The sequence below is a fragment of the Nonomuraea basaltis genome, assembly GCF_005893125.1.
Classification (GTDB): Bacteria; Actinomycetota; Actinomycetes; order Streptosporangiales; family Streptosporangiaceae; genus Nonomuraea; species Nonomuraea basaltis.
Genome location: NZ_VCJS01000094.1, coordinates 1 through 47,700, shown reverse-complemented (window position 1 = coordinate 47,700; position 47,700 = coordinate 1). Strand labels below are relative to the sequence as shown.

General features: G+C 70.6%; 49 protein-coding genes and 1 pseudogene. 18 read left to right on the top strand and 32 right to left on the bottom strand.

The window, feature by feature from the left end; all coding sequences use genetic code 11:
* On the top strand, window positions 1-382 hold a 382-nt coding region (locus EJK15_RS35830), incomplete at its 5' end, for an STAS domain-containing protein (protein WP_138714912.1).
* An 83-nt stretch (window positions 383-465) separates the two neighbouring features.
* On the opposite strand, the gene EJK15_RS35825 is transcribed toward EJK15_RS35830, so the two are convergent.
* Together EJK15_RS35825 and EJK15_RS35820 are read right to left on the bottom strand one after the other, a co-directional pair.
* Window positions 466-2,118: an FAD-binding dehydrogenase gene (locus EJK15_RS35825; RefSeq protein WP_138714911.1), complete on the bottom strand. Its 1,653-nt coding sequence runs from the start codon at window positions 2,116-2,118 to the stop codon at window positions 466-468.
* A 201-nt stretch (window positions 2,119-2,319) separates the two neighbouring features.
* Window positions 2,320-3,090, bottom strand: coding sequence for a SigB/SigF/SigG family RNA polymerase sigma factor (locus EJK15_RS35820; RefSeq protein WP_138714910.1), 771 nt, complete (start codon window positions 3,088-3,090; stop codon window positions 2,320-2,322).
* Window positions 3,091-3,528: 438 nt separating this feature from the next.
* On the opposite strand from EJK15_RS35820, the gene EJK15_RS35815 reads away from it, so the two are divergent.
* Window positions 3,529-4,650 carry a uroporphyrinogen decarboxylase/cobalamine-independent methonine synthase family protein gene (locus tag EJK15_RS35815; RefSeq protein WP_138714909.1) on the top strand — a complete coding sequence of 374 codons (1,122 nt, stop codon included), beginning with the start codon at window positions 3,529-3,531 and terminating at the stop codon, window positions 4,648-4,650.
* A gap of 95 nt (window positions 4,651-4,745) precedes the next feature.
* On the opposite strand, the gene EJK15_RS35810 is transcribed toward EJK15_RS35815, so the two are convergent.
* Window positions 4,746-5,096: a helix-turn-helix transcriptional regulator gene (locus tag EJK15_RS35810; RefSeq protein WP_138714908.1), complete on the bottom strand. Its 351-nt coding sequence runs from the start codon at window positions 5,094-5,096 to the stop codon at window positions 4,746-4,748.
* Between the two features lie 257 nt (window positions 5,097-5,353).
* Here EJK15_RS35810 and EJK15_RS35805 point away from each other — a divergent pair, with 257 nt between their 5' ends.
* Window positions 5,354-5,638, top strand: a complete 285-nt coding sequence (locus EJK15_RS35805) for a hypothetical protein (protein ID WP_138714907.1) — start codon at window positions 5,354-5,356, stop codon at window positions 5,636-5,638.
* 70 nt (window positions 5,639-5,708) lie between these two features.
* Here the strand turns inward: EJK15_RS35805 and EJK15_RS35800 are convergent, their stop codons facing one another.
* On the bottom strand, window positions 5,709-6,566 hold the full coding sequence (locus tag EJK15_RS35800; protein WP_206061297.1) for an NAD(P)H-binding protein: 858 nt from the start codon (window positions 6,564-6,566) through the stop codon (window positions 5,709-5,711).
* Window positions 6,567-6,878: 312 nt separating this feature from the next.
* On the opposite strand from EJK15_RS35800, the gene EJK15_RS35795 reads away from it, so the two are divergent.
* Window positions 6,879-7,721 carry an alpha/beta hydrolase family protein gene (locus tag EJK15_RS35795; RefSeq protein WP_138714905.1) on the top strand — a complete coding sequence of 281 codons (843 nt, stop codon included), beginning with the start codon at window positions 6,879-6,881 and terminating at the stop codon, window positions 7,719-7,721.
* A gap of 16 nt (window positions 7,722-7,737) precedes the next feature.
* Here EJK15_RS35795 and EJK15_RS35790 read toward each other — a convergent pair whose 3' ends face one another.
* Window positions 7,738-9,069 carry an MFS transporter gene (locus EJK15_RS35790; RefSeq protein ID WP_138714904.1) on the bottom strand — a complete coding sequence of 444 codons (1,332 nt, stop codon included), beginning with the start codon at window positions 9,067-9,069 and terminating at the stop codon, window positions 7,738-7,740.
* Between the two features lie 193 nt (window positions 9,070-9,262).
* On the opposite strand from EJK15_RS35790, the gene EJK15_RS35785 reads away from it, so the two are divergent.
* The 6 genes from EJK15_RS35785 to EJK15_RS35760 all read left to right on the top strand — a co-directional run bounded on the left by EJK15_RS35785 (window position 9,263) and on the right by EJK15_RS35760 (window position 14,744).
* Window positions 9,263-9,856, top strand: coding sequence for a copper chaperone PCu(A)C (locus tag EJK15_RS35785; RefSeq protein WP_138714903.1), 594 nt, complete (start codon window positions 9,263-9,265; stop codon window positions 9,854-9,856).
* 134 nt (window positions 9,857-9,990) lie between these two features.
* Window positions 9,991-11,073 (top strand): NAD(P)H-dependent amine dehydrogenase family protein, encoded by a 1,083-nt coding sequence (locus tag EJK15_RS35780; protein WP_138714902.1) that lies wholly within the window; start codon window positions 9,991-9,993, stop codon window positions 11,071-11,073.
* Window positions 11,070-11,573 (top strand): carboxymuconolactone decarboxylase family protein, encoded by a 504-nt coding sequence (locus EJK15_RS35775; RefSeq protein ID WP_138714901.1) that lies wholly within the window; start codon window positions 11,070-11,072, stop codon window positions 11,571-11,573. Before EJK15_RS35780 ends, EJK15_RS35775 begins: the two co-directional genes overlap by 4 nt.
* Window positions 11,574-11,589: 16 nt before the next feature.
* On the top strand, window positions 11,590-13,191 hold the full coding sequence (locus EJK15_RS35770) for a GMC oxidoreductase (RefSeq protein ID WP_171074714.1): 1,602 nt from the start codon (window positions 11,590-11,592) through the stop codon (window positions 13,189-13,191).
* A 70-nt stretch (window positions 13,192-13,261) separates the two neighbouring features.
* Complete coding sequence (locus EJK15_RS35765) at window positions 13,262-13,720, top strand: hypothetical protein (RefSeq protein WP_138714900.1); 459 nt, start codon at window positions 13,262-13,264, stop codon at window positions 13,718-13,720.
* A gap of 220 nt (window positions 13,721-13,940) precedes the next feature.
* Window positions 13,941-14,744, top strand: coding sequence for an IclR family transcriptional regulator domain-containing protein (locus tag EJK15_RS35760; protein ID WP_138714899.1), 804 nt, complete (start codon window positions 13,941-13,943; stop codon window positions 14,742-14,744).
* A 43-nt stretch (window positions 14,745-14,787) separates the two neighbouring features.
* On the opposite strand, the gene EJK15_RS35755 is transcribed toward EJK15_RS35760, so the two are convergent.
* From EJK15_RS35755 to EJK15_RS35735, 5 genes are read right to left on the bottom strand one after another with little or no spacing between them, the layout of a single operon-like run.
* Window positions 14,788-15,753: a quinone oxidoreductase family protein gene (locus EJK15_RS35755; protein WP_138714898.1), complete on the bottom strand. Its 966-nt coding sequence runs from the start codon at window positions 15,751-15,753 to the stop codon at window positions 14,788-14,790.
* Window positions 15,753-16,115 carry a hypothetical protein gene (locus tag EJK15_RS35750; protein ID WP_138714897.1) on the bottom strand — a complete coding sequence of 121 codons (363 nt, stop codon included), beginning with the start codon at window positions 16,113-16,115 and terminating at the stop codon, window positions 15,753-15,755. The genes EJK15_RS35755 and EJK15_RS35750 overlap by 1 nt, the downstream gene beginning before the upstream one ends.
* A complete protein-coding gene (locus EJK15_RS35745) occupies window positions 16,112-16,978 on the bottom strand; it encodes a DODA-type extradiol aromatic ring-opening family dioxygenase (RefSeq protein ID WP_138714896.1) in 867 nt (288 codons plus the stop codon). Before EJK15_RS35745 ends, EJK15_RS35750 begins: the two co-directional genes overlap by 4 nt.
* A 32-nt stretch (window positions 16,979-17,010) precedes the next feature.
* Window positions 17,011-17,883: a citryl-CoA lyase gene (locus EJK15_RS35740; RefSeq protein WP_240777429.1), complete on the bottom strand. Its 873-nt coding sequence runs from the start codon at window positions 17,881-17,883 to the stop codon at window positions 17,011-17,013.
* A complete protein-coding gene (locus EJK15_RS35735; protein WP_240777428.1) occupies window positions 17,880-19,154 on the bottom strand; it encodes a CaiB/BaiF CoA transferase family protein in 1,275 nt (424 codons plus the stop codon). Before EJK15_RS35735 ends, EJK15_RS35740 begins: the two co-directional genes overlap by 4 nt.
* A 202-nt stretch (window positions 19,155-19,356) precedes the next feature.
* Between EJK15_RS35735 and EJK15_RS35730 the strand changes: the two genes are divergently transcribed.
* The gene (locus EJK15_RS35730; protein ID WP_138714895.1) at window positions 19,357-20,802 is read left to right on the top strand and encodes an amidohydrolase family protein; all 1,446 of its coding nucleotides are present in this window, start codon (window positions 19,357-19,359) and stop codon (window positions 20,800-20,802) included.
* 72 nt (window positions 20,803-20,874) lie between these two features.
* On the opposite strand, the gene EJK15_RS35725 is transcribed toward EJK15_RS35730, so the two are convergent.
* Entirely contained in the window at window positions 20,875-21,822 is a 948-nt protein-coding gene (locus EJK15_RS35725) for a ThuA domain-containing protein (RefSeq protein ID WP_138714894.1), read from the bottom strand.
* Window positions 21,823-21,913: 91 nt separating this feature from the next.
* A complete protein-coding gene (locus tag EJK15_RS35720) occupies window positions 21,914-22,564 on the bottom strand; it encodes a TetR/AcrR family transcriptional regulator (RefSeq protein WP_138714893.1) in 651 nt (216 codons plus the stop codon).
* Window positions 22,565-22,598: 34 nt separating this feature from the next.
* Here EJK15_RS35720 and EJK15_RS35715 point away from each other — a divergent pair, with 34 nt between their 5' ends.
* Complete coding sequence (locus tag EJK15_RS35715) at window positions 22,599-23,954, top strand: hypothetical protein (protein WP_206061296.1); 1,356 nt, start codon at window positions 22,599-22,601, stop codon at window positions 23,952-23,954.
* Here EJK15_RS35715 and EJK15_RS35710 read toward each other — a convergent pair.
* From EJK15_RS35710 to EJK15_RS75040, 4 genes are all read right to left on the bottom strand, one after another.
* On the bottom strand, window positions 23,935-25,119 hold the full coding sequence (locus tag EJK15_RS35710; RefSeq protein ID WP_138714892.1) for a glycoside hydrolase family protein: 1,185 nt from the start codon (window positions 25,117-25,119) through the stop codon (window positions 23,935-23,937). The two genes, EJK15_RS35715 and EJK15_RS35710, sit on opposite strands and share 20 nt — an antisense overlap.
* Window positions 25,120-25,416: 297 nt before the next feature.
* On the bottom strand, window positions 25,417-26,400 hold the full coding sequence (locus tag EJK15_RS35705; RefSeq protein ID WP_240777431.1) for an endonuclease/exonuclease/phosphatase family protein: 984 nt from the start codon (window positions 26,398-26,400) through the stop codon (window positions 25,417-25,419).
* Window positions 26,401-26,456: 56 nt separating this feature from the next.
* Window positions 26,457-29,069, bottom strand: coding sequence for a glycoside hydrolase family 78 protein (locus EJK15_RS35700; RefSeq protein WP_206061295.1), 2,613 nt, complete (start codon window positions 29,067-29,069; stop codon window positions 26,457-26,459).
* 13 nt (window positions 29,070-29,082) lie between these two features.
* Window positions 29,083-29,238: a hypothetical protein gene (locus tag EJK15_RS75040; protein WP_240777432.1), complete on the bottom strand. Its 156-nt coding sequence runs from the start codon at window positions 29,236-29,238 to the stop codon at window positions 29,083-29,085.
* Between EJK15_RS75040 and EJK15_RS75035 the strand changes: the two are divergent.
* Window positions 29,210-29,275, top strand: a pseudogene (locus EJK15_RS75035) (hypothetical protein); the annotation flags it as partial. The gene EJK15_RS75040 and the pseudogene EJK15_RS75035 overlap by 29 nt on opposite strands.
* Before the next feature lie 117 nt (window positions 29,276-29,392).
* Here EJK15_RS75035 and EJK15_RS35690 read toward each other — a convergent pair.
* The 6 genes from EJK15_RS35690 to EJK15_RS35670 all read right to left on the bottom strand — a co-directional run bounded on the left by EJK15_RS35690 (window position 29,393) and on the right by EJK15_RS35670 (window position 33,657).
* The gene (locus EJK15_RS35690; RefSeq protein WP_138714889.1) at window positions 29,393-30,613 is read right to left on the bottom strand and encodes an RNA-guided endonuclease InsQ/TnpB family protein; all 1,221 of its coding nucleotides are present in this window, start codon (window positions 30,611-30,613) and stop codon (window positions 29,393-29,395) included.
* Complete coding sequence (gene tnpA / locus EJK15_RS35685; protein ID WP_420847119.1) at window positions 30,606-31,037, bottom strand: IS200/IS605 family transposase; 432 nt, start codon at window positions 31,035-31,037, stop codon at window positions 30,606-30,608. The genes EJK15_RS35690 and tnpA overlap by 8 nt, the downstream gene beginning before the upstream one ends.
* Before the next feature lie 281 nt (window positions 31,038-31,318).
* Window positions 31,319-31,669 carry a hypothetical protein gene (locus tag EJK15_RS35680; RefSeq protein WP_171074713.1) on the bottom strand — a complete coding sequence of 117 codons (351 nt, stop codon included), beginning with the start codon at window positions 31,667-31,669 and terminating at the stop codon, window positions 31,319-31,321.
* A 358-nt stretch (window positions 31,670-32,027) separates the two neighbouring features.
* Window positions 32,028-32,198 (bottom strand): hypothetical protein, encoded by a 171-nt coding sequence (locus tag EJK15_RS73130; protein WP_206061298.1) that lies wholly within the window; start codon window positions 32,196-32,198, stop codon window positions 32,028-32,030.
* On the bottom strand, window positions 32,161-32,241 hold the full coding sequence (locus EJK15_RS75030) for a maleylpyruvate isomerase N-terminal domain-containing protein (RefSeq protein WP_240777430.1): 81 nt from the start codon (window positions 32,239-32,241) through the stop codon (window positions 32,161-32,163). Before EJK15_RS75030 ends, EJK15_RS73130 begins: the two co-directional genes overlap by 38 nt.
* A gap of 108 nt (window positions 32,242-32,349) precedes the next feature.
* Complete coding sequence (locus EJK15_RS35670; RefSeq protein WP_240777427.1) at window positions 32,350-33,657, bottom strand: M14 family zinc carboxypeptidase; 1,308 nt, start codon at window positions 33,655-33,657, stop codon at window positions 32,350-32,352.
* A gap of 50 nt (window positions 33,658-33,707) precedes the next feature.
* On the opposite strand from EJK15_RS35670, the gene EJK15_RS35665 reads away from it, so the two are divergent.
* Complete coding sequence (locus tag EJK15_RS35665; protein ID WP_171074712.1) at window positions 33,708-34,316, top strand: TetR/AcrR family transcriptional regulator; 609 nt, start codon at window positions 33,708-33,710, stop codon at window positions 34,314-34,316.
* A 51-nt stretch (window positions 34,317-34,367) separates the two neighbouring features.
* Here the strand turns inward: EJK15_RS35665 and EJK15_RS35660 are convergent, their stop codons facing one another.
* Entirely contained in the window at window positions 34,368-35,027 is a 660-nt protein-coding gene (locus EJK15_RS35660; RefSeq protein ID WP_206061293.1) for a rhomboid family intramembrane serine protease, read from the bottom strand.
* Window positions 35,028-35,258: 231 nt separating this feature from the next.
* Window positions 35,259-35,660 carry a winged helix-turn-helix transcriptional regulator gene (locus tag EJK15_RS35655; RefSeq protein WP_138714885.1) on the bottom strand — a complete coding sequence of 134 codons (402 nt, stop codon included), beginning with the start codon at window positions 35,658-35,660 and terminating at the stop codon, window positions 35,259-35,261.
* Window positions 35,661-35,727: 67 nt separating this feature from the next.
* On the opposite strand from EJK15_RS35655, the gene EJK15_RS35650 reads away from it, so the two are divergent.
* Together EJK15_RS35650 and EJK15_RS35645 are read left to right on the top strand one after the other, a co-directional pair.
* Window positions 35,728-36,222: a luciferase domain-containing protein gene (locus EJK15_RS35650; RefSeq protein WP_138714884.1), complete on the top strand. Its 495-nt coding sequence runs from the start codon at window positions 35,728-35,730 to the stop codon at window positions 36,220-36,222.
* A 6-nt stretch (window positions 36,223-36,228) separates the two neighbouring features.
* Window positions 36,229-37,155 carry an NADP-dependent oxidoreductase gene (locus tag EJK15_RS35645; protein ID WP_138714883.1) on the top strand — a complete coding sequence of 309 codons (927 nt, stop codon included), beginning with the start codon at window positions 36,229-36,231 and terminating at the stop codon, window positions 37,153-37,155.
* Between the two features lie 139 nt (window positions 37,156-37,294).
* On the opposite strand, the gene ppdK is transcribed toward EJK15_RS35645, so the two are convergent.
* Window positions 37,295-39,931 (bottom strand): pyruvate, phosphate dikinase, encoded by a 2,637-nt coding sequence (gene ppdK / locus EJK15_RS35640; RefSeq protein ID WP_138714882.1) that lies wholly within the window; start codon window positions 39,929-39,931, stop codon window positions 37,295-37,297.
* A gap of 237 nt (window positions 39,932-40,168) precedes the next feature.
* Here ppdK and EJK15_RS35635 point away from each other — a divergent pair, with 237 nt between their 5' ends.
* On the top strand, window positions 40,169-41,593 hold the full coding sequence (locus EJK15_RS35635) for a cytochrome b (RefSeq protein ID WP_138714881.1): 1,425 nt from the start codon (window positions 40,169-40,171) through the stop codon (window positions 41,591-41,593).
* Here EJK15_RS35635 and EJK15_RS35630 read toward each other — a convergent pair.
* The 7 genes from EJK15_RS35630 to EJK15_RS71105 all read right to left on the bottom strand — a co-directional run bounded on the left by EJK15_RS35630 (window position 41,585) and on the right by EJK15_RS71105 (window position 47,383).
* The gene (locus EJK15_RS35630; RefSeq protein WP_138714880.1) at window positions 41,585-42,754 is read right to left on the bottom strand and encodes a sensor histidine kinase; all 1,170 of its coding nucleotides are present in this window, start codon (window positions 42,752-42,754) and stop codon (window positions 41,585-41,587) included. The two genes, EJK15_RS35635 and EJK15_RS35630, sit on opposite strands and share 9 nt — an antisense overlap.
* On the bottom strand, window positions 42,751-43,416 hold the full coding sequence (locus EJK15_RS35625) for a response regulator transcription factor (RefSeq protein WP_171074711.1): 666 nt from the start codon (window positions 43,414-43,416) through the stop codon (window positions 42,751-42,753). Before EJK15_RS35625 ends, EJK15_RS35630 begins: the two co-directional genes overlap by 4 nt.
* A 9-nt stretch (window positions 43,417-43,425) precedes the next feature.
* Window positions 43,426-44,277 carry a S1C family serine protease gene (locus tag EJK15_RS35620; RefSeq protein ID WP_206061292.1) on the bottom strand — a complete coding sequence of 284 codons (852 nt, stop codon included), beginning with the start codon at window positions 44,275-44,277 and terminating at the stop codon, window positions 43,426-43,428.
* On the bottom strand, window positions 44,274-45,215 hold the full coding sequence (locus EJK15_RS35615) for a VWA domain-containing protein (RefSeq protein ID WP_138714878.1): 942 nt from the start codon (window positions 45,213-45,215) through the stop codon (window positions 44,274-44,276). The genes EJK15_RS35620 and EJK15_RS35615 overlap by 4 nt, the downstream gene beginning before the upstream one ends.
* Window positions 45,212-46,171, bottom strand: coding sequence for a DUF58 domain-containing protein (locus EJK15_RS35610; RefSeq protein ID WP_138714877.1), 960 nt, complete (start codon window positions 46,169-46,171; stop codon window positions 45,212-45,214). The genes EJK15_RS35615 and EJK15_RS35610 overlap by 4 nt, the downstream gene beginning before the upstream one ends.
* Window positions 46,168-47,169, bottom strand: a complete 1,002-nt coding sequence (locus tag EJK15_RS35605) for an AAA family ATPase (protein WP_138714876.1) — start codon at window positions 47,167-47,169, stop codon at window positions 46,168-46,170. The genes EJK15_RS35610 and EJK15_RS35605 overlap by 4 nt, the downstream gene beginning before the upstream one ends.
* Before the next feature lie 67 nt (window positions 47,170-47,236).
* Window positions 47,237-47,383 carry a hypothetical protein gene (locus EJK15_RS71105; protein ID WP_171074710.1) on the bottom strand — a complete coding sequence of 49 codons (147 nt, stop codon included), beginning with the start codon at window positions 47,381-47,383 and terminating at the stop codon, window positions 47,237-47,239.
* Window positions 47,384-47,508: 125 nt separating this feature from the next.
* On the opposite strand from EJK15_RS71105, the gene EJK15_RS35600 reads away from it, so the two are divergent.
* Window positions 47,509-47,700 (top strand): hypothetical protein (locus tag EJK15_RS35600; RefSeq protein ID WP_240777426.1); only part of this gene is annotated, 192 nt, incomplete at its 3' end.

Below are 47,700 nucleotides of genomic sequence, written 5' to 3'. Positions count from 1 at the left end.
GCCCCACCCGTCGAGGGCCTCATCGGCGGCGCTGACGTTCACTCACCAGCATCTTCCCGGCATGAGCGTGATCGCGATCGGCGGTGACGTCGACCGCACCAGCAGTGCGCGGCTGGCCGCCTACCTCGACCAGGTCCGCCGGCCGGGCGACCACGTGGTCCTGGACCTGTCCGAGCTGTCGTTCCTGGACAGCTCGGGCCTGCACGTGGTGCTGGCCTGCGCCCGCCGGTGCGCCGCCGAGGACGCCGGCGTGCACCTGGCAGCCGCGCACGGCGCGCCCGCCCGCCTCTTCCAGATCACCGGCGTGGACGCGCATCTGCCCGTCCACGGCACGGTCGAGGACGCCATCACCGCCGTCCTGACCGGCCGCCGTACCAGCTAGATCTCCGAGGTACGGGGGTTGCCGAAAGCGGGTGACGTTGTTGAACAGTGTCGGTCCGCGGGCGCGGAGGTAACGATGGCCGGTCAGCCGGCGGCTGCGCGGCCGGCCTGACGACCGGAGAACAGGCACCCCCCGAGGAAGGTGCCCTCCAGTGCGTTGTGGCCGTGGACCCCGCCGCCGCCGAACCCGGCCACCTCCCCCGCCGCGAACAGCCCCTCGACGGGCCGCCCGTCCAGGCCCAGAGCGCGCGAGTCCAGGTCGGTCTGGATGCCGCCGAGCGTCTTGCGGGTCAGGACGTGCAGCATGACCCCGATCAGGGGGCCGGCGGCCGGGTCGAGGATCCGGTGCGGCACGGCGACGCGGGCCAGCCGGTCGCCGACGTACCGGCGGGCGTTGCGGATGCCCTGGATCTGCGCGTCCTTGCTGTAGGGGTTGGCCAGCTGCAGGTCGCGCGCCTCGATCTGGCGGCGTACGAGGGCGGGGTCGAGCAGCGGCTCCTTGGTGAGCCGGTTCATCCCGGCCACCAGCTCCTCTAGCGTGTCGGCCACGACGAAGTCCGCGCCGTGCCGCTTGAAGGCCTCCACCGGGGCCGGGGCGCCCTTGCTGAGCAGCCGCTCCCGGAGGAAGCCCCGGCGGTCCCCGGCGGTGATGTCGGGGTTCTGCTCCGAGCCCGACAGCGCGAACTCCTTCTCGATGATCTTCTGGGTGAGCACGAACCACGAGTGGTCGTAACCGGTGCCCCGCAGGTGCCGCAGCGTGCTCATCGTGTCGTAGCCGGGCAGGCAGGGGTCGGGCAGCCGCCGTCCCAGCGCGTCGAACCACAGGGAGGAAGGGCCGGGCAGGATCCGGATGCCGTGTCCCGGCCAGATCGGGTCCCAGTTGCGGACGCCTTCGGTGTAGTGCCACATTCGGTCGCGGTTGACCAGCCGTGCCCCGGCCTGGGCGCTGATCTCCAGCATCCGGCCGTCGACGTGGGCGGGCACGCCGGTGAGCATGCTCTCGGGCGCGGCACCCAGTTGCTCCGGCCAATAGCGGCGCACCAGGTCGTGGTCACCGCCGATGCCGCCGCTCGTGACGATCACCGCCGGGGCGGTGAGCTCGAACTCGCCGATCTTGTCGCGGTTGGACGGGACTCCGCGTGGCGAGCCGTCCTCGGCCAGCAGCGTGCCGCGTACTCCCTGGACGGCGCCGCCTGCCACGATGAGCTCGTCGACCTGGTGGCGGTGGTGGAAGGCGACCTGCCCGCCGGCGGCGGCCTGCCGGACGCCGCGGACGAACGGCTCCAGCACGCCGGGGCCCGTGCCCCAGGCGATGTGGAAGCGCGGCACGGAGTTCCCGTGCCCGTCCGCGCGCAGGCCACCGCGCTCGGCCCAGCCGACGGTGGGCAGCAGCTTGACGCCGAGGCGGCCGAGCCAGGCGCGCTTCTCCCCCGCCGCGAACTCCACGTAGGCCCGCGCCCAGCGCACCGCCCAGGAGTCCTCGTCCTCGACGCGGTCGAACGCGGCGCTGCCCTGCCAGTCGTTCCAGGCCAGCTCGAAGGAGTCCCGTACGCGCAGCCGCCGCTGCTCCGGGGAGTTCACCAGGAACAGGCCGCCGAAGGACCAGAACGCCTGGCCGCCGAGATTGGCCGCGCTCTCCTGGTCGACCAGGGCGACCTTCTTCCCCTTGGCGACGAGCTCGCAGGTCGCCACGAGCCCGGCCAGGCCGGCCCCGACGACGATGACATCAGCGTTCATGCAGCGGTGATCCCGTCCCTGGTAGTCACGTTGGACACGCGGAGCCTAGATTCGGACGGTATGTCCGGTCAACGGCGGGACCAATGTCGCCCACGGTCGCCGGCTCGCCGAGCCGCCCGCGGTGAGCCCGGCCGCGGCGGCCCGCCGATGGCCGTCCCCGGATCCGCGCGCCGCGTCCAGGCCACGGGCCGGGCGCGCGGATCAATCCTGCAGGGCCGTGCGCAGCTTGGCGAGCACGGCCCGAAGGATGCGGGAGACGTGCATCTGCGAGATGCCGAACTCGGCGGCGATCTCGGACTGGGTCATGTTGCCGTAGAAGCGCATGAGCAGGATGTTCCGCTCCCTGTCGGGCAGCGCGTCGATGAGCGGCTTGATCGTGTGCTTGCCCAGCATGTTGTCCAGCGCGTCATCCTGCGCGGGCAGGAAGTCCCCCAGGTCGGCCGCGTCCTCCTCGCCGCCGATCGGAGCGTCCAGCGACAGGGTGTTGTACGCTGCGGACGCGTCGAGCGCGAGCAGCACGTCCTCCTCCGAGATGCCGATCTTGACGGCCAGTTCCGCCACGGTCGGCGAGTGGCCGAGCGTCTGCGTGAGCTCGGCGGTCACCTTGTTGAGCTCCAGCCGCCGCTCCTGGTACACGCGCGGGACCCTGATGGCCCACGTACGGTCGCGGAAGTGGCGCTTCACCTCGCCGACCATCGTGATCATGGCGTAGCCGCGGAACTCGTGCCCAAGCGCCGGGTCGAAGCCGTTGATGGCCTTCATCAAGCCGACGTACGCGGCCTGGCGCAGGTCCTCCGCGGGCTCGCCACGGTGGTAGTAGCGGCGCGTCACGTCGTTCACCAGGCCGGCGTACATGTCCACCAGGCGCTCACGGATCCGCACCTGGTGCCGCTCCGAGGTCCCCTGCCGGTTCATCTCGGCAAGGAGCTGCTCGGCCGTCATATCTTCGAGTGCGATCTCCAGGACTGCCATCTGATACTCCGGGAGTAAGTCTCAGGCGCCCCCGCGCATGGGAAAAGCCCAGGCAGAGGCACGCCACGTTGTCGTGAGTCGAAGCCCTCTGCTGGACTTCCGGATCAGTGATTCCCCATTGATCCTGATTTATCACCATATTAGATCACGAAACGGTCACTGCGCACCCCTTGGCGCTGCTCAGGGCCCCTGACCTGCGAGCCGCCGGATGACGTAGCGCTTGAACTCCGGCCCGTGCCGGGTGAACGGCGCGGCGAACCGGCCGGACTCGTGCCTGCGTCTCGCCGCCGGCCCGCAGGGCGTTTCGGTTCCATCGATTCGCGACGGCGCAGGGGTGGACGACCCCCGCCGGTCGGCGGAGAGTGGCGGGTGGACTCTCACCTCACGGCCGGCGCGGGCCCCACCTATCCCCCGCGCCCCTGACACCGAGGAGGAAGTATGCCCGCGAACCACCACGCCGAGCACGTCGGGAGCCTGCTGCGGCCGCCCGAGCTGCTGCGGGCCCGGGAAGCGCGCGAACGGGGCGAGCTGGGCGGCGAGGAGCTGGCGAAGCTGGAGGACGACGCGGCGCTGGCCGCGATCGAGCTCCAGCGTGAGGCCGGCATCGAGATCTTCACCGACGGCGAGGTGCGGCGGGCCACCTGGATGGCCGGGCTGCTGGAGTCGCTCGGCGGAGTGGTGCCCGCGGAGGCGCCCAGCTCCGCGTGGTTCAGGGACGACGGTACGATGCCGCCGCCCGAGGAGACCGCGTTCCAGATGGTGGCCGCCAACGCCAAGCTCACCCAGAAGGCGCACCTCACGGCCGTCGAGGCGGACTTCATGGCCCGGCACGCGCCCGGCCAGTTCAAGATCACGATGATGAGCGCCTCGATGGGCACCCTCCTGTGGCGGCCGGACCTCAGCCAGGCCGTCTATCCCACGCCCGGCGACATGATGCGCGACCTCGTCGCCCTGCGGATCAAGGAGATCGAGGGCCTGCTGCAGCGCGGGGTGACCTGGATCCAGCTGGACTCGCTGAGCTACAACTTCGTGATCGACCCGGACTTCCGCGCCCGCATGTTCGGCCCGGACGCGCCCAGCCCTGAGGTCCTCCTCGACGCGACGGTCTCGATGGACACCGAGCAGGTGCGCGCGGCCAAGGCCGCGATTCCCGACGTCACGGTCGGCATGCACATCTGCCGGGGCAACAACCGCAGCGCGTGGATGTCCAAGGGCGGCTACGAGCCCGTCGCCGAGCGGCTGTTCGGCGGGGTTCCGGTGGACCGGTTCCTGCTCGAGTACGACACCGAGCGGGCCGGCGGGTTCGAGCCGCTGCGGTTCGTCCCGCAGGGCACGACCGTCGTGCTGGGGCTGGTCTCCTCCAAGGTGCCGCGGCTGGAGTCGCAGGACGACCTGCGCCGCCGGATCGACGAGGCCGCCAAGTACGTGCCGCTCGAGAACCTCGCGATCAGCCCGCAGTGCGGCTTCGCGTCCACGGCCAGGGGCAACCTGCTCACGGTGGACGAGGAGCGGCGCAAGCTGGAGCTCGTCGTGGACACCGCCCAGAAGGTCTGGGGCTGACCACGGAACATCGAGGTGACCCGGCCCCGCGTGACCGGGTCACCTCGTACGAACGGCACGGCCGCGGCGTCCCGCCCGCCGAGCGGGTAGGCCCCTCAGCGGGAACTCGGCTGATGGGGAGGATCGACGTGATGTTCCCGGGCGAGGTCGTGCTGCGTGAACATGTCGATCAGGAGGCGGACGGGCAGGTTGGCCTCGGTCGGGTAGCGGAAGCTCTGGTCCAGGTTGAGGCTGTAGCGGTTGCGCCGCCCCACCCGCTCACGCGCCAGATAGCCGGCCTCGTGCAGGTCGGACACGATGCCCTGCACCGCCCGTTCGGTGATGCCGATAATGGCGGCCATGTCGCGCAGCCGCACCTCTGGATCGCGGGCGATCTCCAGCAGGACCCGGGCATGGTGGGTGAGAAAGGTCCACGAGGAGGAAGAACGGTCGTGGTAACTACTCACCAAATCTCACGCTCCTGGCCTCGGGCAGGGCCCCAGCCCTGCCATCGAGACATGAGGCTCTTACCCGAAAATCCTATAGCGAAGTGTTTTTCTGGTATCTGCCTTGCATATTAGTGTGCCCTTCGCCCAGAGCCTCAGATAGGGGGCCGTGCGGTTGTTTCGGTGCCGAAAGCCGGGTATGACCTTGTTCCGGAACCGGGCGAACGTCGCCATGGGTGACATCGGACCAGATCGTGAAGGGCCGAAAGGAGATCCACATGGAACAGCCGGGTATCGAAGGCCGGCAGGCCGGCGCGGACACCGGGCACGTCTCCTGCACCCCGACTCCAGCCGCTCAGCTCTTCGAGATCGCCGTGCTGGACTCCGCCTCCACCGATGAGCACGGGCGCGGGCACTGGCACACGATCGGCTGGGGGGTCGACCGGGCGCAGGCCGACAGCATCGCCGAGGCGTTCGTCACCCGGCCGATGTGCCCGTACGACGCCGCCCAGATCCGGCACAACGGCCTCCTGGTGGGCGAGCACCGCCGCCCGTCCGATTAGTCGAACGAGGGCAGTCGCAGGAGCCGCAGCAGGCGGCGCATCGGACATGGTGGTGGCTCCTGGTACGTCGTCAGCGCCGGAAGGCCGCGGCATGATCGGCCGCCCACTCGGCGAACGTGCGCGCCGGACGGCCCAGGACCTTCTCCACGTCTCCGGTCACGGGATGCTGCTGCTGGCCGGCGTATCGGGTGTACCTGTCCATGAGGGCCCGGACAAACGGCTCGGGCAGCCCGTTGCCGGCCAGGTGCCTGGCGATCGCCTCCGGCGGCACCTCCTCGAAGCGCAGCGGCCTGCCGATGGCCGCGCCGATGACGGCCACCATCTCCTCGTGCGACAGCGACCCCGGGCCGGTGAGCTCCAGCCGCCGGCCGGCCACCTCGCCGGTGAGCAGCGCCCTGGCCGCGACCTCCGCGAGGTCCCGCTCGTCGATCGGCGACTCCTGGAACGCCGCGTACACGTACCGGACGACGTCGCCCGCGCGGATCTGGCCGCCCCACGCCTGCAGGGCGTTGGAGGCGAAGGCGCTCGCCCGCAGGCTGGTCCAGTCCAGGCCGCTGGCGACGGCGGCCTCCTCGGCCTCCTTGTTGCGGTCGCCGCGCAAGCGGGAGGGCTGCAGGTCGAGCGGGTCGTCGATGTTCATCGCCGACAGGGCGACCACCCGCCGGGCGCCCCGCTCGGCGGCGAGGGCGAGCAGCCGGTCCGCGGCCGTGCCGATGGTCCGCGCGTGCAGGAAGACCGCCTCGACGCCGCCGAGGTGCGGCGCGACCGTGTGCGGCCGGGACGGATCGCCCTCGACGACCTCGACCCCGGCCGGCAGGCCGCCCTGCTCCGGGGTACGGGTGACGGCGCGGACCCGGGCGCCCGCGCCGACGAGCCGCTCGACGACGAGACGCCCGACGGCGCCGGTCGCTCCGGTTACCAGAATCATCACTTCTCACCCTTTTCGAACGGGTAGCCGGGCAGCGCGTCGAAGCGCTCTTCCTGGGTCCGGAGCACGCGCGCGTGCTGTGGTGTGCTGACGGTCACGATCTCTCTCGCTCTCTAGGAGACTTCCGCCTCTGAGAGGAGTCGCGGCGACCGGAGTGTGACAATCGCGCCGGAAATGTGAGCCGGGCCTCAGTCCGAGGCGATCACGCCCGCAGGAGCGTGCCGGCGCGCGCGGGATCGACATGGTACCGATCGGTTCGTATTTGCTGCTACGCTCTGCCGAACCGATCAGTTCGATCTCTCGGGAGCACCCATGGCGGACCCGCTCATCACCGATCCCATCGACACGACCGGGCCGCGTGCCGCCACGGTGCCGCTGACCTTCGCCGGCGCGGGCGCGAAGCTGCTGGGTGTCCTGCATGTCCCCGCAGGCCCCGGGCCGCACCCGGTGGTGATCCTCCTGCACGGTTTCCCGGGCAACGAGCGTAATTTCGACCTGGCGCACGCGGCGCGCCGGGCAGGGTACGCGACGCTGGTGTTCCACTACCGCGGCTCGTGGGGCATGGGCGGATCGTGGTCGTGGACGCACGTCCTGGAGGACTCCGCCGCGGCCGTGGCGGCCATGCGTGACCCCGGGACCGTCGCCGCCCACCGGCTGGCCCCGGACCGGCTGGCGGTCATCGGGCACAGCCTCGGCGGGTTCGCCGCCCTGATGACCGCGGCGGCCGATCCGGCCGTCGTGGCCGCCGGTTCCGTGGCCGGCTTCGACTTCGGCGCCGTCGCCGCCCTCTGCCGCGCCGACCCTGCCCTGGGCGCCTCGTACGTCGAGGCGTGGCGGGACGAGCTGCTCCCCCTGACGGGAACCAGCGCCGAGGCGCTGTTCGCCGAGATGGAGAAGGCGGGCGCCGCCTGGAGCCTGGCGGGGCAGGCCGCCCGCCTGGCCGGCCGTCCGGTGCTGCTGATCGGCACCGGCCGGGACCCTGTCACGCCCGCCCCGCTGCATCATCGGCCGCTGGTCGAGGCGTACGAGGCGCAACCCGGCCTGCGGCTCGAACATCACCTCTTCGACACCGACCACGCACTGGCCGATCACCGGGTGGCGCTCGCCCGGACGGTGATCGGCTTTCTCGACCGGCACCTGCACGCCACCTCGTGACGCTTGCGTGGCCGGCTCAGCCGGACGTGGGCTGCGGCTCGTCGTACTCGACCGCGTAGTCGTGCTGCGAGCGGTCCTTCAGCGCGAACGCCGCCGCGACGCTGATCAGCGAGCAGATCGCCATGTAGATCGCGATGGCGAACGAGCTCTGGTAGGTCGCGTACAGCCAGACGGCGATCAGGGGCGCGGGGCCGCCCGCGGTCAGCGAGGCCAGCTGGTAGCCGAGTGACGCGCCGCTGTAGCGGAGCCGGCCGGTGAAGCTCTCGGCGATGAACGTGGCCTGCGGGCCGTACTGGATGTCGTGGATCGGCGCGGCCAGCACGATGGCCAGGAAGACCAGCGACGGGACGCGGGTGTCCAGCAGCGGCCAGTAGATGAAGGACCAGACCACCATGGCGGCGGCGCCCACGATGTACAGGCGCCTGCGGCCCACCAGGTCGGAGATGTAACCCCAGAACGGCACGGTGAACAGCGAGACCACGCCCGCGACGATGACGTACGTGTAGACGTCGCCCGGCGCGAAGCCCAGGGTCTTGGTGGCGTACGTCAGGATGAAGACGGTGAAGACGTAGAACGGCGCCTGCTGCCCGGTGCGCAGCAGCGCGCTGAGCAGGATCTCCCGCCAGTTCCTGACGATGACCTCGCGCACGGGGACGCGCTCGACCCTGTTCTCCGCGAGGACCTTGGTGAAGACCGGCGTCTCCAGGATGCCCAGCCTGATGTAGAGGCCGACGGCGGCCATCACGATGCTGAGCAGGAACGGGATGCGCCAGCCCCAGTAGGGGTCGATCGGCTGGAACACCTGCAGGGCCAGGTAGCCGAGCACGAGCCCGACGGGGACGCCGAACTGCGGCCAGCTGCCGAGGAAGCCCCGCCGCCCGCCGCGCGACTTGCCCCACTCGGTGGCGAGCAGGACAGATCCGCCCCATTCGCCGCCGACGCTGATGCCCTGGAGCAGGCGCAGGAGGGTGAGCAGGATGCCGCCCCAGATGCCGATCTGCTCGTACGTGGGCACCAGGCCGACGAGGGCGGTGGCGATGCCCATGGTCAGCAGGGTGATGATCAGGGTGGCCTTGCGGCCGATGCGGTCGCCGTAGTGGCCGAAGATCGCCGCGCCGATCGGCCGGGCGGCGAAGCCGCCGAAGTAGGTGCCGAGCGCGAGCAGGAGGCCCGTGGTCGGATCGCTCGTCGGGAAGAACAGCTCCGCGAAGATGGTGCTGGCGGCGAAGCCGTAAAGGAAGAAGTCGTACCATTCGATCGAGGTGCCCACGGCGGAGGCGATCACCGCCCGGACGAGCTGTCGTCTCTTCTGCTGACCTGTCGCTTCGAGCGCCTGCTCCTCCACCATCTACCGCTCCTCCGGTAGGTCCCGCTTTCCCGCGACGCTACCTGAAGTATGTCCGGCGGTCACCAGGCAGATTTCGCGCGAAATGGAATGTCCGTCTTCGCGGTGTCCGGTACGGCTTCCGTACGGGCTGGGTTCAGGGTGGCGTGCGCGGGTAGCGGGTGGGCCACGAGGGTGCCGGGAGGAGGGCCTAGCGATGCGTCCCATCGTCTCTGCCGTGATCGTCATGGCCATGGCCGCCATGGGCTGCGCGGTTGCGGGATTCGACACCAGCGCGAACAACGTACCGCAGAACGAAGGGGCCAACCTCAACGTCGGGGGGGTCCTGCACGTGCGCAACGTCTTCCTCCTGAGCGGCACCGACCCGGCCTCGCCCGCCCCGCAGCAGGTCCTGTACGCGGTGCTGATCAACAGTGGTCACCAGCCGGTGCGGCTGGAGCGGATCACCGTGGAAGGGGGCGGCTCGGTCCAGCTCGCGGGCCCCGTGACCCTGCCTCCCGACCAGCCCGTCGGCACCGGCGGGCAGCCCATCGGCACGGTCAGCGGGATGAGCGGGCTGCGCGGCAGCGTGGTACCGATGACCTTCATCTTCAGCGGCGCCGATCCGGTACGCGTGAACGTGCCGGTCAAGACGAAGACCGGCCACTACGCCAACCTGACGCCCTCGCCGGGCGGCGCTCCCTCACCCACCGCCCCGCCGAGCCCTTCGCCCGCGGGGACCCCGTCACCGAGCCCGCCGCCCGCAGGCACCGAGTCGCCGAGCCCGTCGCCGACGTCGCCGACGTCCTAGGCACGCGCCGGGGTCGAGTGCCCGGACATCCGCCGGCACGCCGGCTTACCGGCCGAGCTCCCGTCCTCACCATGCCGCCGATCAACCTGTGATCGCATCTATACACCTAACCAAGCGCTTGCTACGCTCCGCCCATGGTGTCCACGGTGATCTGGGGTACCGGCAACATCGGCCGCGCGGCCATCCGCGCCGTCGAGGCCCATCCGGCACTGGAACTCACGGCCGTACTCGTCCATGACCCGAGCAAGACCGGCCGCGACGCCGGCGATCTAGGCGGTCTCGGCCACGGGACCGGGGTGGCGGCCACCACCGACATCGACGCGGTCCTGGCCACCGGACCCCGCGCCGTCGTCTACGCCGCCTCCGGCGACATCCGCCCGGACGAGGCGCTGGCCGACGTCACCCGGGCGATCCGGGCCGGAGCCGTGGTCGTCACCCCCTCCCTCTACGCCCTCTACGACCAGCGCAACGCCCTGCCCGAGTTGCGCGAGGCAGTGCTGGCCGCCGTCAAGGACGGCGGCGGCTCGCTGTTCGTCTCCGGCGTCGACCCCGGCTGGGGCAACGACGTGCTGCCCCTGCTGATCAGCGGCCTCGGCACCACCGTGGACGTCGTCCGCTGTCAGGAGATCTTCGACTATTCCACGTACGACCAGCCCGACTCGGTCCGCTACCTGGTCGGCATGGGCCAGCCGATGGACTACGAGCCGCCGATGATCGCGCCCACGGTCCCGTCCATGGTGTGGGGTGGTCAGGTACGGCTGATGGCCAGGGCACTCGGGGTCGAGCTCGACGAGATCCGCGAGACCGTCGACCGCCGCCCGCTCGACGCGACGGTGGCCACGGAGTCGATGGGCGAGTTCGAGGCCGGCACCCAGGGAGCGGTGCGGTTCGAGGTGCAGGGCGTCGTCGAGGGCGAGCCCCGCATCGTCGTCGAGCACGTCACCCGCATCCACCCGTCCTGCGCGCCGGACTGGCCGTCCCCGCCCGGCGGCGGCGACGGGGCGCACCGGGTGATCATCGAGGGCCGCCCGCGCATCGAGGTCACGGTCGAGGCCACCGACGAAGGGGGCAACCGCTCCGCGGGCGGGAACGCCACCGCCGCCGGCCGGCTGGTGAACGCCATCGACTGGCTCGTGGACGCGGAGCCGGGACTCTACGACGCGCTCGACGTACCGCTGCGCCCCGCGACCGGCAGACTCGGAAGGAAGCATCCGTGATCATCGACATCCCCGAGGACAAGGACGCGATCGAGTACGTGTGGGGCGAGATGGTCCCCGGCATCGGGGTCGCCGCCTCGAACTTCTCGCTGTCGGTGTACGCGCACACGACGCTCGGCCTGCGCGAGTTCGAGGCCGCGCGACTGCGGATCGCGCAGCTCAACGGGTGCGCCTTCTGCCTCGACTGGCGTACGGAACGGGACGGGCAGAAGGTCGAGGAGGGCTTCGACGACGCGGTGGCGCAGTGGCGGACCACCGACGCCTTCGACGACCGCACCCGCCTGGCCGCCGAGTACGCCGAGCGGTACGCCCTGGACCACCACGGCCTCGACCAGGAGTTCTGGTCGAGGATGACCGCGCACTACAGCCAGGCCGAGATCGTGGAGCTGAGCATGAGCATCGGCTCCTGGTGGGCGTTCGGCCGGCTCAACCACGTGCTGGGCCTGGACACCGTATGCGTGCTGCCCTCCGGCCCGTCGCCCGCCGGCAAGCGTCGATGAGAGTGAGGAACCACCCATGAGCGACAACCTCTCGCGCCGTGGATTCATCGCCGGCGCCGGCTCGGCCCTGGGCGTCGCGGCCCTCGGCGTCCGCGCCACCGCCGCCCAGGCGGCCGCTCCGATCGCCGACGGCGCGCACGTCGCGGCCCTGGTGATCGGCACCGGATACGGCGGCTCCGTCGCCGCGTTACGCCTGGCCCAGGCGGGCGTCGACGTCCACATGATCGAGATGGGCATGGCCTGGGACACCCCGGGCGCCGACGGCAAGATCTTCTGCAACACGCGGGAGCCGGACTACCGGTCGTACTGGCTGCGCACGAGGACCAAGGCCCCGCTCAACTATTTCCTCGGCTTCCCGATCGACCGGGACATCCCCCGCCACACCGGCGTCCTGGACGCCGAGGAGTTCGGCGGCATCACGGTCTATCAGGGGCGCGGCGTCGGCGGCGGCTCGCTGGTCAACGGCGGCATGGCGGTCACCCCCAAGCGGGAGAACTTCGCCGCCGTGCTCCCGTCGGTCAACGCCGACGAGATGTACAACGTCTTCTACCCGCGCGCCAACGCCGGGCTCGGCGTGGCCACCATCGACCCCGCATGGTTCGAGACCACCGCCGCCTACCAGTACGCCCGCGTCGGCCGCAAGCACGCCCAGCGCTCCGGCTTCCCGTTCGTGTTCGTGCCCGACGTGTACGACTGGGACTACATGAAACAGGAGGAGGCCGGCACGGTCACCAAGTCCGCGCTGGCCGGCGAGATCCTCTACGGCAACAACCACGGCAAGAAGTCGCTGCAGAAGACGTACCTCGCGCAGGCGAAGGCCACCGGCAGGGTCGCCATCTCGCCGCTGCACAAGGTCACCTCCGTCGCCCCGGCGGCCGGCGGCCGCTACACGGTGGTCATCGAGCAGATCAACACCAGCGGGAACACCACGGCCACCAAGACCGTGACCGCGGACCGGGTGTTCTTCGCCGCCGGCAGCGTCGGCACCAGCAAGCTGCTGGTCAGGCTGAAGGCCACCGGCGCGCTGCCGAACCTGAACGGCGAGGTGGGCAAGGGCTGGGGCGACAACGGCAACGTCATGTGCGGCCGCGCCAACCACATGTGGGACCCGACCGGCAGCCTCCAGTCGGCCATCCCCTGCTGCGGCATCGACAACTGGTCCGCCGGGGGCGCGTTCGCCGAGGTCGCACCGCTGCCCACCGGGATCGAGACGTTCGCGTCGTTCTACCTGTCGATCACGAAGAACCCGAACCGGGCCCAGTTCTCCTGGAACGCGGCGGCGGGCAAGGTGGACCTGAACTGGCAGGCGGCCTGGAAACAGCCGTCCATCGACATGGCCAAGACGATCTTCGACAAGATCAACGCCAAGGAGGGGACGATCTACCGTACCGACCTGTTCGGCGTCTACAAGATCTGGGGCGATCACCTCACGTACCACCCGCTCGGCGGCGCGGTCCTGAACAAGGCCACCGACAACTACGGCCGCCTGACCGGCCATCCGGGCCTGTACGTCATCGACGGGTCGCTGATCCCCGGCAACACCACCGTCAACCCGTTCGTCACCATCACGGCGCTCGCCGAACGCAACATCGAGAGGATCATTGCAACCGACCTGTGAGGGCTGGCACAGCGCCGGTCCGTCGTTCACGATGAAGGGCCGGATCAACCATCACAGGAAGGTCGAAGCCATGCGTTTACGTGCCTGGCCGGCGTTGGGCGTCATGGTCGCCGCCGGCCTGCTCACGGCCCAGCCCGCGGTGGCGGCCCAGGCGGTGGTGAAGTTCTACGCCGACTCGGGGGATTCCTGCCGGCGCGGGGCCGCGGAGGGCACCCTGGACTGGGTGACGGGGCCTGTCGTCAGGCCGACCGTGAGGGTCGACGGCTACCTGGCCGATGACCCCGTCAACGCGCCCTGCGCCCCGGACGGGATGCTCTCCAGGGCCACCTTCAGCGCCTACAACGGCGACACCCTCGTCGACTCCGAGGCCGTCAAGGCCGACGACCAGCGGATCTCGCTCTCCTTCGCGCTGTCGGATCCGGCGGGGGTCACCGCCATCGATCGCGTCGTCGTACAGGTGTGCCGGTTCAGTGCCACACCGATCGGGATCAGTTACTGCGGCAAGGCCGCGGAATACAAGATGCCCTGACCGCCGTCGGCTGCGCGCATCCGGCGGGGCGCGCAGCCATCGGACAGTCGTCCGCGTAACGACCGGACGGAAACGCCACCGTAACATCGGAGCCTCTCCGCCTCCCCGTATCCGCGGTTGGGGCCGGGTACCACTATGCTCGCCCCGCCCGCCGCTGTGCGGACAACAGACCATCACGGTCTAGAGTCGGATCGGCGGAATCCGAGCAGGGAGGCGTTCCATGGCACGTGCTGACACCGGCCCCGATTTCATCGAGGCGCTGGCCCGCGGCCTCGATGTCATCAGGGTGTTCCAGCCGGGCCGGCCCGTCATGTCGCTGACCGAGGTGGCGACCGCCGCGGGCCTGGCCCGGCCCACCGCTCGCCGCATCCTGCTGACCCTCCAGGAGCTGGGCTACGCCAGGAGCGAGCACGGTGGCTACGCGCTCACGCCGCGGGTGCTGGAGCTGGGGATGTCGTACGTGCGGTCGATGGGGCTGTGGGAGGTGGCCCGGCCGCACATGGAACGGCTGGTGGCGCAGACCCACGAGTCGTCGTCCATCGCTCAGCTCGACGGGTCCGACATCGTGTACGTCGCCCGCGCCGCCGTCCCCAAGATCGTCACCCTGTCGGTGCAGATCGGGACCCGGTTCCCGGCCCTGCAGACATCCCTGGGCAAGGTGCTGCTGGCCGCGCTGCCGCCCGCCCAGGTCGACCGCGTCCTCGCGGAGCCGAGCCGCTCCGGCGTCGAGCCGCGCTGGCGCCCGGACCTGGCCGAGCGCGAGGCGGCGCTGCGCGAGGTCCGGGCGAAGGGGTGGGCGTTGACGGACGAGGAGCTCGCGCTCGGGATCCGCAGCGTGGCCGCACCGCTCCGGGACGGGCTCGGCAACGTCATCGCCGCGATCAACGTCAACGCACATGCGGCGGAGACCTCGGTGGAACGCCTGGCCGAGGAGCATCTACCGCTCCTCCTCAGGACAGCAAGCGCCATCAGCGCCGACTGGGCCCTGTACGAATCGGTCCCCCAGGTCACCCTGACCTCCTGACCACCACCGCCCCGCACCACCGGCCGACGCGGGCGGCGCGGGGTCAGGGCGGTTGTGGTGTCAGGACGAGGCGGCCCGACGTGGCGCCGGTGGATTGGCGGTGCCAGGCCGTTGCGATCTCATCGAGCGGCACCGTCTCACAGGCCACGGCGAGTCGGCCGAGCGCCGCCAGTTCCGCGACCCTTCCGACGGCCATGGCGCGCTGCTCCTTGGTCAGCTCGTTGTTCGTGTAGCCGAGCACCCGCAGCGACCGGCTGCGCAGGGTCGAGGAGTCAAGCGGGCACGTCTCCCCCGCCGAGCTACCTAGGTTGACGAGCCGCCCGGATGGCCGCAGGGTGCGAGCGGCCGCGGCGGCGGGAGCACCGAAGAGCGGGTCGAGCACCAGGTCCACAGGTCCGTCGCAGGCAGCAGCCAACCGGGCGGCCAGCTCCGCCACGTCGTCCGTGTCGAGCGCGACCACGGCGTCCGCGCCCGCCTGCTTCGCCCGTTCCCGCCCGGCGGCGGAGCGGGCCGCCGCGACGACCCGCCGCGCTCCCGCGACGCGGGCGAGCTGGACGGCGGCCTGCCCGACGACGCCCCCGGCGCCCAGCACCAGCACCTGCTCACCAGCGGCGAGCTCGCCGCGCCAGGTCAGCGCCATGTGGGCGGCGACGGCGGACAGCCCCAGCGCGGCGACGGCGACCGGGTCGGCTCCGGCAGGCAGTTCCACGAGGTCGTCGGCGGGTACGGAGGCCAGCTCCGCCATGCTGCCGTCGCCCGGAGCCATCCCCGCGGCCGTGGCGAACCACACGAGCGTCCCGTCGCCGAGCGTCCCCACACCCTGAACGCCGGGAACGTACGGGGTGGCCGGGGTCCCGAAATAGGAGGCGCCGCCCGCGCACAGCAGGTCGAGCGGGGTGATGGGCGCGGCGAGCACCCGCACCAGCCGCTCCCCCGGCCCGGGCTCGGGCGCCGCCAGGTCGGCCGCCCGGGGTGGCCGGCCGCAGGTCTCGATCTGTACGGCGCGCATCACGTGGCGATGTCCGGGTACGGCAGGCTGTTGTGGGCCAGCCGCCGCGCGTACTCCAGCTGAAACCCCAACGGCTCCTCGTAGTCGCGCTCGAACATCGCGATGAACAGCGTGAGCGTGAGAAACGGATGCGCCCCCAGCTCGAACAACTTCGGGTAGTCGTGCGTGGCCAGCGCCTCCCGCTCGATGCCGTCGAATTGGAGCCACGTGGACGACTCGCCGGTGTGGCAGCCGAGGATGCGGTTGGCGTACTCGGCCTCCCACCACTCGACCGTGGACCGCGGCTCCTCACGGTACCGTTCGACCAGCTCGGGGTCGCGATCCACGGTGAACAGGAACTTGTTCAGCAGATACTTGCTCATGAGCGACCGCCTCCGTCCGGGTACCACGTGAAGTACGCCTCCATGGTGTGGAACAGGTCGTAGGTGTCGACGTAGTCGGCCTTCCGGCCCTCGCCCGCGACGCCCATCATCAGCATGAAGTCCATGAACCCGTGGGTGGCGTTGCCCGGCAGGTGCAGGCTGTCGAGGGTGACCTCGGCCAGGCAGCCCTCGATGTCCCCCGAGGAGATCCACTCGACGGCGCGCCGGTCGAACTCCGGGTCGGGCCCGTGGGGACCGAACTGGCGGGGGCCGCCGAGCTCGAGCGACAGGTGCCCGGTGCCGATGACCGCGACCCGCTGGTCCGCCGGCCACGACTCGACGAGCTGCCGGATCGTCCGCCCGAGGTCGACGAACCGCTTCGGCCGCGGCAGCGGCGGGGCGAAGATGTTGGTGTAGATCGGCACGATCGGCAGGTCGTTCTGCGGGCGCAGGGTGATGATCGGGCAGGTGATCGAGTGGTCGATCCGCAGCTCGTTGGAGAACGCCAGGTCGAACCCGGCGTCGAGGCCCTCGCGCAGCACGTACGCCGACAGGTCCTCCTGCCCCTTGAACAGCATCCTGGGCAGGCCGAACTCGCGTTCCTCGTTGGAGAAGTTCGCGTCGTAGAAGGGCGCCTTGCCGACCAGGAACTGCGGCATGTTGTCCAGCCAGAGCTGGTGGAAGTGGTCGGAGCCGACCATGACCAGCACGTCGGGTCTGGCCCTGGTCAGGGTCTCGCGGAACGCCTCGACCTTGCGTACCCACTCGTCGGCGAACGGCGGCCGGTCCTCGCCGGTGGCGGTGGAGGCGCGGTAGTAGAAGGGATGGTGGGTGGACGCGATGACGGCGACGAGTTCAGCCATGTATACCTCCGTCGGCGTAGGTGCAGAAACCGCTAGCTGCGGTGAGCCGCTGAACGCGGCTCACCGTATGGCTCGGGGGCGATGGATCGGTTGTTCAGGTCCACCGACAGGAAGATGTCGTTGGCCACGGGATGGCGTAGCTCTTCGGCGAGCTGGCCGATCAGCCCGGCGGTCCTGGCCAGCAGGGCGAAGGCGCGCAGCAGCTCCAGCGGCAGCCCCAGATCGGCCAGCGCCGCCCCGCACACTCCGGCCCCGTTGAGCGGCAGGGTCCGGCCCAGCACCTGCGGGTGGACGCGGCCGATGGCGGCGAACAGCGACAGGTGCGGCCCGTACAGGCCCTCCTCGGTGGCGATCTGGAACAGCCGCAGCGTGCGCGGGTCGCCGTCCTTGTGCACGTGGTGGCCGAGGCCGGGGATGAGCTTGCGCTGCTCGCGCCGGGCGCGGACGGTCTCCAGGGCGAGGGCGTCCCAGCCGGCGTCGTCGTCCGGGAGCGGGTGCTCGCGCAGCACCTCGTTCAGGAAGCGGCCGCAGTCCTCGGTGACGCCGAGGAAGCGCGAGCCGCCGCCGAGCAGCCCGGCCGCCAGCGCCCCCTGTACGGAGTCCGGCGCCGACAGGTACGTCAGCCGCGTCACGATCGCCGTCGGCGTGAACCCGTGATCGGCCAGGGCTGCCAGCACCGCCTCGAACACGCGGGTCTCACCGGCCGTCGGCCTGCGCTGCGCGGCCAGCCAGAACGCCAGCTCGCCGAAGCCCACCTGGCCCATGACGTCCTCGGCCAGGTCCTGCCCGAGCAGCGTGATCGCCTCCCGTGAGGACGCCCCGAGCGCCGTCGGGTAATCCCGCTGCGTGCCGGACTCGGGCACATCGGACTGCGTGCCGGACTCGGGCACATCGGACTCCGTCACGCCCGACCTCCTTCCTCGGACCCGTCCGGTCCTTCCGCGAGCCCGTCCGGTCCTTCCCCGGAATCGGCCGGTCCTTCACCGGGTCCGGCGAGCGGACCCACCGGCCCGGACAGCCACTTGCGCAGCTCCGCGCCGTGCTCGTCGAGCTCCGGTGGCGGCAGCGTATAGCCGACCGGCGTCTCTGAGAACCGGATCGGGTGCCGCGTCGTCGGCACGGCCCGCTCCCCCTCGCCCACCTCGACGACGGGATCCAGCCCGAACCGCTCGGCCATCGCGAACCCTCCGTCGATCGTGTTGATCGGCCCGCTCGGCACCCCGGCCTCGACCAGCAGCTCGAACCACTCCACAGCGCCCCGCGCAGCCAGCCGCTCCACCAGGATCGGCCGCAGCTCCGCACGGCGTGCCGTGCGATCGGCGTTGCGGGCGAAACGCGGATCGTCGGCGATCTCCGGAATGCCGAGCACCTCGCACAATTTGCGGAACTGGCCGTCGTTGGCGGCGGTGACGATGAGGTCGTTGTCCGCGGTCGGCAGCGGCTCGTACGGGAACACGCTCGGATGCGCGTTCCCCATCCGGTACGGCACCACCCCGCCCGCCACGTACGCGGAGCTGTGGTTCACCAGCCCGGTCAGCGCCGACGACAGCAGGTTCACCTCGACGTGCTGCCCCCGCCCGGTGGCCTCGCGGTGGCGCAGCGCCGCCAGGATGCCGATGACCGCGTGGTTGCCCGCCATCACGTCGAACACCGAGATCCCGGCCCGGTACGCCGGCCCGTCCGGATCCCCGGTGAGGCTCATCAGCCCCGACATGGCCTGCACCATCAGGTCGTAGCCCGGCACCCGCGCCCCGGCCCCCGACCCGAACCCGCTGATGGAGGCGTACACGACACCGGGATTGCGGGCGCTGACGGAGGCGCGGTCGAGGCCGTACTTGGCCAGCCCGCCCGGCCGGAAGTTCTCGATCAGCACGTCCGCGCGCCTGGCCAGCTCCCTGGCCGTCTCCGCGTCGGCCTCGTCGCGCAGATCGAGCGCGATCGACCGCTTCCCCCGATTGACCCCGAGATAGTACGTGGACACCTCGCCCCGCACCGGCGGCGTCCACCCGCGGGTGTCGTCCCCGTTGGGCCCTTCGACCTTGACGACGTCGGCGCCCAGGTCCGCCAGCAACATCGTGGCGTAGGGCCCGGCCAGGATCCGGGAGAAGTCGGCCACCAGCACGCCGGACAGCGGCCCGGCCGAGGCCGGTCCGTTCGACATGGCGTCGTCTGTCATCCGACTCCCCTTCATGTCTACGTTCATTCAGCGGACAATTGTCCGTAATCGCGATTCTGGCACATCCTCCGCGCGTTGGGCCAGGATGATCTGCACTCTTGACACCAGCCCAAGCAATCGTAGAGTTACGGCGAACAGCATGACCGTGCAGCGGACAACCGTTCGGAAAGATCCGCTGCCCCGTGCGGTGAGGAGTTCATCGATGAGCGAGCGGACCGAGTTCGCGGCCGGACGGCCTGTGGTGCTGCGCGGTGGCACGGTGCTGCCGATCGACGGCGGGCGCACGGTGCTCGAACGCACCGACGTCCTGGTGACCGGCGACAGGATCGCCGCGGTCGGGCCCGATCTGGAGGCGCCGCAGGACGCCGTCGTGATCGACGCGTCAGGCGGCATCGTCATGCCCGGCATGATCGACACCCATCGGCACATGTGGCAGACCGCGATGCGCGGATACGGCGCCGACTGGACGCTCACGCAGTATTTCGTCTGGTTCTATCTGGAGCACGGCAAGCTGTTCCGGCCCGAGGACGTGCACGCTGGCAACACCCTCGCCGCGATCGAGGCGCTCGACGCCGGCGTCACGACCGTCGTCGACTGGTCGCACGGCCTGCGGACGGTGGACCACGCCGACGCCGCGGTCGACGCGCTGCGGGCGGTGCCGGGCCGGTACGTGCTCGCGTACGGCAACATCCAGCAGCCGCCCGCCGAGTGGACGGCCGCGCCCGAGTTCCGCGACTTCGTCCGCCGCCGGATCACCGGCGACGACATGCTGAGCTTCCAGCTCGCCTTCGACGTGCTCGGCGACCCGGCCTTCCCGGAGAAGCCCGCGTTCGAGGTGGCGCGGGAGCTGGGGGCGCCGGTCACCACGCACGCCGGCGTGTGGGGCGCCACCAGCGACGACGGCATCCGGCTCATGTACGAGCACGGCTTCATGACCCCCGAGACCATCTACGTGCACGCCGCGTCGCTGTCGGCCGACTCCTACCACCGCATCGCCGCCACCGGCGGCTCCATCTCGGTCTCCACCGAGAGCGAGCAGAGCGCCGGCCAGGGCTACCCGCCCACCTGGGTGGTACGCGCCCACGGCATCCCGGTGTCGCTGTCCATGGACACCAGCGTGTGGTGGAGCGGCGACCTGTTCTCCGCCATGCGCACCACCCTCGGCGCCGACCGGTCCCGCGAGCACATGGAGGCGCACGCCAAGGGCGACACCGTCACGCACTGCGGGCTGCGCGCCGACCAGGTCGTCGAGTGGGCCACCAAAGGCGGCGCCCACGCACTCGGCCGCGACGACCTGGGCGTCATCGCGGCGGGCAAGAAGGCCGACCTCGTGCTCATCAAGAACGACCGCTCGCCCGTCTCGTTCCCGCTGCTCAACCCGTACGGCCACGTCGCGTTCCAGGCACAGCGCGGCGACGTGCACACGGTCCTGGTCAACGGGCGAGTGGTCAAGCACGAGCACGAGCTGGTCGGCATCGACCTGGCCGCGGCGCGCCGCCAGGTCGAGCGCACGGTCGAGTACCTCCGTTCGGAGATGGGCGAGGAGGCCTGGCAGAACGGCATGAACCCGGACATCCCCGCGACGAAGATCCTCGACAACCCGTACACGTACACCGACTACCGCAGCGACGCGACGCACCGCCTCTGAGCCCGGCCACGCCTGCGCGGCACCGCCTCCAGCGCCTGCCTTCCGCTGGAGGCGGTGTCATGGCAAAGCCGTTCAGCGGCAGAACGGTGCCATGCCGAGCACGGATTTGACGCCGCCGAGCAGGTGCTGGACGAAGTACTGGTCGCCCTCCATGGGTTCGTCGGTCCATGCCTTGACGTCGTGGCCGAGGGTGGTGAGCCAGGCCTTGCCGCCGTCGTAGTACTGGCACCAGCTGACCGGGTGGTCGTCGCCGTGGCCGGGGTGGCCGAGGCTGCCGCGCACGCCTCGGGCCAGGGTGCTCTCGTCCACCTCGGCCAGCACGCGGACGCGGGTGGGGTACGGAATGAGGTTGTACCACTCGTCGGTGAAGGCCCAGCGCTGCGGCAGGCCCTGGGTGGAGGCGTCGCGCCGGTTGACGGTGACGACGGTGCCGGGCTGGTTGGGGCCGTGGTCGTAGAAGTTGGCGTTGCCGAGCAGGCCCTCGTACCAGGGCCAGTTGTATTCGGTGCCGAAGGCGTTGTGCACGCCGATGAAGCCGCCGCCGGCGCGGACGTACTGCCGCAGGGCGGTCTGCGCCGCGTCGTCGAGGGTGTCGCGCGTGGTGCTGAGGAACATCACGGCGTTGTAGGGAAGCAGCCGGCCCGCAGACGACAGCTGGGTGACGTCCTCGGTGTAGTCGACCGCGAACCCGTTGTCCTGCCCCAGCTTGAGCACGGCCTTGACGGCGACGTTGTCGTCGTTGAGCGGTGGGTTCAGGCCGGGGCCGAGCGGGGTGCCGAGGTGGGCGTGGCGGGAGGCGGCCGTGCGGCTGTAGACGAGCAGGCGGTAGCCCTTGGCGGGGTCGAAGTTGCCCCAGTCGTGGTAGCAGCGGGGGTCGACGCCCCGGCAGACGCCGTAGTCGGGGTCGCCGAGGTTCTGCGCCCCCTTGTCGTGTTCGCGGGAGGCCGAGGAGCTGGGGGCGGTGGCGGTGAGCAGCAGTGCCGCCGCACCGGCGAGGGCGGCGATCGATAAGACGCGCATGAGCACCTCACATGCTTCGATCCGCTTCGTGGACCGGACAGTCCACTGCTTCGGACTTTGAGCGTAACCAGCGATCGCGGTGGCGATGATCTCAGGCGCCGGCGCCGCGCAGGTAGGCCACGACCGCGTCCCCCACCATCCGGCGCAGCCGCTCGCGGTGTTCCGGCGCGGTCATGTCGCGTCCGAACAGCGCGCCGAACGTGTGCTGGTTGGCCACCCTGAAGAAGCAGAACGAGCTGATCAGCATGTGCACGTCGATGGCGTCGGCCTCGGTGAGGAAGTCACCCGACTCCTGCCCGGCGTCGAGGATGCGCGAGATGAGGTCGAGCACGGGCGTGCCGAGGTTGGCCAGCGCCGCCGACTTGCGGATGTGCTCGGCCTGGTGGATGTTCTCGATCGCGACCAGCTTGATGAAGTCGCGATGCAGGTCGTGGTGGTCGAAGGTGAGCTCGGCCAGCGCGCGGATGGCCTCGACCGGGGCCAGGTGCTCCACCTCGATCACCCGCTCCATCTCCCGGACCTCGGCGTAGGCCTTCTCCAGGACCGCGATGTAGAGCCGCTCCTTGCTGCCGTAGTAGTAATAGATCATGCGCTTGGTGGTGCGCATGCGGGCGGCGATCTCATCCACCCGAGCCCCCGCGTAGCCGTGGCGCGCGAACTCCTGCTGGGCGACCTCCAGGATCTCCGCCTTGGTGCGCTCGGCGTCCCGCCGGCGTTCGGCGGCGGCGGGCTGAGAGGTCATTCGCTCATCCTAGTGATGGGGCTAGCATCGGCGGATGCCCGAGCCACCGCCGCCACCAGACCGCCGGACGCCGCTCTCATCCGAGCGGGCGTCGCCGCCGGCCATGGGCGGGCCGCCCAGCATCTTGCGCTGGGCGCGGCGGCTGGTCGCCGTCCTGATCAGTGTGCTCGCGCTGCTCGGCGCGGTGCGGCTGGTCGTGCCTGCCACCGCGGGTCCCGAGGGCGAGCCGCCCGGGGTCAGACGGCAGTTGGCGTTCCTGCGTCCGGCGCTGGAAGCCGGTGCCGGTGACGAGGCGCAGCAGTTGTTCCCAGAGGGCTACTTCTTCGCGCACGCCCTGTACGGCCTGACCTGGGTCGAGCTGGGCATGCGCGAACCGCCAGGCGATCGGCGGGCGACGGCGTTGCGGGAGGCGCGATGGTCGCTGGCACGCCTGGACTCGCCCGACGGCCGCGCCCCGTTCAGCCAAGACCTCACCCCACCGTACGGCGTCTTCTACCAGGGCTGGTGCAACTGGCTGCGCGGCGGCGTCCTGAGCCTGCAGCCGGCCGACCGGCGCGACCCCGCCGAGCTACGCCGCTTCGCCGCCGACTCGGCCGCGCTCGGCAGGGCCTTCGACGCGTCCAAGACCCCGTACCTGGAGGCGTACCCGGGCCAGGCGTGGCCGGTCGACTCGACTGTGGCGGTGGCGTCGCTGCGCCTGCACGACACCCTGCTGCCACCCCGGTACGCCGCCACCACCGAACGCTGGCTCCGCGAGGTGCGCCGGCGTCTCGATCCGCGTACCGGGCTGCTCCCGCACCAGGCCGACCCCGGCACCGGCGATCCCGCCGAGGTCGCCAGGGGCACCTCGCAGAGCATCATCCAGCGCTTCCTCGTCGACATCGACCTGGCCTTCGCCCGCGAGCAGTACACGCGGTTCCGCGACCGCTACGTCGTCTCCCCGCTCGGCCTCGGACCCGCCGTACGGGAGTACCCCGACGGGATGGACGGCCCGGCCGACGTCGACTCCGGCCCGCTCCCGCTCGGCGTGAGCCTGTCGGCGAGCGCCGTCACCCTCGGCGCGGCGCAGGTGCACGCCGACGCCCCGCTCGCCACGGCCATGGCGAACTACGGCGAGCTGGCCGGCCTGCCCATCGACACCCCGTCGACCAAGCGTTACGCCTTCGGGCTGCTCCCGATCGGGGACGCGTTCCTGGCCTGGTCGAAGAGCGCGCGGCCGTGGGTGGCGCAGGTGCCCGCCCCGCCTCCTGCGAGCATCTCGTGGTGGTGGCGAGCGCCCTTGCTGGCGGTGCTGGCGGTGCTCGGCGCCGTGCCGTGGCTGCCCGTGCTGCGCCGCCGTCTGTCGAGACGCCGTTTGCGCGCCTGGCGGCCTAGCGATCGCTCCACTTGATCTCGTAGGGCTTGAGCGCGTACTCCGTGCCGTCCACCGTCGTGGTGACCTGCGCGTCCGTGGTGTTGACCAGCAGCAGCCGGTCGGGCTGGGCCAGCACGCGGACCTTCGGGTCGGAGGAGGCGACGTCCTGCACCTCTGCCCCGGCAGGGAACCACTTGGCGAAGGAGCTCACCAGCTTCCCCGTCGGGCGCTGGGCGCCGGTCTTCGGGTCCCACATGCAGGCCCGGCAGGCGCCGCTCTTGGCCTGCGGGTTCCAGTAGAGCGCCGTGGCGGCGCCGCTCTTGGCGAACTCCATCATCGAGGCGGCCTGGACGGCGAGCCGCTTGTTCTCCGGCCATTTGGTGCCGTCTTCGGGCTCGATATACCACTCCGACCACCAGACCGGCATGTCGTCGGTCTTCTCGCGCAGCCATTCGGTGACCGCGCTGAACTTGCTCAGCGCGCCGAACTCGTCGGGCAGCAGCTCGTGGGCGTCGGTCGGCGAGGCGCCGTCGACGACGATGAAGTCGGCGCCCTTCTTGTTCTCGTACCAGTAGTTGAAGGCGTCCAGGACGTTCTGGTTGACGACGCCCCAGTCGCCGCGCAGCTCGGAGTCACCGCTCTTGTTGCTGTCGAACCCGAGGTACGGTCCGCCGATCTTGGCGTCCGGCCGGACGGCCTTCACCGCGTCGTAGACCTTGTTGTACAGCTGCGTGTAGCCCTTGTAGTCCGCGGGCTTCGAGTGGTCCTTCCAGAAGCCCTTGAACTCGTTCCAGACGAGGAAGTAGTCGACGTCGGAGTATCTCTTGGCGACGGTCGCCGCCAGCTTGGCGTAGTCGTCGAAGTGCTGCGGATAGGGGGCGTCCTCCAGGTGCTCCTTCCACCCCTCCGGCGAGGTCATGCCCTCGGGGCCGCCCTTCATCCAGTCGGGGGCGCAGCAGAGCGTGATGATCTGCGTGCCACCGGACTGCTTCATGAAGTTGGTCCGGCTGTCGAGGTCCTCCCAGGCGTAGTCCTGCCGCGTGGGCTGCGGGTTGAACGCGCCGAAGCCCATGATGTGCTGGTTCTGCAGCATCGGCGTCTGGGCCAGCGACTCCGCCACGGCCTGCTCGAACCGCGGCGTGATGTTGTTGGCGCTGATCCCCGTGTGAGTGAACCCCCAGCGCGGCCAGTCCGGGTCCACCCCCGCCGGTTTCTGGGCTTCGGCGGGTTTCGCAGGCGACTGCTGTGCCTCCGAGGTCGCGGGATCCGATTCGGACGGTACGGCGGGCCCCGTCGCGCAGCTCGCGACGACAAGCACCAGTGCGGCTAAGCCGATCGTCCGGAACGGACGCCTCCAAAGCGATTTCCCGCTGACCGATAACACCTGGACTTCACCTGTTCCTCATGATTTGTCTGGTTGAGAGCATGGCAGGGCAAGGGCCGGAGCGGTGACCCGCGACCCGATTCGTAGGCAAGGCGTTACCGTCGGTCGCACCCCCTAGGCCGGCCGCACCCGCAGGTCGGCGAAGAGCGCCCGGTGGTCGGACCCGGGAACGTCGTGGATCTGCACGCCGACCGCCCCCGCCCGGCCGTCGGTGAGCACGTGGTCGATGGCCACCAGCGGCGGGAATCTGCGCATCGGCCAGGTCGGCACCAGCCCCTGCCCGGTGGCCGCCGCCGCGTCGGTGTAGCCGGTGCCCAGGAGCCGCCGGAACACGGCATGGTCGAGCGTGGCGTTGAAGTCGCCCGCCAGGATTCGCGGCGCCCCGGACGAGGGGGCGGGCGGCAGCGTGCCCACCCCCGCCTCCCACTCCGGCACCGTCGAGGGCACCGGCGCCACCGGGTGCACGACCACCACCTCCACGGCCGGCCCGCCGGGCAGCGCCACCTCCGCCACCGGCATGCGGTGCCCGACCGGCTGGAACACCCCGGTACGCTCGCGCAGCGGGTAGCGCGCGTAGACGCCGCTGCCCACCGGACCCCGCGTGTCCGGCTTGGTCACCTCGTACGGCAGCAGCCCCGCCAGCCCCGCTGCCGCCAGCCGGTCACGCGCCGAGAAGGTCAGCTCCTGCAGACTGAGCACGTCCACGTCCAGCCTGCGCACCAGATCGACGATCGTCTGGGCGTCCCCGCGCCCGCCGTTGAGGTTGGCGGTCAGCACCCGCAGCGGCCGCCCCTCGGCGGAGCCGGAGGCCGCGACCGCCCGCGGCACGACGCTCCAGGCCAGGCAGGCGCACACCGCCAGCATCACGGCGATCGCCGCCCGAGTGCGCGTGCCGATCGCCACCCCCAGCACCACCAGCGCGGCGACCGCGAAGTACGGCGTGAAGGAGACCAGCGGCACCAGCAGAGCCCCCGACTCCAGGCCGCCCGCCCGCACGGCCGTCCCCGCCGCGAACAGCACCGCCACCCCCACGGTCAGCCGCGCCGTCCACCTGCGCCGGGGCCGGCTCCGCACCGCCTCGTCCGCGAGGTGTTCCATCAGCACGGCCACGAACTTAGACGGTCATCATGAGATTTCCATGATGATCCGGGGCCCTAGGCGAAGCGGCTGGGCTCCTTCGGCGCGGGATCGTCGGCCGCGTCGCGGAACGCGCACGCGAAGACGTGCCGCCCCGCCCCGACGGCAACGGGATGGTCCGGCTCCGTGGGCAGGTACACGGTCGCCGTGGTGTTCGGCGGCACGAGCACCCGCAGCTCCAGGCGCCCCTCGGCGCGTTCCCAGCTCACCTCAGCCCGGCCGTGGGGCGTGTCGTGGGCGGCGCGGGCCCGGGTGAGGCCGCCGCCGGGTCGCGGCCGCACCAGCAGCTCCCGGTAGCCGGGCGCGGCGGGCGCCAGCCCGGCGACCGTGCGGTGCAGGAAGTCGGCCACGGCGCCGAGCGCGTAGTGGTTGAAGGAGGTCATCTCGCCGGGGTTGACGCTGCCGTCGGGCAGCATGCTGTCCCAGCGTTCCCAGATGGTGGTGGCGCCCATCGTCACCGGGTACAGCCACGACGGGCAGTTGCGCTGCGTGAGCAGCGCGTACGCGGTGTCGTAGGCGCCGACCGCGCACAGCGCGTCGCAGATGAGCGGGGTGCCGACGAAGCCGGTGCCGATGCGGTGGCCGTCCTGCGCGACCAGCTCGACGAGGCGGTGCCCGGCCCGCTCCCGCTGCTCCGGCCCGTCCAGCAGGTCCAGGCACAGCGCGAGGGCGTAGGCCGTCTGGGTGTCGCAGGCCAGGCGTCCTGACGGGGTCACGTACTCGCGGCGGAAGGCCTCCCGCACCGCCTCCGCCAGCTCCGCGTACCGCGCGGCGTCGGCGCCGTGGCCGAGCAGCGCCGCCGTGCCGGACACGATGCGGGCGGACCAGGCGTGGTAGGCGGTGGCGACGAGCGCGTGGTCGGTACGCGCCTTGCCCGGGTTGTCCGGGGGCGCGGCGGGGTCGAGCCAGTCGCCGAACTGGAAACCCTCGTCCCACAGGTGGCTCTCGCCGGCCAGCCCGGCGATCTCGTCCACCCATGCCTTCATGCTCGGATACTGCGTGCGCAGCAGGCCGAGGTCGCCGGAGCGCTGGTAGAGCACCCACGGGACGATCACCGCGGCGTCGCCCCAGGCCGCGGCGGGGAACGGCGGGGACATCAGCGGCACCCACGGCACGTAGGGCGGGACCGTGCCGTATTGGGACTGTTCGGCGGTCAGGTCGGCGAGCCAGGACGCCAGCGGTCCTGCGCAGTCGTACAGGAACGCGGCGGCCGGGGCGAAGACCTGGAGGTCGCCGGTCCAGCCGAGGCGCTCGTCGCGCTGCGGGCAGTCGGTGGGCAGGTCGACGAAGTTGCCGCGCATGCTCCAGCGGACGTTGTCGTGCAGCCGGTTCAGCAGCGGGTCGGAGCAGTCGAACTCGCCGATGGGCCGCATGTCGGTGTGGCAGACGACGGCCTGCACGTCGGCCGGGTCCAGCTCGCCCGGCCAGCCGTCCACCTGCGCGTAGCGGAAGCCGTGCATGGTGAAGCGCGGCTCCCACTCCTCGGGGGCGCCGTCGCCGCGCAGCGTGTACTCGTCGAGCGCGGCCGCGTTCCGCAGCGGGCGCAGGGCCGGCGCGCCGCCCTCCAGGACCTCGGCGTGCCGGAGCGTGACGGTGTGCCCGGCCGGGCCCTGCACGCGGATGCGCAGGCGGCCGGAGATGTTCTGGCCGAAGTCGAGGATCGTCTCCCCGGCCGGGCCGGTCAGCACCTCCACCGGGCTCAGCGTCTCCAGCCGGCGCACGGGCGGGCCGGTCGGGGCCACGAGCTTGGCCGGGTCGTGCCGCAGCAGGTCGGCGGGCAGCCAGGAGGCGTCGTCGAAGCCGGGCTCCGACCAGCCAGGAGGCAGCAGGCGGGCGTCGTGCTTCTCGCCGTCGTACAGACTGGCGCTGGTGACCGGGCCCGGCGCGCAGCGCCAGCTCCCGTCCGTGATCACCAGGTCCGAGGTGCCGTCGGCGTACGTGATCTCCAGCTGGGCGATCAGCGCGGTGCGGTCGCCGTAGAGGTCGGTCTTGCCGCCTCGGAAGCCGAGCCGGCCCCGGTACCAGCCGTCGGCCAGGGTGGCGCCGATGGCGTTGCCGCCCGCGCGCAGCAGGCCGGTGACATCGTGGGTGCGGTAGCGCAGGCGATGCCCGTAGCTGCTCCAGCCGGGCGCGAGCACGTCGTCGCCGACGACGCGGCCGTTGAGCTCGATCTCGTACGTGCCGTGCGCGGTGACGTACAGGCGGGCCTTCTCGACGGGACCGCGCAGGGTGAAGTCGCGCCGCAGCAGCAGCGCGGGACCGTCGGGCCCGCCCAGCAACTCCAGCGGCGGCGCGGCCGCCCCGGCCGTCCAGCAGGCCGGGTCCAGCAGCCCGGCCTCGGCCCACGACCAGGCGCTCCAGTCGCCGGCCGAGCCGTCGCGGCCGTGCACGCGCACCCGCGCGCCGCGCCGCTCGCGCGAGCTCAGCTCCGCGCCCGGCCAGGGGACGAGCACCGACTGCTCAGACTCGACGCGGCCGGTCGCGGTCCCGTCGCTGAGCTCGATCTCGTAGGCCTGCTGCCGCCAGTCGGCGATGTCGGTCGTGACGGTCCATGACAGGCGAGGGACGGGCTCGCCGATGCCGAGAGCGTCGCGGTGGTGTTCGAAGGCAGGCGGTTGGACGTGCGGCAAGATGCTCCTTAGGTCAGCCCTTGATGGCGCCGGCGGTCATTCCGGCGACGATCTTGCGGTTGAAGAAGACGAAGGCCAGCAGGGCGGGCGAGCTGCTGGCCCGCGACCCGCGCCCCACGGCCATCTTCGCCGACGCCGACCTGGCCGCCTTCGGCGCGCTCGCGGCCATCAACGAAGCGGGCCTCGCCGTGCCCGCCGGCATCTCCCTGGCCGGCTACGACAATACGCGGACGGCCGGGCTCGCGCACATCTCGCTGACCAGCGTCGTCGACCAGGACGGCCCCATCGTGACTCCTCCACCCCGTAAACGGGGCGGCTTCTCGCTACGCCGCGCGGGCGTCGCGGAGGACCAGCCCGGCCCTCTTGATATTGCTCGCCCCGACCACGTCCGCGTTGGCGGCGTATCCGCAGGTGACGCAGACGAAGCCGGCCTGGGTGGTGCGATTCTCCGCTGACACGTACCCGCATTCGGGGCAGGTGCGGGAGGTGTTGCGGGGATCCACCGCGATCACGTCCCGACCGGCGCTTTCAGCCTTGTTAGTGAGGATCGCGAGGAACACCCCCCAACCCGCGTCCAGGATGCTCTTGTTCAGCCCGGCCTTGGCCGCTGACCCGTTGGGCAGGAATCCGCCCGCCTGCTCCGGGTCAGGCTTCACTGCGGGGCTCTTGGTCATGTTCGCGATGCGCAGGTCCTCGACCGCGATCATGTCGGCCGCGCGGACCAGGCCAAGCGCGCTCTTGTGCGCGTGGTCGGTCCGTTGCCGGGCCACCTTGCGGTGGATCTGCCCGATCTTCTTGGCAGCCCTCTTCCTGCGGCTGCTGCCGCGTCTGGTGCGGGCGTAGGCCCGCTGCGCGGCGGCCAGCTCCTCCTCCACGGCCTTGAGGTAGCGGGGGTTGGCGATATGCCCGCTCTCGTCGGTGACGCCGTCGATCGGCTCGCTCACGGTCGCGAAGTGCGCGACGCCCATGTCCACCCCGACCTCGCGGCCGGTCGCAGGCAACGGCACGGCAGGCACGCTGTCGCAAGCGCAGATCACATACCAGCGCGAGCCCTCCCGTTTGATCTCGATCTGCTTGATGCGCCCGGCGATCGGCCGGTGCTGATGCACCCGCAGGTGCCCGACGCCCCGCACGCGCAGGTAGGTCGCGGACGGGTGGTGTGGCTGGGAGTCCCATCTCGCGCCGTCGCCCTCGACCAGGGTGACGGTGTCGAACCAGCCCTTGCCCTTGAACCGGGGATAGCCAGGCGTCTGGCCGGCCCTGACCCGGCGGAAGAACGCCTCGAACGCCTTGTTCAGCCGCCGCAGGGTCTGTTGCTGGCTGGTGAACGACCAGCGGCCCTGACCCTCGGGGTCAGCCTCACGAATCTCCTTCAACTGGGCGGACTGATCGCCGTACCGGATCGAGACCTTGGAGCGCCGCCACGCTTCCCGGCGTTCCTCCAGCGCGGCGTTGTACAACGCCCGATGATCGTCCAGCATCGCCGTCAGCGCGATCTCCTGGTGCCGGGTCGGCCGCAGCAGGAACTTGAACGACCTACGCACCCTCGCCCCCGCTCTTGGCCTTGGGGGCGCGCTCGTCCTGGGTCTCGATGTACCGCTGGACCGTGGCCGCGCTGACCGCGCCCACACTCGCCACAAAGTACGAGCGCGACCACAAGGTCGGCAGCTGGGAGCGCAGGTGCGGGAACTCGGCCCGCAGGTGGTGGGAGGTGTAGCCCTTGAACTGGTTGGCCACGTACGACGGGGAGTTCTTCGGATGCGGCTTGACGAACAGATGCACGTGGTCGGGCATCACCTCCAAGGCGATGATCTCCCAGTCGTGCTCAGCGGCCTTGGCGCGCAGCAGTTCCTCCAGCCGGGCCTTGACCCGGCCGCCCAGGACAGGCCGCCGATACTTGGGGCACCACACCACGTGGTAGCCCAAATCGTAGGCCGCACCGGGGGAAGTACGCACCTGACGAGACACACGATCAGTATAACCATCGTGTTCTTATAACACCCGTGTTCGCCGGAACCCCCACCGGCCCGCGACTCAAAGCACGCTCCGGCGCTGGAGCGCCTCCCCGCCCGGCATTCCCCCGCTCCCTGAAGGGAGCGGTCCCCTGCCTTCGACCTGATGGAAGAGCGCGTAGTACGCGGTTGAGGTCGCGCGGCGCAGAAAGGCGGTGCGGGGGCGCCCACGCCCGGCGGTACCGCCTGCAAGAGCGTTGGCGAGAAAAAGGTAGTCGTCAGCTTTGAAGTCGCGTCTCACGACCCGTCCTGCTGATCGGAATCGATGGCCTCATTGATGGCACTCGTATCGGGAGCTTCGTTCGCGTCTTCGGGCTGGTCGCGGGAGGCGAAGTCCTCAGTGGTCAGAGGCGTGACATAGACGTAGTCATCGAGGCCGTGCTCCACTGCGAGCTGATTCACCCGCTTACGAAGATCGTGGGTGAATCCGGCAGACCAGCCGTCGTCTTCAGAGGAGTCCAGGATGACCAGCGCCCTGAGGGCGGGCTCTCCCTGCGAATCCACATATGGCTCGACGTACGCCTGGCGAACTGCCGGACCGTCGGGAATGTCCAACTCCCGGATTGCGGCAGCCAAGTCGTCAAGCACTTCGTCTCGCCTGTGTGCTCTCATAATGACCATCTTGGCACTTTCGGGCATGGGTAAACGGCGACGTGAGCGGGCTACCCAGCATCCTGCCAGAAGCCGCCATCACAGGACTCCGGTTCGGCAGGACCGCCTCCATGTGGCGAAGCCACCACGTTCTTCCAGACTTCCGGTCTCAACTGCTCTGCCGACACGGCTACCCAATCGGACATGCCGATCAAGGAATTGCGCGTTGCGCCATGGCAGCCATCCCCGAACCTGGCTCCCGATCAGCTTCCGGCAGGACGGTGGGTGGCGATGATCACGCCGGTGCCGGCCGCGGCCGGTTGGCCCGCGCCATCACGGCAATCCCGCCTGTTGCTCACGCAGCGACGTAGCGATCGCGTGCCTTGCCGTGGAGGTGTCCTGGCGGCAGTTTTCGGCCGTATGCGACCAGCAAGAGATCCTGGGCGGCACCGGTCAGAGGTGTGCCGCTGCCGAGAGACCAGTCGAGGTCATCGGCCCGCAGCTCGACGCCGGTGGGCTGCGACATCGCGCACTCGCCATCCGGCGCACAAGGTCGGCGCGTCCCACATCGCGGCCGACAGTCCGTCCAGCATCGCCGCCAGTTCCTGGCGTTCGGCCGCAATCGCGGTCCTGATGTCCATCGTCGTGCTCTTTCTTCGCAAGACCTGTCCAGCAGATCAGGTAGCTCGTGGTCGTGTCTCTGCCGCGTGCTTGGCAGCGATCAGGGCGGCGCCCAGCTGCACCGCGACCAGCCTGCGGATCTCGACGGGTGGGCCGGGAGAGTCGGTTTCGGCCTCGCCGTACCAGAGGTCGAAACGCTCGGCGAGCAGGTGACGCTGCTCGCGGATGGCCGGTGTCAGGTTGCCGGCGGCGAGCTCGGCGTCGAGCATGCGCAGGAACACCCCGAGGAGCCGGAGCCGGAGCAGGTGCACCATCTGGCGGTTGCCGAACTCCTCGGCGACCGTGGCCGGGCGGTCGAGTCCGGGGACGGCCTCTTCCAGCTCGGCGAGCTTGCGGAAGGTCTCCAGCGTGCTCTCGGTCGAGCGGCGGAACGGCGAGCGCACGATGAGATCGTGGGAGACGGCCCGCATGCTCGCGTGCAGCGTTTCGATCAGCTCGCGCCGTGCTTTCGCTCCCGCCGCGACGACCTCCCTGTACGGCCGGCCGGTCTCGCTCTGGTCGGAGACCCGGTCGTCTGCCCAGTAGGGCACCTCGGTCACCAGGTGAAGCGCGCCGAATCTGGCCGCGTAGTCGGCGCTGCTGCCGCCCGCTCCGAATGCGGCGCCCACGTGCGCCCCGTCAGGCGTCAGGTAGACGGCGGGGGCGATCGATGTGGCGCCGGGCAGTTCCGGTTCGCCGTGATGCAGCGGGATGCCTTCCATGCCGGGCAGGGCGGCCAGCCGCTCGGCGAGCACCACATCGTTGCGGTTGATGTAGAAGAACGCACCCTGGTACTCGCCGTTGTGCAGGGAGTAGACCAACGACGGGCGTACCTCGTCCATGAGCCGCATCAACGCCGCCGTCTCCGGCAGCGTGCGATCGAAGTGATAGCCCCCGCCGATCAGCGGGAACGTCCATTCGACCTGGTCGGCCAGGTCTGGCCGGTAGAAGTGCTCGGCGTAGGCGCGGCGGTCGCCCGGTTTGGCGTACCAGGCCTCATTGAGCCTGGCGGCGTCGGGGTCCGCGCAAGGGACGAAGTGCCAGCGGTAGCCCAGCTCCGTCCGGAGCCCGGCGTCCTGGCACAGCAGCTTGATCAGCGCGCTGACCGTGAGTGCCCCGATCGGCTCGTTGGGATGCGGTCCGCCGATGACGACCGCGTCCGCCGGGCCGCCGCCAACGCTCAGCACGCGCAGCGGCTCGCCCAGCCGCGAGGTGCCGATGCGGCGCAGCCGTACGAGGCCGGGATGGGCGGCGGCCACCTGGTCGAGCTCGGCCTGCATGGCATCGACGGACGGGAACGCGGCGTAGCTGGAGACCCAGCTCATGTGCTCCTCTACATTCATAATGAGATTACTGTAATAATCAGATTATGAGAATGACAAGGGCGGAGACCAAGGAGCGCAACCGGCGAGCCCTGCTCGACGCCGCGCGCCGCATCGTCGCCAGAGACGGTTACCGGGCCAAGCTGGAGGAGATCGCCGAGCAGGCCGAGCTGACCACCGGTGCCGTCTACTCCCTGTTCGGCAGCAAGAACGGCCTGCTGATCGCACTGGTCACCGACTACCTCGGCCCGCACTACGACGGCATGGAACAGGCCATCCCCGCCGACCTCGACTTCCTCGATGCGGTCGACGCCTTCGCCCGCCACTACCGCCGCCTGTGCGACGACCCCGACGCGCTACGCCACCTCTCGTTCGAGATCAGCCTGCAGGACCTGGCATTGCGCGACGCCGAGTTGCGGCCCAAGATCTCCGCGTCGGTCCGGGCACACGAGGAGCGGCTGACCGCGCTCCTCTCCGGGAGAGCGCATCACGGGGACATCGTGTCGCCGCGCCAGGCACGACGCCTGGCCACGGCGCTCAGGGGACTGCTCGTCGGCCTCAGCCAAGGGGTCATCCTTGGCCTGACCGACGAGGCCCCCGAGCCGTACTTCGCCGCCGCCGCTCGCGCCCTGGTCACCCCGGACGTGCTCGGACCGTCCTGACCTCTCGCCAGTGCCCCTTGCCATGAGCTGCCGGCGCACGGCCCTGGGCCGTCAGAGCCCGAGATCGTCCAATTCCTTCAGCAGCGCGGCCCTGGTGTCCTGTTGCGGGGAGGCCGGGGCCGGTCGGGGGCGGCTGCGGTCGCGGAACACCCAGCCGCCCAGCAGGCCGGCGAGGAAGCCGAACACGTGAGCCTGCCAGCCGATGCCCTCCTGAGGCAGCAGCCCGGTGAACTGATAGGCGAAGGACAGGGCCATGACCACGCCCACCACGATGTCGATCAGATGCCGGTCGAATATGCCGCGCACCAGTACGTAGCCGAAGTAGCCGAAGACGATGCCGCTCGCGCCCGCGCCTACGCCTTGCGGGCTGGCGGTGAACCACGCACCGAGGCCGCTGACCAGGACGATGAGTCCCGTCACGCCGAGGAACTTGGCGACGCCCCGATAGGCGGACAGGAAGCCGAAGATGAACAGTGGCCCCGAGTTGCCCTCGATGTGTTCCCAGCTCCAGTGCAGGAACGGCGCCGACACGATGCCGGGCAGGCTCGCGGGGTTCCACGCCTGCACACCGTACTCGTAGCTGAGCGCGTAGTCCGATAACCAGTTGGGGATCTGGATCAACCAGATGACAACCAGGAATCCGACCATCACCCAGAACGCCTTGCGGGCTTCGGCGATCATGATCTCAGCCGTACGCCCCTTGGCCTCCACCCGGTTCCTCCCTGGCTGTCCGCGTCTTGCATGCGGGACCAGTATCGGGGTGAGAGATCACGAATGGAGCAACAGAACGCGGCCATCAAATGCCGCCACAGGTGCTGGTACGGCTCAAGAACCTGGCCGGCATCGGCGGCTCGCATTCCGCTTCTGGGGCCCGGCTGAGCGACCGGCTCATAGGGCGTCAGGGGGCCTCACCTGAGGTGCTGTCTTCCAGGGCAGGACAAGTCAGGTCGCGTCGTAGCGCAGCCGGGATCTCGCCACGTACTCCCGGTGGTCGTCGGCCCATTGGATGAGCGCCCTGACCTGGCCCGAGAGCGTCTGGCCGACCTCGGTCAGCGTGTAGTCGACGCGAGGCGGCGACGTCGGGGTGACCGTGCGGTCCACCAGACCGTCACGCTCCAGGCTCCGCAGGGTGAGGGTGAGCATCCGCTGGGAGATGCCGTCGACGGAGCGTTGGAGTTCGGAGTAGCGCTTCGGGCCTGACCCCAGCAGGTCCATCACCAGGACGCTCCACTTGTCGCCGACCCGATCGAGGATGTCGCGTAGCCGGCAGGTGGGGTGGTCCTCGCTGATCGGCTCGCGAACATCGGTGTGCCCAGCGCTGGTCAAAGTGCCTTCTTCCGCCATATGAGCATTGTGGATCAGACTCCAGGTACGCACAAGCAGTAACCAGCGCACAGAAAGTGCTGAACGTATGAATCTGACTGCTCCATCGCCCAGACGCGGTCCCCGGCCGGCCACCACCGGCCGGGAGATCCCGCACGACCAGCTCGACCAGTTCTCCCCGCCGCAGATCAGGGCCGCGCTGATCGAGACGGCACAGGCCCTGCCCGGCGTGTTCACCGGGCCGAGCCAGGTGTCCGAACCCTCCTCCCTCGCCCTCCGGCTGCACCGGCCGACCGGGCCGTGGGAGGCGTTCCTCCACCCCAGCCGCGACGAGTTCGGGCACATCCACCGAGTCGGTTTCCTGCACCTGACGCTGCCGCGGCCGCTCATCGCGCCGCTGGTGACGGCCGGCTGGGCCGAACCGCATCCGATCAGCCTGCGCCCGGAGTGGCCGGACACGATCGTGATGCTGTACGCCCCCCGCGACGAGGACGAACTGGCCCTCGTCAGCGCCGCCCTGCGGCTCTCCTGGCAGCAGGCCGCACCGGCGACCGCTGAACCGCTTTCGACCGTGAAGGACTGATCGACGATGCGTGCACTGGCATTTCCCGGCTTCGGCGCGGCCCCTGCCCTCACCGATCTCGCCAGGCCCGAACCGGCCCCCGGGGAGGTGCTGGTTCGGGTGCTCGCCTCGTCGGTCAACGGCTTCGACCTCGGGGTGCTCGGTGGGTTCCTCAAGGGCGTGTTCGAGCACGAGTTCCCGGTGGTGCTCGGCAAGGACTTCGCCGGCGAGGTCGCTGCCGTCGGCGCCGGGGTGACCGGCGTGAACGTGGGCGACCACGTCTTCGGCGTGGTGATGCGGCCGGCACTCGGCCAGGGCGGTTTCGCCGAGTACGTGGTGGTGAGCGAGCAGTACGGGCTGGCCCGCATTCCTGATGGGCTGGACCACCCGCGCGCCGGCGCGCTCGGCCTGGCCGGGACCGCCGCGCTCAACGCGGTGGACGCCATCGCCCCCGAATCCGGGGACACCGTCCTCATCTCGGGCGCGACCGGCGGCGTGGGAGCGTACGCCATCCAGCTCGCCGCTGCCCGCGGCGCCACCGTGATCGCCACCGCCGAGCCCGGCGCGCAGGCCGCCTTCGTCACCGGTCTCGGCGCCACCTGGGCCGTGGACCACGCCGACCTGCAAGCGCAGGTCCGTGCCATCGCTCCTGACGGAGTGCGGACCGCGCTGCATCTCGCCGGCGATGGCCCGACCGTGGCGGGACTGCTCGCCCGCGGCGGGCGCATGGCCTCCACTCTGCATTTCACCGTGGATGACCCCGCCGAACGGGGCATCAAGGCCACAGTCGTCATGGCGGACCCGAGCCCGGCCACGTTGGCCAGGCTCGCGGCCGAGGTCGTCGAGGGACGGCTGCGCGTGCCACTGGCCCGGACCTACGCCCTCGCCGACGCCGCCCAGGCCATAGCCGATTTCACCGCCGGGACCGTCGGCAAGCTCGCGGTCACGATCTGAGTCCGAGTTGTTCGCCGCCATGCCGGATCTCATGGCCACCCTGGACGACCCTGGTGGTGGCCGGCGACCCGGTCATGGGCGGGGCCGCACGACCAACCAGCCGGGTGGGCTCCCGCCGGCCCACCCGGCCGCCAGGACCCTAGCGAGTGTCGGAGTCGGTGTCGCTCAAGGCGGCGCGGCCGGCCTCCAACCGGGCTACCGGAACGCGGAACGGGGAGCACGACACGTAGTCCAGGCCCACGTCGTGGCAGAAGTGGACCGAGTCGGGGTCGCCCCCGTGTTCGCCGCAGATACCGAGGTGCAGGTCCGGTCTGGCCGCCCTGCCCTCCTCGACGGCGATCTTGATCAGGCGGCCCACGCCCTCCCGGTCCAGGGTCTCGAACGGGGAGACGCCGAAGATGCCGAGGTCCAGGTAGCGGGAGAAGAAGGCCGCCTCCACGTCGTCCCGGGAGAAGCCCCACGCCATCTGGGTCAGGTCGTTGGTGCCGAAGGAGAAGAACTCGGCGGCCTCAGCGATCTGGCCCGCCGTCAGGGCCGCCCGGGGGACTTCGATCATGGTGCCGATCAGGGCCTCCACGCCGGCCTCGGCGAGGATCTTGACGGTCTCCTCGCGTACCGACTCCAGCTCCTGTACGGCCGCCACCAGCGGAATCATGATCTCCGGCCGAGCTCCAGGCACCTCCTTCGCCGCCTGGGCGATCGCCCTGACCTGCATGGCGAACAGGCCCGGGATCACGAGCCCCAGACGTACACCGCGCAGGCCGAGCATCGGGTTCTGCTCGTGGAGGCGCTTCACCGCCGTCAGGAGCTTGCGATCCTTCTCCGTGACGTCCGGCGACGTGGCGACCTTGACGGACAGGTCGACGATGTCGGGGAGGAACTCGTGCAGGGGCGGGTCGATCAGGCGGATGGTGACGGGATCGCCCTCCATGGCATGAAATATCCCGACGAAGTCCGACTTCTGCAGGGGCTCCAGCGCGTCTAGCGCAGCCTGGCGTTCCTCGTCCGCCGAGGCCAGGACCAGGTCCTCCACCAACTGGCGACGCTCGCCCAGGAACATGTGCTCGGTCCGGCACAGCCCGATGCCCTGCGCGCCGAAGCGGCGGGCCCTGGCGGCGTCGTCCGGGGTGTCCGCGTTCGCCCGTACGCCCAGCCTGCGGGCAGAGTCGGCGTGCCGCATGATCCGGTCCACGGCCCTGACGAGCTCGTCGTCCGGCTGGGCACCCTCGAAGTACTCGACCACGGCCGAGTCCACGACCGGCACCTCCCCGAGGAACACCTCGCCGGTGGTCCCGTCGATGGAGATCACGTCACCCTCCGACACGACCACGCCGCCGGGCGCGGTGAACTTGTGCTCGGCCGTCGAGACCTCCAGCTCCTCGGCCCCGCACACGCACGTCTTGCCCATACCCCGGGCGACCACGGCCGCGTGGGAGGTCTTGCCGCCGCGGCTGGTCAGGATGCCCTTGGCGGCGATCATGCCGGACAGGTCGTCGGGGTTGGTCTCGCGGCGGATGAGGATGACGTCCTCGCCCTGCCCGGTCAGCTCGACGGCCCGCTCGGAGGAGAAGACGGCCTTGCCGACAGCGGCGCCCGGGGAGGCGTTCATGCCCTTGGCGATCTTCTTCTTCTCGGCGCCGGAGTCGAAGCGGGGGAACATGAGCTGCGCCAGCTGGTGGCCGGTGACTCGGGTGACCGCCTCGTCGAGGCTGATCAGGCCCTGGTCGACGAGCTGGGTGGCGATGCAGAACGCGGCCGCCGCGGTGCGCTTGCCGACTCGCGTCTGCAGCATCCACAGCTTGCCGCGCTCGATCGTGAACTCGATGTCGCACAGGTCCTTGTAGTGGGTCTCGAGCGTCTCCATGATCCCGACGAGCTCGTCGTACGAGCGCTTGTCGAGGCGTTCGAGGTCCTCCAGGGGGATCGTGTTGCGGATGCCCGCGACCACGTCCTCGCCCTGGGCGTTCTGCAGGTAGTCGCCGTAGATGCCCTGCCTGCCGGTCCCCGGGTCACGCGTGAAGGCGACGCCGGTGCCCGAGTCGTCGCCGTAGTTGCCGAAGACCATGGCCATGATGTTGACGGCGGTGCCGAGGTCGGCGGGGATGCGTTCCTGGCGGCGGTAGAGGATGGCGCGCGGGGCGTTCCAGGAGTCGAAGACGGCCATGACGGCCAGGCGCATCTGCTCGCGGGGGTCGGTGGGGAAGTCCTTGCCGGTCTGCTCTCGCACGACCCCCTTGTACGTGTCCACCAAGGTCTGCAGCTCGCCCGCGTCCAGGTCGGTGTCGTGGCGCTTGCCCTTGACCGCGTCGAGCGCACGCTCGAACAGGTCGCCGTCGATGCCGAGCACGGTCTTGCCGAACATCTGGATGAGCCGGCGGTAGGAGTCCCACGCGAAGCGCTCGTTGCCGCCCGCCTGCTTGGCCAGGCCGTGCACGGACTCGTCGTTGAGGCCGATGTTGAGGACCGTGTCCATCATGCCGGGCATGGAGAACTTCGCCCCGGATCGCACGCTCACCAGGAGCGGGTCGTCGGCCTGGCCGAGCCGCCGGCCCATCTGCTCCTCGAGCGCGTCCAGGTGCCCGGCGACCTCCCGTTCGAGGTCGTCCGGCACGGCGCCCTCCGCCAGGTAGTGGCGGCACGCGTCCGTGGTGATCGTGAATCCGTGCGGAACGGGCAGCCCGAGATTGGTCATCTCCGCGAGATTCGCGCCTTTACCGCCGAGAAGATCCTTGAGATTCCTGTTGCCCTCGGTGAAGTCGTAAACGTACTTGGCCACCACAGCTCCAATCCAACGCGCCTCTGTCCCGGACTCTACCGGCGAAATTTATGATGAAACTGCACTCCTCGCCTATGTCGTCGTTTGCGCTGGTGAAGCACCTACAAGAGGTCTAATCCAATTATATGATCGCTTGACCGAAAATTGGATTAGACCAATTGGTTTAAACCAATTCTTGTGAAAGGGAGAGCTCGGGTGGAGAATTAGATCACACCCCCTCCCGGCAAGGAGGAGCCCATGGCCACTCCTACCAAGCCCACCCGGCGCACCCGGGTCGTCGCCGGATCCGCGAAGGCGGCCCGCGACTCGGCGCTCTGGCTGGACGACCGCCTGCCGTTCGCGCGCTGGCTACGGCCGCAGCTCAGAAAGCTGTTCCCGAGCCACTGGTCGTTCCTGCTGGGCGAGCTGGCGCTCTACTCGTTCGTGTTCCTGCTGCTGACGGGCACCTTCCTGACGCTGTTCTACAAGCCGAACCCGGACGTGGCGTTCGAGTCGGTCAGGGAGATCAGCCTGGAGGTACGCGGCGGGCTGCTCGTGCGCCAGCTGCACCACTGGTCGGCGACGGTGTTCGTGCTGGCGATCGTGGCACACCTGTGCCGCGTGTTCTTCACGGGCGCGTTCCGGAAGCCGCGCGAGCTGACGTGGATGCTGGGCGTGGTGCTGTTCGTGCTGGTGCTGTTCAACTCCTTTGCCGGCGTCTCGCTGCTCGGCGACCAGCTCGCGTTCACCGGGCTGAGGCAGGCGCAGGGGCTGCTGCTGTCGATCCCGCTGGTCGGGACGTACCTGTCGGCGTTCGCGTTCGGCGGCGGCTTCCCCGGGGACGTGCTCCCCCGGCTCTTCCTCACGCACGTGCTGCTGATCCCGGGCATCCTGCTGGCCGTGGTGCCGCTGCACGCGCTGGTCCTCACCTGGCGGCAGAAGCACACGGAGCGAAGGAGCTCGCGACGAGAGAGCGAGGAACGAGCCAACGAGGAACGAGCCGGTCGCGACCATGAACACGAGCGCCGGGCCACGGCGGCCGGCGAGCACAAGGTCACCGGGGGGCCGTTCTTCCCGTACTTCGCGATCAAGAACGGCGCCACGGCGCTGTTCACGCTGGGAGCGATCTCGCTGCTGGCCACGCTGGCGAAGGTGAACCCGGTGTGGGAGCACGGCGAGTACCACGTGGGCGGCCACCCGCCGGCGGCGCAGCCGTTCTGGTACTACGGCGTGCTGGACGGCGCGCAGCGGCTCGTCCCGCCGTGGGAGATCCCGGTCGCCGGATACGTGCTCCAGGTCGGCCTCTGGATCCCGCCGCTGATCCTGACGGCGTTCTTCGGCGTGCTGCTGCTCTACCCGTTCCTGGAGCGGCGCTTCACCGGCGACGGCGACTACCACCAGCTGCTGGACCGGCCCTCGCAGGCCCCGGCGCGCACGGCGCTCGGCGTCGCGGTCATCACGTTCTTCATCGTGCTCTGGGCGGGCATGTGGGTCTCGGCGACCCCGCCGGCGATGCACTCCGCTCCGGCGTTCCCGCCGCCGCCGGCCGCCCCGGCCGCGCTGCTGACGGTCCCGCCCGGCACCTACGAGATGATCATCCTGGGGCTGCGGGTGGCCGTGTTCGTGCTGCCGGTGCTGGCCTTCCTCGTCACGCGGGCCGTCTGCCGCAGGCGATCAGCCTAGGGGGTTGTCCTCGGGCGGCGTCCCGGGCACGCCGTCGCGCGGCGGCAGCCACAGCACGAACGTCGCCCCCTCCCCCAGCCTGGAGAACACCGCCACCCGGCCCCCGTGCGACTCCACGATCTGCCGGACGATGGCCAGGCCGAGGCCCGTGTGGCGATCGCGGCGGCTGGACTCGCCGCGCCAGAACCGATCGAACACCCGCGCCTGGTCGGCCTCCCCCAGCCCCGGGCCATCGTCGCGGACCGCCGCCCACAGCCAGCCCTCCGACCTGCCCGCCCCGACCCGGATCGTGCCGCCGGGCGGCGACAGGCGCACGGCGTTGGAGAGCAGGTTCGCCACGGAGCGCCGCAGCGCGTCGGAGTCGCCGATCATCTCCAGGCCCCGCCCCAGGTCGCGGGCGATCGTCACGTCGCGGGAGGCGGCCGGGGCCGCGTACTCCTCGCACGCCTCGACCACCACCCTGGCCAGGTCGAGGTCGGCGTCGGCGAACGCGCCGCCCTGCCGCCTGGCGCTGGCCAGCAGGTCCTCCACCAGCCCGGTCATGCGGGTGGTCGCGCGGTCCACGATGGCCACGGCCCTGACCCGCTCCTCGTCGCTGGCGTCGGGCGCGGCGAGCACGGCGTCCACGTTCGCGCGGATGATCGTCAGAGGGCTGCGCAGCTCGTGCGAGGCGTCGTCGATGAGCTGGCGCTGCGCGCTGAACGCCTCCTCCAGGCGGTCGAGCATGGTGTCGATGGTGTCGGCCAGGTCCTTCAGCTCGTCGCGCGGGCCGCTCAGCTTGATGCGCCGCTTCAGGTCCGTGGCCTGGATCTCCTCCGTCGTACGGGTGATCGACCGGACCGGGCGCAGCACGCGGCCGGAGAGCACCCAGCCGATGCCCAGGCTGGCGGCGTAGAGGCCGGCCAGGGTGTACAGCGAGTAGTCGCGCAGCGTGGCCAGCGTCTGCACGTTGATGGCGTTCTCCACCTCCTCGACGAAGACCACCTCCTGCTTGCCGACGTACTGATCACCGTTGTACGCCTTGGCGTAGTTCGTCGTGTACGGGCGCTGCTCGGTGGTCTTGGAGACCGCGAAGTAGATGCCGCCGAGCACCAGCGTGGCCAGCACGAACAGCAGGCCCGAGTAGAGCACGGTGAGCCGGAAGCGGATGGTGTGGATCATGTCGGCTCCTTGAGCCGGTAGCCCCGGCTGATCACGGTCTCGATGAGGCCGTCCTCCTGCAGCTTGCGGCGCAGGTTCCCGACTGTGACGCGCACGGTGCTGGTGAACGGGTCGGTGTTCTCGTCCCAGACGTGTTCGAGCAGCTCCTCGGCGGACACGACGTGGCCCGGCCTGGTCATGAGGTAGTGCAGGATGCCGTACTCCTTGGGGGTGAGAGCCAGCGATCTGCCGTCCAACGTGACCTCCAGCCGGGCCGTGTCGATCCTCAACCCACCGACCTGGATCACGGACGTGCCGCCGGCCGTGTCCCTGCGCAGCAGCGCCCGGACCCTGGCCAGCAGCTCGGGGAACGCGAACGGCTTGACCAGGTAGTCGTCGGCCCCCTCGTCGAGCCCTCGCACGCGGTCGTCGAGCCGGTCCCGGGCGGTCACCATGATGATCCGCACGCCCTGGCCGGCCGCGCGCACGGTGCGGCACAGCTGGAAGCCGTCGCCGCCGGGCAGGTTAAGGTCGAGCAGGACCAGGTCGTACGTGTTGACCTGCAACTTCTCGTGCGCGGACGGCGCGTCGTAGGCCACGTCCACCGCGTATCCCGCACGGATGAGGCCCACGCGCAGCGCGTCGACCAGGTCCTCCTCGTCCTCCACCACAAGCAGTCGCATGCATGAACCCTAGTTTCGGATAATTCGTTCTGCGATGGGCGCGGCCCGGTCGATGGGGATGGCGAACCCGATGCCGATGTTGCCGCCGCCCCGCCCGGCCGCGATCGCGGTGTTCACGCCGACGACCTCGCCCCGGGCGTTGACCAGCGGGCCGCCGGAGTTGCCCGGATTGATGGACGCGTCCGTCTGCACCGCGGTACGCCGGGCGCCGCCCAGCCGCACCTCCCGATCCGTCGCGCTGACGATGCCCGCGGTGACCGTGCCGGACAGGCCCAGCGGCGAGCCGATGGCGAGCACCTGGTCGCCGACGGACAGGTCCGCGGACCTGCCGAGCGTGGCCGGCGACAGGTCTCCTGGCGAGGACACCTCCAGCACGGCCAGGTCCTCGTCGCCGTCCTCGCCGATCACGCGGGCGGGCACCCTGCGGCCGTCGTTGAGGATCACCGTCACCTCGTCGGAGCCCTCGACAACGTGCGCGTTGGTGAGGATGTGGCCGCGGTCGTCCACCACGAACCCCGACCCGCCGCCGCCACCGATGTCCACGGACACCACGCTGGGCAGCACGCGGGCCGCCGTCGCGCTCAGCCCGCTCAAGCCGGCCGACGGCGCGGCGGCGACCCTCGGCAGGGCGGCGGAGGCCGGCTCGGACCCTTCGTAGAGCCGGGCCCCCGCCACGCCCGCCGCCGCCCCGGTGACCGCCGCGACGAGCGCGGCGGCCACCAGCAGACGTCCCCTGGGCGGCGATTGAGGAGTTCCTGGGGCATTCTGCGGAGGGAAGCCGGGTCCGCCGGCCGGCTCCTCGCGGGCGCCGAGCGGCACGGTGACGAACTCCGGCCCGCGCGGCCTGCCGAGCCCCCTCACGGGAGCCTCGAGAACCACAACATCGACGTCGCCGCCGCGATCAGTGCGAAGATCAGCCCCGCCCCCACGAACCACTGCCATATCTCCTGACGCTCGGTCCGGTAGCCGACCGAGGTGCCGATGTCCTCGTAGACCGCCTGCAGCTGGTCGCCGGTGGCCGCCTCGTAGAAGCCGCCGCCGGCCGCCTCGGCCAGCCCGCGCAGCGCGGGGCCGTCAACCGGCACCGGGACCTCGCGGCCGGAGAGATTGATGGTGCCGTCCGCCGTGCCGTACGCGATGGTGGTGACCGGTACGCCCCGGTTGGACGCCTCCGTGGCCGCCTCGCCGACCGTGCGGCCGGTGGTGTTGGAGCCGTCGGACAGCAGCACGATGTGCGCGGGCGGCGCCTCCTCCGCCGAGTCGAGGGAGGCGATCGCCTCCAGCGAGGAGTAGACCGCGTCGCCGATGGCGGTGCCGGAGTCCATGCTGAGCCGGTCGAGCGCGCTCAGCACGGCCTGCCGGTCCGTGGTGGGCGGCACGGCGACCGAGGCTCCCGAGGAGAACGGCACCAGCCCCAGGTTGAACCGCTCCGGGAGCCCTTCCACGAACTGCCTGGCCGCCTGCTTGGCCGCCTCGAAGCGGTTCGGGGAGACGTCGGTGGCGCCCATGGACGCCGACACGTCGAACGCCACCATGATCGTCGCGCGTTCCCGCGGCACCTGCACCTCGGCCGACGGCCGGGCGAAGCCCACCACGAGCAGCGCGAACATGAGCAGCAGCGCCGCCGCGGGCACGTGCCGGCGCCAGCCTGGCCCTTTCGGCGCGACCTTGTCCAGGAGGTCGAGGTTGGTGAACCGGACGGCGTACGCGGTCCGCCGCAGCTGCATCACCGCGTAAGAGACGGCGAGCAGGGCCACGGGGATGAGCAGCAGCAACCAGACGGGTGCGAGCAGAGTCACGCCACGTCACCTCCCTTCGGCGGGCCGCTCCGGCGGGCCGGCAGCGTGGGGCTCGGAGCCGCCGCGGCCAGGCGGCGCTGGGTCATGACGTGCTTGACCAGGTCGCGCACCCAGTCTCGATCGGTACGCAGCCGCAGGTGGATGGCCCCGGCCCGGCGCATCGCCTGCGCGATGGCCTCCCGCTGCCCGGCCGCCGCCTCGGCGTACCTGCGCCGCAGCCGCGCGTTGCCGGTGGAGACCTCGCGCCGCCGCCCCGTCTCCGGGTCGATCAGCGTCAGGATCCCCACGTCGGGCAGGGTCAGCTCGCGTGGATCGAGCACCTCCACGGCCAGCACCTGGTGCCGGGCGGTGAGCCTGCGCACCGGGAGCTCCCACGTCTCCGGCGCGTCCAGGAAGTCCGAGACGACCACGACGAGGCCGCGGCGGCGTACCACCCTGCCGAGCTGCTCGGCCGCCACGCCGAGCAGCGGCTCGGCCACCCCCGGCGGGGTGCGGGGCAGCGCGAAGGCCGCCTGCAGCAGCGCCATCAGGTGCGGCCGGCCCGTCCTGGCGGGCAGCGTCCTGACGCCGCCGCCGTGCAGCAGGTGGGTGCCGATCCGGTTGCCGGTCCGCTGGGTGAGGAAGCCGACCGCGGCCAGCGCCGAGAGGGCCAGCTCCCGCTTCTCCATCGCCGCGGTGCCGAAGTCCATGCTGGCGGTGGCGTCGAGCAGGGCCCAGATCTCCAGCTCCCGGTCGGCGACCAGGTCGCGCACGTGGGGCTCGTTCGTGCGCGCGGTGACGTTCCAGTCCATCCGCCGCACGTCGTCCCCCGGCTGGTACGGCCTGGTCTCCGCCGGCTCGGTCCCCGGACCTGGCACCAGGCCGAGATGTTCGCCCTGGAGGAGTCCATCCAGCCTCCTGGTGATCGTCAGCTCGAGCCTGCGCAGCGCGGGCTCTGCCATCAGGTACGGCTTCATGCCAGGGCTTCCTGACGCAGGGTGGTGTCCTCCTGCTGCGGGGCGATGACCGGCAGCGGCACGGCGGCCAGCACCCGGTCCACGATCTGCCGCGGCGCGACCCCGTCGGCCAGCGCGTCGAAGGAGAGCACGAGCCGGTGCGCCATGACATCGTGCGCCAGGTCCCGTACGTCTTCGGGCAGCACGTAGTCGCGCCCCCGCATGAGCGCCAGCGCCCGGCCGGCTGCCAGCAGGCCGAGCGTGGCCCTGGGGCTGGCCCCGAACGCCAGCAGCCGCCGCACGTCCTGCACCCCGTACCGGTCGGGGTCGCGGGTGGCGTAGACGAGGCGGACGGCGTACTCGGCGACCGCGTGGTGCACGAAGACCTGCTCGGCCCGCCGCTGGAGCGCGACGACCCGCGCGGGGTCGAGGATCGGCTGGGGCTCGGGCGGGTCCACGCTCATGCGGTAGACGATCGCCAGCTCCTCCGATTCGCTGGGATAGTCCACGTCGATCTTCATGAGGAAGCGGTCGCGCTGCGCCTCGGGCAGGTGGTAGACGCCCTCGGACTCGATCGGGTTCTGCGTGGCCAGCACCAGGAACGGCGTCGGCACCTCATGGGTGACGCCGCCGATGCTGACCTGCCGCTCGGCCATGATCTCCAGCAGGGCGGACTGCACCTTCGCGGGCGCCCGGTTGATCTCGTCGGCGAGCAGTAGGTTGGCCATGACCGGGCCGAGCTCGATGTCGAAGCTCTCGGTCGACGGCCGGTAGATCCTGGTGCCGACGATGTCGGCCGGCACCAGGTCGGGCGTGAACTGGATGCGCGCGAACGTGCCGCCGACCACGGTCGCCATGGTCTCGGCGGCCAGCGTCTTGGCGATGCCGGGCACGCCTTCGAGCAGGCAGTGCCCCTTGGCGATCACCGCCACGAGCAGCCGCTCGACCATGTGATCCTGCCCGACGATCACCCGCTTGACCTCGAACAGGGCTCGTTCCAGGAGCGCGTGATCGGTCATGCGTCCTCCTTCGTCGGTCGCATGACCGGCAGTCGGCTGTGTTTGATCGGTCGCTCGCTTCGCTCGCTCACGGTTGCACCGCCGTGCTGGGGCAGTCGTGCACGACCACCCGCAGCTCCAGCGCGCTCGGCTCGGGTTCGGCGAACGCGGCGCTCCCCGTCATGAGCACCGCCCCTGCGGCCAGCAACACAACAGCGAAACGTGATGTACGCATGGGTTTCCTTGTCCCTCGTATCGGCCTCATATCGGGCTTAGGAGGCATGTCATCAGGCGACCGCGAAAACCCGCGTAACTCCGGCCTTTACACGATTTTTCGGTCGATGGCGATAGACCTCCGGCATGACGCCCATCCAGCGCTATCTCGCAGAAGAAGTCGCCCTCGACCACGTGGACGGCCTGATCCCCCGCCGGGAGGCGCTGCGCCGGCTCGTCCTGCTGGGCCTGGGCCTTCCGGCGGCCAGCGCCCTCCTGGCCGCGTGCGGCGCGTCGGAGGAGCCGGCGGCACCGACCACCGCCCCCGCGACCTCACCC

Bases quoted from the DNA above. Each gene is read 5' to 3' on its own strand.
- EJK15_RS35825 (WP_138714911.1), bottom strand. From the start codon at position 2,118: ATGAACGCTGATGTCATCGTCGTCGGGGCCGGCCTGGCCGGGCTCGTG.
- EJK15_RS35820 (WP_138714910.1), bottom strand. From the start codon at position 3,090: ATGGCAGTCCTGGAGATCGCACTCGAAGATATGACGGCCGAGCAGCTC.
- EJK15_RS35815 (WP_138714909.1), top strand. From the start codon at position 3,529: ATGCCCGCGAACCACCACGCCGAGCACGTCGGGAGCCTGCTGCGGCCG.
- EJK15_RS35805 (WP_138714907.1), top strand. From the start codon at position 5,354: ATGGAACAGCCGGGTATCGAAGGCCGGCAGGCCGGCGCGGACACCGGG.
- EJK15_RS35800 (WP_206061297.1), bottom strand. From the start codon at position 6,566: ATGATTCTGGTAACCGGAGCGACCGGCGCCGTCGGGCGTCTCGTCGTC.
- EJK15_RS35795 (WP_138714905.1), top strand. From the start codon at position 6,879: ATGGCGGACCCGCTCATCACCGATCCCATCGACACGACCGGGCCGCGT.
- EJK15_RS35790 (WP_138714904.1), bottom strand. From the start codon at position 9,069: ATGGTGGAGGAGCAGGCGCTCGAAGCGACAGGTCAGCAGAAGAGACGA.
- EJK15_RS35785 (WP_138714903.1), top strand. From the start codon at position 9,263: ATGCGTCCCATCGTCTCTGCCGTGATCGTCATGGCCATGGCCGCCATG.
- EJK15_RS35780 (WP_138714902.1), top strand. From the start codon at position 9,991: ATGGTGTCCACGGTGATCTGGGGTACCGGCAACATCGGCCGCGCGGCC.
- EJK15_RS35770 (WP_171074714.1), top strand. From the start codon at position 11,590: ATGAGCGACAACCTCTCGCGCCGTGGATTCATCGCCGGCGCCGGCTCG.
- EJK15_RS35765 (WP_138714900.1), top strand. From the start codon at position 13,262: ATGCGTTTACGTGCCTGGCCGGCGTTGGGCGTCATGGTCGCCGCCGGC.
- EJK15_RS35760 (WP_138714899.1), top strand. From the start codon at position 13,941: ATGGCACGTGCTGACACCGGCCCCGATTTCATCGAGGCGCTGGCCCGC.
- EJK15_RS35755 (WP_138714898.1), bottom strand. From the start codon at position 15,753: ATGCGCGCCGTACAGATCGAGACCTGCGGCCGGCCACCCCGGGCGGCC.
- EJK15_RS35750 (WP_138714897.1), bottom strand. From the start codon at position 16,115: ATGAGCAAGTATCTGCTGAACAAGTTCCTGTTCACCGTGGATCGCGAC.
- EJK15_RS35745 (WP_138714896.1), bottom strand. From the start codon at position 16,978: ATGGCTGAACTCGTCGCCGTCATCGCGTCCACCCACCATCCCTTCTAC.
- EJK15_RS35735 (WP_240777428.1), bottom strand. From the start codon at position 19,154: ATGACAGACGACGCCATGTCGAACGGACCGGCCTCGGCCGGGCCGCTG.
- EJK15_RS35730 (WP_138714895.1), top strand. From the start codon at position 19,357: ATGAGCGAGCGGACCGAGTTCGCGGCCGGACGGCCTGTGGTGCTGCGC.
- EJK15_RS35725 (WP_138714894.1), bottom strand. From the start codon at position 21,822: ATGCGCGTCTTATCGATCGCCGCCCTCGCCGGTGCGGCGGCACTGCTG.
- EJK15_RS35720 (WP_138714893.1), bottom strand. From the start codon at position 22,564: ATGACCTCTCAGCCCGCCGCCGCCGAACGCCGGCGGGACGCCGAGCGC.
- EJK15_RS35715 (WP_206061296.1), top strand. From the start codon at position 22,599: ATGCCCGAGCCACCGCCGCCACCAGACCGCCGGACGCCGCTCTCATCC.
- EJK15_RS35705 (WP_240777431.1), bottom strand. From the start codon at position 26,400: ATGGAACACCTCGCGGACGAGGCGGTGCGGAGCCGGCCCCGGCGCAGG.
- EJK15_RS75040 (WP_240777432.1), bottom strand. From the start codon at position 29,238: ATGGCCGCGAGCGCGCCGAAGGCGGCCAGGTCGGCGTCGGCGAAGATG.
- EJK15_RS73130 (WP_206061298.1), bottom strand. From the start codon at position 32,198: ATGTCGCAGCCCACCGGCGTCGAGCTGCGGGCCGATGACCTCGACTGG.
- EJK15_RS75030 (WP_240777430.1), bottom strand. From the start codon at position 32,241: ATGTGGGACGCGCCGACCTTGTGCGCCGGATGGCGAGTGCGCGATGTC.
- EJK15_RS35670 (WP_240777427.1), bottom strand. From the start codon at position 33,657: ATGAGCTGGGTCTCCAGCTACGCCGCGTTCCCGTCCGTCGATGCCATG.
- EJK15_RS35665 (WP_171074712.1), top strand. From the start codon at position 33,708: ATGACAAGGGCGGAGACCAAGGAGCGCAACCGGCGAGCCCTGCTCGAC.
- EJK15_RS35655 (WP_138714885.1), bottom strand. From the start codon at position 35,660: ATGGCGGAAGAAGGCACTTTGACCAGCGCTGGGCACACCGATGTTCGC.
- EJK15_RS35650 (WP_138714884.1), top strand. From the start codon at position 35,728: ATGAATCTGACTGCTCCATCGCCCAGACGCGGTCCCCGGCCGGCCACC.
- EJK15_RS35645 (WP_138714883.1), top strand. From the start codon at position 36,229: ATGCGTGCACTGGCATTTCCCGGCTTCGGCGCGGCCCCTGCCCTCACC.
- EJK15_RS35635 (WP_138714881.1), top strand. From the start codon at position 40,169: ATGGCCACTCCTACCAAGCCCACCCGGCGCACCCGGGTCGTCGCCGGA.
- EJK15_RS35630 (WP_138714880.1), bottom strand. From the start codon at position 42,754: ATGATCCACACCATCCGCTTCCGGCTCACCGTGCTCTACTCGGGCCTG.
- EJK15_RS35625 (WP_171074711.1), bottom strand. From the start codon at position 43,416: ATGCGACTGCTTGTGGTGGAGGACGAGGAGGACCTGGTCGACGCGCTG.
- EJK15_RS35610 (WP_138714877.1), bottom strand. From the start codon at position 46,171: ATGAAGCCGTACCTGATGGCAGAGCCCGCGCTGCGCAGGCTCGAGCTG.
- EJK15_RS35605 (WP_138714876.1), bottom strand. From the start codon at position 47,169: ATGACCGATCACGCGCTCCTGGAACGAGCCCTGTTCGAGGTCAAGCGG.
- EJK15_RS71105 (WP_171074710.1), bottom strand. From the start codon at position 47,383: ATGCGTACATCACGTTTCGCTGTTGTGTTGCTGGCCGCAGGGGCGGTG.